Source organism: Conexibacter sp. CPCC 206217 (genome assembly GCF_030646165.1).
In the GTDB taxonomy this organism is placed as follows: Bacteria; Actinomycetota; Thermoleophilia; order Solirubrobacterales; family Solirubrobacteraceae; genus Conexibacter.
On record NZ_JAUTDO010000009.1, the window covers coordinates 1 to 55,484 of the forward strand.

At 71.8% G+C, this 55,484-nt stretch carries 55 protein-coding genes (1 of these 55 running past the window's edge); 40 read left to right on the forward strand and 15 right to left on the reverse strand.

The annotated features are described in order from the left end of the window. A partial coding sequence (locus Q7L65_RS21910; protein ID WP_304724528.1) for a class I adenylate-forming enzyme family protein occupies nt 1-1,273 on the forward strand: 1,273 nt, incomplete at its 5' end. 18 nt (nt 1,274-1,291) lie between these two features. Here the strand turns inward: Q7L65_RS21910 and Q7L65_RS21915 are convergent. After that, nucleotides 1,292-1,639: an STAS domain-containing protein gene (locus Q7L65_RS21915; RefSeq protein ID WP_304724529.1), complete on the reverse strand. Its 348-nt coding sequence runs from the start codon at nt 1,637-1,639 to the stop codon at nt 1,292-1,294. A gap of 131 nt (nt 1,640-1,770) precedes the next feature. Here Q7L65_RS21915 and Q7L65_RS21920 point away from each other — a divergent pair, with 131 nt between their 5' ends. Together Q7L65_RS21920 and Q7L65_RS27725 are read left to right on the forward strand one after the other, a co-directional pair. Further along, nucleotides 1,771-2,826 (forward strand): NAD(P)-dependent alcohol dehydrogenase, encoded by a 1,056-nt coding sequence (locus Q7L65_RS21920; RefSeq protein ID WP_370552619.1) that lies wholly within the window; start codon nt 1,771-1,773, stop codon nt 2,824-2,826. Between the two features lie 63 nt (nt 2,827-2,889). After that, entirely contained in the window at nt 2,890-3,042 is a 153-nt protein-coding gene (locus Q7L65_RS27725; protein ID WP_370552620.1) for a carboxymuconolactone decarboxylase family protein, read from the forward strand. Nucleotides 3,043-3,138: 96 nt separating this feature from the next. Here the strand turns inward: Q7L65_RS27725 and Q7L65_RS21925 are convergent, their stop codons facing one another. The 8 genes from Q7L65_RS21925 to Q7L65_RS21960 form a co-directional block, all read right to left on the reverse strand. Beyond that, nucleotides 3,139-4,167: an ABC transporter permease gene (locus Q7L65_RS21925; protein ID WP_304724533.1), complete on the reverse strand. Its 1,029-nt coding sequence runs from the start codon at nt 4,165-4,167 to the stop codon at nt 3,139-3,141. Beyond that, nucleotides 4,164-4,937, reverse strand: a complete 774-nt coding sequence (locus Q7L65_RS21930) for an ATP-binding cassette domain-containing protein (RefSeq protein WP_304724535.1) — start codon at nt 4,935-4,937, stop codon at nt 4,164-4,166. The genes Q7L65_RS21925 and Q7L65_RS21930 overlap by 4 nt, the downstream gene beginning before the upstream one ends. Continuing rightward, on the reverse strand, nt 4,934-5,956 hold the full coding sequence (locus Q7L65_RS21935) for a substrate-binding domain-containing protein (protein ID WP_304724536.1): 1,023 nt from the start codon (nt 5,954-5,956) through the stop codon (nt 4,934-4,936). The genes Q7L65_RS21930 and Q7L65_RS21935 overlap by 4 nt, the downstream gene beginning before the upstream one ends. Before the next feature lie 71 nt (nt 5,957-6,027). Then, nucleotides 6,028-7,020 (reverse strand): cyclase family protein, encoded by a 993-nt coding sequence (locus Q7L65_RS21940; RefSeq protein ID WP_304724537.1) that lies wholly within the window; start codon nt 7,018-7,020, stop codon nt 6,028-6,030. Then, the gene (locus Q7L65_RS21945) at nt 7,017-9,296 is read right to left on the reverse strand and encodes a N,N-dimethylformamidase beta subunit family domain-containing protein (protein WP_304724539.1); all 2,280 of its coding nucleotides are present in this window, start codon (nt 9,294-9,296) and stop codon (nt 7,017-7,019) included. The genes Q7L65_RS21940 and Q7L65_RS21945 overlap by 4 nt, the downstream gene beginning before the upstream one ends. A gap of 84 nt (nt 9,297-9,380) precedes the next feature. Continuing rightward, entirely contained in the window at nt 9,381-10,343 is a 963-nt protein-coding gene (locus tag Q7L65_RS21950) for a carbohydrate kinase family protein (protein WP_304724541.1), read from the reverse strand. After that, nucleotides 10,340-11,026 (reverse strand): class II aldolase/adducin family protein, encoded by a 687-nt coding sequence (locus tag Q7L65_RS21955; RefSeq protein WP_304724543.1) that lies wholly within the window; start codon nt 11,024-11,026, stop codon nt 10,340-10,342. The genes Q7L65_RS21950 and Q7L65_RS21955 overlap by 4 nt, the downstream gene beginning before the upstream one ends. Further along, on the reverse strand, nt 11,023-12,267 hold the full coding sequence (locus Q7L65_RS21960) for an aminotransferase class III-fold pyridoxal phosphate-dependent enzyme (protein ID WP_370552613.1): 1,245 nt from the start codon (nt 12,265-12,267) through the stop codon (nt 11,023-11,025). Before Q7L65_RS21960 ends, Q7L65_RS21955 begins: the two co-directional genes overlap by 4 nt. A 138-nt stretch (nt 12,268-12,405) precedes the next feature. On the opposite strand from Q7L65_RS21960, the gene Q7L65_RS21965 reads away from it, so the two are divergent. Then, complete coding sequence (locus Q7L65_RS21965) at nt 12,406-13,338, forward strand: LysR substrate-binding domain-containing protein (protein WP_304724546.1); 933 nt, start codon at nt 12,406-12,408, stop codon at nt 13,336-13,338. A gap of 120 nt (nt 13,339-13,458) precedes the next feature. On the opposite strand, the gene Q7L65_RS21970 is transcribed toward Q7L65_RS21965, so the two are convergent. Further along, on the reverse strand, nt 13,459-14,301 hold the full coding sequence (locus Q7L65_RS21970; protein ID WP_304724548.1) for a helix-turn-helix transcriptional regulator: 843 nt from the start codon (nt 14,299-14,301) through the stop codon (nt 13,459-13,461). 100 nt (nt 14,302-14,401) lie between these two features. Here Q7L65_RS21970 and Q7L65_RS21975 point away from each other — a divergent pair, with 100 nt between their 5' ends. The 8 genes from Q7L65_RS21975 (at nt 14,402) to Q7L65_RS22010 (ending at nt 21,529) form a co-directional block, all read left to right on the forward strand. Then, complete coding sequence (locus Q7L65_RS21975; protein ID WP_304724549.1) at nt 14,402-15,097, forward strand: SDR family NAD(P)-dependent oxidoreductase; 696 nt, start codon at nt 14,402-14,404, stop codon at nt 15,095-15,097. 112 nt (nt 15,098-15,209) lie between these two features. Beyond that, nucleotides 15,210-15,644, forward strand: a complete 435-nt coding sequence (locus tag Q7L65_RS21980; RefSeq protein ID WP_304724551.1) for a Fur family transcriptional regulator — start codon at nt 15,210-15,212, stop codon at nt 15,642-15,644. Beyond that, on the forward strand, nt 15,641-16,741 hold the full coding sequence (locus Q7L65_RS21985) for a choice-of-anchor M domain-containing protein (RefSeq protein WP_304724552.1): 1,101 nt from the start codon (nt 15,641-15,643) through the stop codon (nt 16,739-16,741). The genes Q7L65_RS21980 and Q7L65_RS21985 overlap by 4 nt, the downstream gene beginning before the upstream one ends. Next, nucleotides 16,738-18,330 (forward strand): anchored repeat ABC transporter, substrate-binding protein, encoded by a 1,593-nt coding sequence (locus tag Q7L65_RS21990; protein ID WP_304724554.1) that lies wholly within the window; start codon nt 16,738-16,740, stop codon nt 18,328-18,330. The genes Q7L65_RS21985 and Q7L65_RS21990 overlap by 4 nt, the downstream gene beginning before the upstream one ends. Next, on the forward strand, nt 18,327-19,259 hold the full coding sequence (locus Q7L65_RS21995) for a choice-of-anchor M domain-containing protein (RefSeq protein WP_304724556.1): 933 nt from the start codon (nt 18,327-18,329) through the stop codon (nt 19,257-19,259). The genes Q7L65_RS21990 and Q7L65_RS21995 overlap by 4 nt, the downstream gene beginning before the upstream one ends. Then, nucleotides 19,256-20,008: an anchored repeat-type ABC transporter ATP-binding subunit gene (locus Q7L65_RS22000; RefSeq protein ID WP_304724558.1), complete on the forward strand. Its 753-nt coding sequence runs from the start codon at nt 19,256-19,258 to the stop codon at nt 20,006-20,008. The genes Q7L65_RS21995 and Q7L65_RS22000 overlap by 4 nt, the downstream gene beginning before the upstream one ends. A 1-nt stretch (nt 20,009) precedes the next feature. Further along, on the forward strand, nt 20,010-20,861 hold the full coding sequence (locus Q7L65_RS22005; RefSeq protein WP_304724560.1) for an anchored repeat-type ABC transporter permease subunit: 852 nt from the start codon (nt 20,010-20,012) through the stop codon (nt 20,859-20,861). 29 nt (nt 20,862-20,890) lie between these two features. Continuing rightward, the gene (locus tag Q7L65_RS22010; RefSeq protein ID WP_304724562.1) at nt 20,891-21,529 is read left to right on the forward strand and encodes a choice-of-anchor M domain-containing protein; all 639 of its coding nucleotides are present in this window, start codon (nt 20,891-20,893) and stop codon (nt 21,527-21,529) included. A 44-nt stretch (nt 21,530-21,573) separates the two neighbouring features. Here Q7L65_RS22010 and Q7L65_RS22015 read toward each other — a convergent pair whose 3' ends face one another. After that, nucleotides 21,574-21,921, reverse strand: coding sequence for a hypothetical protein (locus Q7L65_RS22015; protein ID WP_304724564.1), 348 nt, complete (start codon nt 21,919-21,921; stop codon nt 21,574-21,576). Nucleotides 21,922-22,086: 165 nt separating this feature from the next. Between Q7L65_RS22015 and Q7L65_RS22020 the strand changes: the two genes are divergently transcribed. The 8 genes from Q7L65_RS22020 (at nt 22,087) to Q7L65_RS22055 (ending at nt 32,331) form a co-directional block, all read left to right on the forward strand. Then, nucleotides 22,087-22,722 carry a choice-of-anchor M domain-containing protein gene (locus Q7L65_RS22020; protein ID WP_304724566.1) on the forward strand — a complete coding sequence of 212 codons (636 nt, stop codon included), beginning with the start codon at nt 22,087-22,089 and terminating at the stop codon, nt 22,720-22,722. Further along, a complete protein-coding gene (locus Q7L65_RS22025; RefSeq protein WP_304724568.1) occupies nt 22,719-25,262 on the forward strand; it encodes a choice-of-anchor M domain-containing protein in 2,544 nt (847 codons plus the stop codon). Before Q7L65_RS22020 ends, Q7L65_RS22025 begins: the two co-directional genes overlap by 4 nt. A gap of 288 nt (nt 25,263-25,550) precedes the next feature. Then, nucleotides 25,551-27,008, forward strand: a complete 1,458-nt coding sequence (locus Q7L65_RS22030; protein ID WP_304724570.1) for an ABC transporter substrate-binding protein — start codon at nt 25,551-25,553, stop codon at nt 27,006-27,008. Between the two features lie 82 nt (nt 27,009-27,090). Then, nucleotides 27,091-29,061: an ABC transporter permease gene (locus Q7L65_RS22035; protein ID WP_304724572.1), complete on the forward strand. Its 1,971-nt coding sequence runs from the start codon at nt 27,091-27,093 to the stop codon at nt 29,059-29,061. Continuing rightward, a complete protein-coding gene (locus Q7L65_RS22040; RefSeq protein WP_304724574.1) occupies nt 29,058-29,822 on the forward strand; it encodes an ABC transporter ATP-binding protein in 765 nt (254 codons plus the stop codon). The genes Q7L65_RS22035 and Q7L65_RS22040 overlap by 4 nt, the downstream gene beginning before the upstream one ends. Continuing rightward, nucleotides 29,812-30,543, forward strand: a complete 732-nt coding sequence (locus Q7L65_RS22045; RefSeq protein WP_304724578.1) for an ABC transporter ATP-binding protein — start codon at nt 29,812-29,814, stop codon at nt 30,541-30,543. The genes Q7L65_RS22040 and Q7L65_RS22045 overlap by 11 nt, the downstream gene beginning before the upstream one ends. Beyond that, the gene (locus Q7L65_RS22050; protein WP_304724580.1) at nt 30,543-31,442 is read left to right on the forward strand and encodes a sugar phosphate isomerase/epimerase; all 900 of its coding nucleotides are present in this window, start codon (nt 30,543-30,545) and stop codon (nt 31,440-31,442) included. The genes Q7L65_RS22045 and Q7L65_RS22050 overlap by 1 nt, the downstream gene beginning before the upstream one ends. Beyond that, the gene (locus tag Q7L65_RS22055) at nt 31,435-32,331 is read left to right on the forward strand and encodes an aldo/keto reductase (protein WP_304724582.1); all 897 of its coding nucleotides are present in this window, start codon (nt 31,435-31,437) and stop codon (nt 32,329-32,331) included. Before Q7L65_RS22050 ends, Q7L65_RS22055 begins: the two co-directional genes overlap by 8 nt. Here the strand turns inward: Q7L65_RS22055 and Q7L65_RS22060 are convergent. Together Q7L65_RS22060 and Q7L65_RS22065 are read right to left on the reverse strand one after the other, a co-directional pair. Then, on the reverse strand, nt 32,328-32,948 hold the full coding sequence (locus Q7L65_RS22060; protein WP_304724584.1) for a DAK2 domain-containing protein: 621 nt from the start codon (nt 32,946-32,948) through the stop codon (nt 32,328-32,330). The two genes, Q7L65_RS22055 and Q7L65_RS22060, sit on opposite strands and share 4 nt — an antisense overlap. Before the next feature lie 5 nt (nt 32,949-32,953). After that, nucleotides 32,954-33,955 carry a dihydroxyacetone kinase subunit DhaK gene (locus tag Q7L65_RS22065; RefSeq protein WP_304724586.1) on the reverse strand — a complete coding sequence of 334 codons (1,002 nt, stop codon included), beginning with the start codon at nt 33,953-33,955 and terminating at the stop codon, nt 32,954-32,956. Nucleotides 33,956-34,301: 346 nt separating this feature from the next. On the opposite strand from Q7L65_RS22065, the gene Q7L65_RS22070 reads away from it, so the two are divergent. From Q7L65_RS22070 to Q7L65_RS22105, 8 genes are all read left to right on the forward strand, one after another. Further along, a complete protein-coding gene (locus Q7L65_RS22070) occupies nt 34,302-35,255 on the forward strand; it encodes an aldo/keto reductase (protein WP_304724588.1) in 954 nt (317 codons plus the stop codon). Nucleotides 35,256-35,422: 167 nt separating this feature from the next. Beyond that, nucleotides 35,423-36,778, forward strand: coding sequence for a substrate-binding domain-containing protein (locus tag Q7L65_RS22075; RefSeq protein WP_304724590.1), 1,356 nt, complete (start codon nt 35,423-35,425; stop codon nt 36,776-36,778). Between the two features lie 85 nt (nt 36,779-36,863). Continuing rightward, complete coding sequence (locus Q7L65_RS22080) at nt 36,864-38,450, forward strand: sugar ABC transporter ATP-binding protein (RefSeq protein WP_304724592.1); 1,587 nt, start codon at nt 36,864-36,866, stop codon at nt 38,448-38,450. 5 nt (nt 38,451-38,455) lie between these two features. Further along, complete coding sequence (locus tag Q7L65_RS22085; RefSeq protein WP_304724594.1) at nt 38,456-39,427, forward strand: ABC transporter permease; 972 nt, start codon at nt 38,456-38,458, stop codon at nt 39,425-39,427. After that, the gene (locus tag Q7L65_RS22090; RefSeq protein ID WP_304724596.1) at nt 39,424-40,521 is read left to right on the forward strand and encodes an ABC transporter permease; all 1,098 of its coding nucleotides are present in this window, start codon (nt 39,424-39,426) and stop codon (nt 40,519-40,521) included. Before Q7L65_RS22085 ends, Q7L65_RS22090 begins: the two co-directional genes overlap by 4 nt. Nucleotides 40,522-40,563: 42 nt before the next feature. Further along, complete coding sequence (locus Q7L65_RS22095) at nt 40,564-41,646, forward strand: aldo/keto reductase (protein WP_370552615.1); 1,083 nt, start codon at nt 40,564-40,566, stop codon at nt 41,644-41,646. Continuing rightward, nucleotides 41,643-42,488, forward strand: coding sequence for a ThuA domain-containing protein (locus Q7L65_RS22100; protein ID WP_304724600.1), 846 nt, complete (start codon nt 41,643-41,645; stop codon nt 42,486-42,488). The genes Q7L65_RS22095 and Q7L65_RS22100 overlap by 4 nt, the downstream gene beginning before the upstream one ends. Nucleotides 42,489-42,506: 18 nt before the next feature. Then, nucleotides 42,507-42,971: a VOC family protein gene (locus Q7L65_RS22105; RefSeq protein WP_304724602.1), complete on the forward strand. Its 465-nt coding sequence runs from the start codon at nt 42,507-42,509 to the stop codon at nt 42,969-42,971. A 14-nt stretch (nt 42,972-42,985) separates the two neighbouring features. Here the strand turns inward: Q7L65_RS22105 and Q7L65_RS22110 are convergent, their stop codons facing one another. Together Q7L65_RS22110 and Q7L65_RS22115 are read right to left on the reverse strand one after the other, a co-directional pair. After that, entirely contained in the window at nt 42,986-44,032 is a 1,047-nt protein-coding gene (locus Q7L65_RS22110; RefSeq protein ID WP_304724604.1) for a helix-turn-helix domain-containing protein, read from the reverse strand. Between the two features lie 98 nt (nt 44,033-44,130). Next, complete coding sequence (locus Q7L65_RS22115; protein WP_304724606.1) at nt 44,131-44,889, reverse strand: SDR family NAD(P)-dependent oxidoreductase; 759 nt, start codon at nt 44,887-44,889, stop codon at nt 44,131-44,133. A gap of 125 nt (nt 44,890-45,014) precedes the next feature. On the opposite strand from Q7L65_RS22115, the gene Q7L65_RS22120 reads away from it, so the two are divergent. From Q7L65_RS22120 to Q7L65_RS22175, 12 genes are all read left to right on the forward strand, one after another. Continuing rightward, nucleotides 45,015-45,995: a phosphotriesterase gene (locus Q7L65_RS22120; RefSeq protein WP_304724608.1), complete on the forward strand. Its 981-nt coding sequence runs from the start codon at nt 45,015-45,017 to the stop codon at nt 45,993-45,995. 156 nt (nt 45,996-46,151) lie between these two features. After that, nucleotides 46,152-47,018: a sugar phosphate isomerase/epimerase gene (locus tag Q7L65_RS22125; RefSeq protein WP_304724610.1), complete on the forward strand. Its 867-nt coding sequence runs from the start codon at nt 46,152-46,154 to the stop codon at nt 47,016-47,018. Beyond that, the gene (locus tag Q7L65_RS22130; protein ID WP_304724612.1) at nt 47,015-48,079 is read left to right on the forward strand and encodes a thiamine pyrophosphate-dependent dehydrogenase E1 component subunit alpha; all 1,065 of its coding nucleotides are present in this window, start codon (nt 47,015-47,017) and stop codon (nt 48,077-48,079) included. The genes Q7L65_RS22125 and Q7L65_RS22130 overlap by 4 nt, the downstream gene beginning before the upstream one ends. 43 nt (nt 48,080-48,122) lie before the next feature. Further along, a complete protein-coding gene (locus Q7L65_RS22135) occupies nt 48,123-49,121 on the forward strand; it encodes an alpha-ketoacid dehydrogenase subunit beta (protein WP_304724614.1) in 999 nt (332 codons plus the stop codon). Continuing rightward, a complete protein-coding gene (locus tag Q7L65_RS22140) occupies nt 49,118-50,122 on the forward strand; it encodes a thiamine pyrophosphate-dependent dehydrogenase E1 component subunit alpha (RefSeq protein WP_304724616.1) in 1,005 nt (334 codons plus the stop codon). Before Q7L65_RS22135 ends, Q7L65_RS22140 begins: the two co-directional genes overlap by 4 nt. Then, complete coding sequence (locus Q7L65_RS22145) at nt 50,119-51,096, forward strand: alpha-ketoacid dehydrogenase subunit beta (protein WP_304724618.1); 978 nt, start codon at nt 50,119-50,121, stop codon at nt 51,094-51,096. Before Q7L65_RS22140 ends, Q7L65_RS22145 begins: the two co-directional genes overlap by 4 nt. 38 nt (nt 51,097-51,134) lie before the next feature. Next, complete coding sequence (locus tag Q7L65_RS22150; protein ID WP_304724621.1) at nt 51,135-52,172, forward strand: zinc-binding dehydrogenase; 1,038 nt, start codon at nt 51,135-51,137, stop codon at nt 52,170-52,172. Continuing rightward, a complete protein-coding gene (locus Q7L65_RS22155) occupies nt 52,169-52,885 on the forward strand; it encodes a PIG-L deacetylase family protein (protein WP_304724624.1) in 717 nt (238 codons plus the stop codon). The genes Q7L65_RS22150 and Q7L65_RS22155 overlap by 4 nt, the downstream gene beginning before the upstream one ends. Next, nucleotides 52,882-53,520 (forward strand): 4-carboxy-4-hydroxy-2-oxoadipate aldolase/oxaloacetate decarboxylase, encoded by a 639-nt coding sequence (locus tag Q7L65_RS22160; RefSeq protein ID WP_304724626.1) that lies wholly within the window; start codon nt 52,882-52,884, stop codon nt 53,518-53,520. The genes Q7L65_RS22155 and Q7L65_RS22160 overlap by 4 nt, the downstream gene beginning before the upstream one ends. Before the next feature lie 80 nt (nt 53,521-53,600). Further along, nucleotides 53,601-54,614 carry a hypothetical protein gene (locus Q7L65_RS22165; protein WP_304724628.1) on the forward strand — a complete coding sequence of 338 codons (1,014 nt, stop codon included), beginning with the start codon at nt 53,601-53,603 and terminating at the stop codon, nt 54,612-54,614. Next, on the forward strand, nt 54,615-55,337 hold the full coding sequence (locus tag Q7L65_RS22170; protein WP_304724630.1) for an alpha/beta fold hydrolase: 723 nt from the start codon (nt 54,615-54,617) through the stop codon (nt 55,335-55,337). Beyond that, nucleotides 55,337-55,484, forward strand: the 5' portion of a protein-coding gene (locus Q7L65_RS22175; RefSeq protein WP_304724631.1) for a muconolactone Delta-isomerase. The gene runs 128 nt beyond the window's last position; the window shows 148 of its 276 coding nt (coding positions 1-148); the start codon lies at nt 55,337-55,339; its stop codon lies off the right edge, out of view. The genes Q7L65_RS22170 and Q7L65_RS22175 overlap by 1 nt, the downstream gene beginning before the upstream one ends.

The window sequence follows — 55,484 nt, forward strand, 5'->3', positions numbered from 1 at the left end:
CCCGCCCGCCGCCGCCACCGCGCCCCCGCCCGCCGCCGCGCCGCCCGGCCCCGCGCCGCCGCTCCCGCCCCTCGGCGACCCCCTCGCCATCGCTCTCGCCGCAGCCGCCGCCACCCCCGAACCCGTCCCGCCCCCGCTCGCCGAGACCGACGACGCCGACTGGATCTTCACGAGCGGCACGACCGGGACGCCGAAGGCGGTCGCGCTGACGCATGGCGGCTCGGTCGCGTGCGGGCACCAGGCGATCCCGCTGTGGGGGCTCGACGACCAGAGCGTCTACCAGTCGTTCGCGCCGTTCTTCACCAGCACCGGCTGCCACACGAACCTGCTCGCCTGCCTCGCCGCCGGCTGCACGTACGTCGTCGAGCCGGAGTTCGACGTGCGCGGCACGCTGGAGCGGATGCAGCGCCACGGCGCGACGTCGGTCTTCCTGATCTCCAGCGTCCTGCAGCTGATCTTCGACCGCCTCGGCCCGCAGGCGCTGACGCAGTACGACCTGCCGCGGCTCAGACGCGTCTGTTACGGCGGCCAGCCCGCCAGTCCCGCCTTCTACCGCGAGGTCCATGCCCAGCTCGGCGAGCGCCGGGGTCTGGAGCTGACGAACGTCTACGGCCTCACCGAGGGTGGCACCGCCGGCACGATGCTGACGCCGGAGGACCACCCGCAGGCGCTGCAGCGGATGGGCTCGCTCGGCCTCTCGATCGGGCGCACGAGCTTCCACCCATGGAGCGAGCTGGCCGTCCTCGACGCCGACGGCAACCCCGTCGCACAGGGCGCGACGGGCGAGCTGTGCCTGCGCGGACCGAGCACGATGTCGCGCTACGTGCGCGACCCCGCGGCGACGGCCGCCGCCTTCCACGGCGACTGGGTCCGCACGGGCGACATGGTCAGCGCCGACGACGCCGGCTTCCTCACGTTCGTCGACCGCGACAAGCAACTGATCCGCCGCGGCGGCCTCAACATCTCCTCCGCCGAGGTCGAGGGCGTGCTGGCCGAGCACCCGGGCGTGCTGGAGGCGGCCGCGGTGCCGCTGCCCAACCGGATCCTCGGCGAGGACGTGCGCGGCGTCGTCGTGGCGCACGCGCAGGACGGCGGGGCGCCGCGCCCGACCGAGCGGGAGCTGATCGCCTTCTGCGCCGAACGCCTCGCCGACTACAAGGTGCCGGTCAGGATCGACTTCGTCGACGCGCTCCCGCGCAACGGCATGGGGCGCGTGATGAAGGGCGTGCTGACCGGCACCCAGGACTCGCTCACGGCCGCGTCATCGCCCTGATGCGGGTGCGCGCGGCTCTCAGAGGCTGCGCGCCGACGGTGCGCGCTGGAAGCGGCGGCGCCGGCGCGCGGGCCCGGCGCTTGCGCCACCACCGGCGCGGATGTTGAGCGTGTAGCCGTCGGTGTACTTGTTCGCCTCGAGCCGGTCGAGCAGTTCCGATCCGCTGGAGCCGACGAAGAGCGCGCCGCGCAGGTCCAGCACTATGTCGGTGAAGCCGCGCGCGACGAGCCCTTCCAGCTCCTGCTCCAGCGCATGCGCAGCTCGCGCATCGAGGTCCCCGATCGGCGCGACGACGACAGACTCGTTTCCGAGTTCGATGCTGATCTCGAACCCGGCCGGGATCTCGAGGTGGGGGGAAGCAGACATGACGGGCACTCCTGGCAGCGGCACTGAGACTGGAACTCCGTGGTAGGGCCTACCCAGCGAGCGAGATTTGGAAAAGTGGCGTGTAAGGGGACTCCGGCCCTGTTTTCTGGAACGTGCTTTTGTGGATGGACATGCTCACCGTGAATGCTTATGCCGCCACTGCGGCGACCGACCCGCTCGCTCCGGCCACGATTGATCGTCGCGACGTCGGACCGCACGACGTGCTGATCGAGATCAAGTACGCCGGGATCTGCCATTCGGACATCCACACCGTGCGCGGTGAGTGGGGTCCGGCGTCGTATCCGCTCGTCCCCGGTCATGAGATCGCCGGCATCGTCGCCGAGGTCGGTTCCGCCGTCACCAAGCACGCCGTCGGCGAGCGCGTCGGCGTCGGCTGCATGGTCGACTCCTGCCGCGAGTGCGACAACTGCCGCAAGGGTGAGGAGCAGTACTGCATCCCCGGCAACATCCTCACGTACGCCGGCATCGGCAGAGACGGCCAGGTCACGCAGGGCGGCTACTCGACCCACATCGTCGTGACCGAGGACTTCGTCGTGAAGATCCCGGAGGGGATCCCGCTCGACGCCGCCGCGCCGCTGCTGTGCGCCGGCATCACGACGTACTCGCCGCTGCGCCATTGGGGCGCCGGCCCCGGCAGGCACGTCGCGGTCGTCGGGCTCGGCGGGCTCGGTCACATGGCGGTGAAGATCGCGCACGCGATGGGCGCCGAGGTGACGGTCCTCTCGCAGTCGCTGAAGAAGCAGGACGACGGTCTGCGCCTCGGTGCCGACCACTACTACGCCACGAGCGATCCGGAGACGTTCAGAGCGCTCGCCGGCACGTTCGACCTGATCGTCAACACGGTCAGCGCGGCGGTCGACCTCAACGCCTTCGTCTCGCTGCTGGCGCTCGACGGCGCGCTCGTCAACGTCGGCGCCCCGCCGGAGCCGATGGCGATCAACGCGTTCTCGCTGATCCTGCGCCGCCGCTCGTTCGCCGGATCGAACATCGGCGGCATCCGCGAGACACAGGAGATGCTCGACTTCTGCGCCGAGCATGGGATCGGCTCCGAGATCGAGCTGATCGGCGCCGACCAGATCAACGAGGCGTGGGAGCGCGTGCTGGCCTCCGACGTGCGCTACCGCTTCGTGATCGACACCGCGACGCTCACGCCCGCGCAGGCCTGACGCGGCTCAGACGATCGGGCCGTCGCGGCCACGACCCCGTTCACCGCGCCGCTTCAGGGCAACATCACACGCGCGGCGCTCGCGGACGGCCTTCCGCGCGAGGAGATCTGCGAGGCCTTCCTGCAGACCGGCGTCTACGCCGGCGTCCCGACCGCCAACCGTGCGTTCGCGATCGCCCAACGCGTGCTTGACGAGGTCGAGGCGGACGCCGCCTGAGGGTCGGCTTCGGTCCGAAGGACAGCTCCAGCGCGAGCTGCGCCGAACGGCTGGAGCGCGATCGACCTCCAGCCGTTCGACGTCGTCAGGAGCGCGTCAGGCCCGCTGCGCCCCGATGCGGACCTGCAGCCGGTCGCGCAGCTGGTCGATGTAGACCGCGCCGATGATCACCAGGCCGGTGACGACCGTCTGCCAGAACGGCTGTACGCCGATCAGCACCAGGCCGGTCACGAGGATCGACATGATCGAGACGCCGATCAGGGTGCCGAAGATGCTGCCCTTGCCGCCGAACAGGCTGGCACCGCCGATCACGACCGCGGCGATCGCGTTCAGCTCGACGCCCTGTCCGGCGTTCGTCTGCGCGACGCCGAAGCGGCTCAGCACCAGCACGCCGCCGACGCCGGCCAGCAGCCCGGAGATCGCGTAGATCATCACCGTCTGGCGTCTGACGTCGATGCCCGCGCGGCGCGCGGCCTCGGGGCTGGAGCCGAGCGCGAAGGTGCGCAGGCCGAAGCGCGTCTTGGCCAGCACGATCGCGGCGATCGCCGTCACCGCCAGCGAGATCAGCACCAGCGTCGAGAGCCAGCCGCCGATCAGGTCGCTGCCGAAGGTCGACAGATCGGCCGGGATCTCGGAGATCTGCTGCCCGTCGTTGACGAGGTTCGCCGCGCCCTGGGTGATCCCCATCATCCCGAGCGTGACGATGAACGGCGCCAGTCTCAGCCGCGAGATCGCGAGGCCGTTCGCGATCCCGACGACGAGGCCGACCGCCAGCGCCGCCGCGACGCCGAGCACGATCGCGACGGTCGCCGAGGAGCCGCCGTCGGTCAGGTCGCGCATCGTCAGCGCGCCGACCATCCCGGCGGCCGACACGGTCCCGCCGACCGACAGGTCGATGCCGCCGGAGACGATCACGAACGTCTGCCCGACGGCGAGCGTCAGGATCCCGGTCGCGTAGACGCTCGTGGCGATCCAGTTGTCCTGCGTGAAGAAGTCCGACGAGCCGACGCCGAAGAGGATCAGCACGATCAGGAACGCGACCAGCGTCCAGTGGGTCGCCAGCAGCACGAGCAGTCGGTTGGGCGCCGGCACCGCCTGCTGCGAAGGGGTCTCGGTGGCGCTCATGAGCCGCGTGCCTCCTGTACGAGGGCCGCGCCCGTGATCCACTGCACGAGCCGCTCGATGTCGTACTCGCCCGCTCTGAGGTTCGCGACCGATCTCCCGCGCCACAGCACGACGACGCGGTCGCACAGCTCCATCACCTGCTGCATGTTGTGCGTGATCAGCATCACGGCGACGCCGCGCCCGGCGACGTCGCGGATCAGGTTGGCGACCTGATCCTGCTGCTCGACGCCGAGCGCGGCGGTCGGCTCGTCGAGCAGCAGCGCCTTCGAGCTCCAGATCACGGCGCGCGCGATCGCGACGCCCTGGCGCTGGCCGCCCGACAGCTCCGAGCAGCGTGCCTTGACCGACCGCACGCGCACCGACAGCGACTCCAGCTCCTGCGCCGAGCGGCGCTCCATCTCGCGGCGGTCCAGCCACGCGAGCCAGCGGCCGCGGGAGGCGAGCCGCTCGCGGCCGAGGAACATGTTCTCCGCGATCGTCAGGTCCGGCGCCAGCGCGAGATCCTGGAAGACCATCTCGATGCCGAGGTCGCGGGCCTGCAGCGGCGTCTGCAGCCGCTGCGCGACCCCCTCGACGTGCAGCTCGCCGGCGGTCGGCTGGGCCGCGCCGCAGAGGATGCTCGCGAGCGTCGACTTGCCGGCGCCGTTGTCCCCGAGCAGGCCGACGATCTCCCCGGGCCGCAGCTCGATGTCGACGCCGTCGAGCGCCCGGATCGCCCCGTACTGCTTGACGATCCCGGTCGCTCTGACGGTTGGGGCGGTCTCCGTCACTTCGAGTCCTTCGTCGCGTAGTAGAACTCCTGCTTGCTGTCGACGTCGTCGGCGGTTATCGCGACCGGGTCCATCGCCACCGTTCTGGGGATGCCGGAGGTCTCGCCTCTGGCGGCCATCACGGCGTATCTGACGGCGAGCCGGCCCTGCTCGGCCGGGTTCTGCGCCACGACCGCGCGCAGGACGCCGCTTCTCAGCAGGTCGATCTCCTTCGGGCCGGCCTCATAGCCGATCTGCGCGACGCTGTCCTGCTTGTGCAGACCCTGCAGGCCCTGCGCGGCGTACTCGGTGCAGAAGCTGCACGTGGTGAAGTAGCCGGCGAGGTCGGAGTACTTCGTCATCAGCGTCTGCGCCGTCGTCTGCGCGCGCGGGAAGTCGGCGCCGACCAGCTCTCTGGCGACGATCTCGACGTCGGGGTATCTCGCCGCCATCTCCTCGTTGAAGCCTCTGGCGCGGTCGTACTGGACGATGTTGGAGGTGTCGGTGCTGATCGTCGCGACCTGGCCTCTGCCGTCGATCTCTCTCGCCAGCAGGTCGGCCGCGAGTCTGCCGCCGAGCTTGTTGTTGGACGAGATCTGCGTGACGATGTCGAACGGCGGGTCGGTGACGCTGCTGTCGAAGGTGACGATCGGGATGTCGGCGTCGGCGAACCGTCTGATCGTCGACGTCATCGCTCTCGGGTCGGCCGGCGCGATCGCCAGCGCGTCCGGTCTCTTGGTCAGCAGCGAGTCGACGACCGGGATCATGTCCTGCGCGGTGAATTCGTTGGAGGCCTGGTAATCCAACGTGACGCCGAGTCTGTCGGCCTCCTCCTGCGCCCCTTCTCTGACCTTCTGGTAGAAGGCGTCGCTGGCGCTGCCGGTCGCCATCGCGATCGTCAGGTCACTGCCGCCGCCGCCGCTGCTGGCGCTGGTGGTCGAGTCGTCGTCACTGCTGCTGCCGCAGGCTGCGAGCGCGGCGCTGGCGGCCAGCACGGCGACCAGCGGAGCGGTGCGGCGGACGATCAGGTTGAGCTTCATCAGAGACCTCCCGGAAACGGATTCGAGACGTTGGCCGGCAGCTGCCGGCGGGGTGTGAATGCGACGTGCACCTACGTGATCGCGATCGGGTTCAACGGCGACCCGCTCGCGTTGGTCAGGTTCAACGGGGGGGCTGAGAGGAAGAAGTCGTAACGGCCGCTGGCGGCGCACGCGTCGGCGATGCCGTCCAGCCACCACAGTTCGCCGAGCGACAGGCCGAGGTCGCGGATCAGCCGCACGTGCAAGGGGTAGATCGTGCGATTGGGCTCCTCGAACGGCTCGACCTCGACCGCGACGTTGTCGACCGCGAGCGCGGCGATCTCGCGCTCGTGGATCCACTCCACGGCGGCGCTGCCGATGCCCGGGGCGCCGACGCTCCAGAACTCGGCCTTGTGCTCGAGCTCGTAGAACCACGGCAGATGGCCCGTGCGCACCAGCAGCAGGTCGCCGCTGCCGATCTCGACCCCCTGCGCGGCGGCGCAGGCGTCGAGCTCGTCGGGCCCGATCGCGTGGCCGGGCTGCAGCCGCTGCACGCCGTGCAAGCGCGGCATGTCGAGCAGCACCCCGCGGCCGACGAGCGTCTGGTTCATGCGCTGGATCGAGCAGCGCTGCGCGCCGCCCGAGGCGTCGGCGGTGCCGATCCAGAAGCCGTTGTAGAAGGTCGCGTCGAAGGCGGCGTGCGCCAGCGCGTCCCACTGCGTGCTGCCCTGCAGCGGCATGTAGATGTAGTCGTCGCTGCCCTGGTGGCCGGGGTATCTGCGCGCCAGCGGTCCGTTGACGACGAAGTCGGCGCCGGTGTAGGCGTAGTGGTGCACCGGCGGCGTGCGCAGCGGGTGGAACGGCCCGCCGCGGTCGAGCGGGATCGCGAGGCTGTGGACGCTCCCGTCCTTGATCAGGGTCGCCGCTCTGGCGACATGCGCGGGGGTGATGAAGTTGACGGTGCCGCGCTCGTCGAGGTCGCCCCAACGGCCCCAGTTGTTCGGCGTGCTCTCGCACTCGGCGCCGATCACGCGGCCGTCGGCGTCGACGCGGTAGGTCGGCGGATCCCAGCTCAGGTCGGTCATGCGCGCACCTCCGGCAGCGGTTCGGGGTCGAGGAAGCGCCGTAGCACGTTGGTCGTCAGCCGCGCGACGGGGTTGTCGAACTCGCGCAGCGCCATCGCGCCGGCCCAGGCGATCGCGCCGACGGCGAAGACGCCGCCGCCGCCGGCCCACGGGACGTAGGTCAGGTCGGAGCGGACGTCCGGGTTCTCGTCGCCGCCGAGGCCGTCACGGCTCATCGGCAGGTCCTCGTGGACGAGCTTGTAGTACCTGCTGTGACCGGTCGAGCTGGCGACGACGGCACCGTGGCGCGGTGAGCCGATGCGGACGTCGAAGCGGTCGATCTCGTCGCCGGCGGCGCCGTCCATCACGAGGCCCTCGGCGCCGAACTCCAGCTCGTCCTCGCCGAAGCCGTCGAAGATCCACGCCAGCTCGGGCGCGAAGCTCGCCGGCGCGCGACGGTAGCCGGGCGCCTTCAGGTCCCAGCCCTGGCTCGCCATGCCGACGCCGACGAGGCGGTTGGGCGCGCGGCCGCGGTGACGCCACAGCCCGCCCGGCTCGCCGGTCGTGGAGTGATGCACCTCGCCGGGCCGGCTGTCCCAGGTGCGCGTGCCGGCGTTGCCGCGTCGCACCTCGATCACGTGCGGCCGCTCCCGGTCGACGCTGGTGACCCAGTAGAAGCCGTTGCCGCCGAGGTACATCAGCCGCCCGCCGCGCGCGACGAACTGCTCGAGCGCCGCCACCTGCGGCTCGCTGACGTACTCCGGGTGGGTGCCGGTGATCACCACGTCGTAGGGCGCCAGCGACTCGACGCCGCCGGCGTGCACGGAGCCGTCGGTGATCACGTCATACGGCTCGCCGAGCCGCTCCAGCCAGTTGGTCAGGTACAGCTCGGCGGAGAGGTGGCGCGGCGCGTGCTGCATCGCGCTCTGCCACTCCGGGCGGAAGCTGAGGATCGGCCGCAGCGCGCTGGAGTAGCAGCGGCCGCTGCCGTCGCGGTGGACGTCGTAGAGCGAGCCGGTCAGCTCCGGCGCGCCCTCCAGCTGCACGTCGCGCTCGCTCGGTCTGCGGTCGCGATCGGTCAGGCCGAAGACCTCGTAGTCGATCCGGTCCGACAGCTGCGAGTTGGCGTAGGCGAGGTACGTGAAGGTCGGCACCATCAGCGCCACGCGCGGGCGCGGCGTGCCCGGCGCGGGCAGCACGAAGAAGGGGATGCGGTCCTCGGCACCGCGCTCGCCGCGTACGCGCAGCGCGTAGACCCCGCTGGCGAGGTCGGCCGGCAGCTCGATCGCGGCGTCGGCCGGCCAGGCGACGTCGTCGAGGTCGTCGTCGTGGAAGTGGACCGTCGCGTACTGCTGCGGCACATGGCGGTGGTCGACCTCGGTGCCGTCCCAGGTCGAGCCCGTCACCGCCCGCGTCGGACCGTTGACGAGCATGCCGTGGTGGCCGCGGCCGCCGACGTCGACCAGCCGCTGCGCGCGCGGCTCGCGGCCGAGGTCCCAGCGCGCGACGGCCGCACCGTCGGCGTCGATCCGCACGTCCTCCAGGCGGCCGTTGAAGTGCTCGCGCGGGTGGGGCGCGCCGGCCGTCGCCGCGAGCAGCAGCGTGCCGTCGGCCGCCGCGGCGCGCACGCCGTCCGGCAGCGCGCCCGCGACGGAGCCCGCGGCGACGTCGCCGGGGACCGGGAGCAGCGGGCGGTAGGAGAGCGTCGCGCGGCCGGCGTCGAGGTCCAGCTCGCAGCGCAGCTCGTGCCACTCCCACTCGGTCAGCGGGCGGGGGCCGCGGCAGATCGCGTGGGCGGCGGCGACGCCGTCCGCGTCCGCGCCGCCCGCACCCGCGCTCGCAGTGCCCGCGTCCGTGTCGCCAGCGGACCCGCCCACGCTCAGCAGCGGCCGTCCGTCCGCGTCGAGCGCGAGCGCGAAGCCGGCGCTGCCGTCGGCGGTGAGCGTCGACAGCAGCGTCTGCGCACGCTGCTCGCCGTCCGGCAGCCGCGGCAGCGTCGGCATCGCCCGCAGCGCGACCGTCACGCGGCGCGCGCCGGCAAGCTCCGCGATCCCGTCGACGCGCGCGTAGGAGCCGCGCACGACCGCGCGCGCGACGCCCTGAACCGTCTGCGACGCGATCGCGGCGACCGGCGATTCGGGTCCTTGCGGCGACGGGACGCGCTCGTCGGCGCTGTGCAGGCGGACGACGTCGAGGCGCAGCTCCGGCACGGTCGCATGCAGGTGCACGCTCACCGTCTCGCCGGGGAGATACTCGAAGCGGTCGCAGTACCCGTAGGTGGTCGCGGCGTCAGCCATGCTGTCGGTCCTCCGGCTGTCGGTCGGAAAAGTCGTCGTTATCGCCGCCGCGCAGCGGCGTGAAACGCGTGGCGCGCGAGCGGTTCATCGCGCCTCCACGGCCGACCGCCGCTGCGATTCCAGGAACGCGAGCGTCCCTTCGAGGTCTCTCACGCCGGCGTCGGAGCCGAGGCCGCCGGCGGTCAGGGCGCCGGCCGCGATCCCGAGCCATGCGGCCTCCTCCAGCGAGCGGCCGAGCGCCAGCCCGCGGATCGTGCCGGCGCAGAAGGCGTCCCCGCAGCCGGTCGTGTCGACGACGTCGACCGCGAACGTCGGGTGCGTGAACTCGCCGTCGGGGCCGATCCCGAAGCAGCCCTCGTCGTCGAGCTTGACGATCACGGCTGCGGCGCCCTCGTCGCGCAGCGCGCGGGCCGCCTCGCGCGGGTCGCTGCGCCCGGTCAACGTCAGCGCCTCGGCGCGGTTGGGCATGAACAGGTCGATCTGCGGCAGCGTCGGGCGCAGCGTCTGCATCGCGTCGTCGCGCTTGATCCCGAGGCAGTCGGCGCTCGTGCGCACGCCCGCCGCGCGGGCCGCCGCCAGCAGCTCGGTCGCGACCGCGCCGTCGAGACCCGGCAGCGCCGAGACGCCGCCGTAGTGCAGCGCGTCGAGCGTGCCGAGCGCGTCCCACGGCAGGTCGTCGCGGCCGAGCAGCGCGTTGGTGCCGCGCACGGTCCAGGCGGGCCGCACCCCCGCGCTGCTGATCGGCAGCACCGACGCAGCGGTCTGCGCGCCCTGCTTGACGCTCAGCGCGGCGGTGTCGATCCCCTCCTCCTCCAGCAGCAGCCGCAGGAAACGGCCGGCGTGGTCGTCGCCGACGGCACCGACCGACAGCACCTCGGCGCCGAGCCGCGCGAGCACGACGGCCGTGCCGCCGGCCGTGCCGGCGGGGGCGATCCGGATCTGCTCGACGATCACCGCCTGCTGCGTTCTCGGCAGCAGGTCGATCGGCCGCGCGAGCGTGTCGAGGATGTGGACGCCGACGCAGGCGATCCGCGGGCGCGCGCTCACGCGTCGGCCCGTCCGTATCTGAGTGCGCGGCTGCGTGCGCCGACCGCATCCAGCTCGTCGCCCTCGATCAGCCGCGGGGAGCCGAGCAGCAGCGCTCGCCACGTGACCTCGCACATCCACTCCAGCAGCACCATCTTCTCGACCGCCTCCGCCAGCGTCGGGGCGACGACGACGGCGCCGTGGTTGGCCATCAGCGCGCCGCTGCGGTCCTGCAGCGCAGCGCGGACGGACTCGGCCAGCGCACCCGTGCCGAAGCGCTCGTACGGCGCGATCCGGACCGGGCCGCCGAAGGCGTGCATCGAGTAGTGCACGACGGGCAGCTCGCCGCTCAGCGTCGCCGCCAGCGTCGTCGCGAACGGCGCGTGGCTGTGGACGACGGCGGCCGCGCCGGTCGCCGCGCCGGCCGCCAGATGCAGCTGCGTCTCGGAGGAGGGGCGCCCGGCGCCGGCGACCTGCTCGCCGTCGAGGTCGACGACGACGCAGCGCTCCGGCGTCATCGCGGACAGCTGCACGCCGCCGCCGGTGATCGCGACGAGATCGCCCTCGCGGACGCTGAGGTTGCCCGCGGTCGAGGGGGCGACGCCCGTCGCGGCCAGCTCGCGCGCGGCGGCGGCGAGCGCGGCGCGCGCCGGTGTCAGCGGCTCGGGTGCGGTCTGCTCGCGGGCTCTGGCGATGTCGCTCATGCGAGCTCCTCGACGTGGTGCGCGACCGCGGAGAAGGCGGCGTCGGTCGCCTCCAGCGCACGGTCGATCTCCTCGTCGGTGTGGGCCGTCGAGAGGAACCAGTTGTGCGTCGGGTGCAGGAACAGCCCGTTGCGAAGCGCCTCCTGCCCGAACAGCGACAGCCGCGCCTTGTGGGGGTCGTCGACGAAGGTCATGTAGGGCATCTGCACCGGGCCCGTCTGGAGGATCTGCAGGCCGTGCGCGGCCGCCTGGCGGTCGAGCCCGTCGCGCAGGCGCTGGCCAGCGCGTTGCATCGCCGCCACGCCGTCCTGCTCGCGCAGCGTCGTCAGCGTCGTGAGCGCGGCGCTCATCGCGACCGCGGAGAACCAGTAGGAGCCGGTCGCGAAGATGCGGCTGGCCGCTTCGCGCAGGGCGTCGGTGCCGGTCACCGCGGAGATCGCGAAGCCGTTGCCGAGCGCCTTGCCCCACGCGCTGAGGTCCGGCAGCACGCCGAGCGGATCCCAGCTGCCGCCGTGATGCAGGCGAAAGCCGGCGCGCACGTCGTCGAGGATCAGCGCCGCGCCGATGCGGTCGCAGAGCGCGCGCAGGCCGCGGGCGAAGGCTGGATCGGCCAGTTCCTGGTCGTAGCCCGCGTCGTGTCTGAAGGGGGAGACGATCACGGCGGCGACGTCGCCGCCGCAGCGGTCGACGGCAGCCTCGGCGCTGGCGAGGTCGTTGAAGTCGTAAGGGACGAAGGTCGAACGGTCCTCCTCGACCGTGCCGTCGAGCCGCGGCGTGCACCACGGCGCGCTGCCGTGGTAAGCGCCGCCGGCGACGAGCACGTTGCGTCTGCCGGTGGCGGCGCGCGCGACCATCACGCAGACGGTCGTCGCGTCGGTGCCGTTCTTGGTGAACATCGCCCAGTCGGCGTGGCGGGCGGTCGCGGTCAGCAGTTCGGCCAGCTCGACGATCTGGACGGTCGGGCCGTCGAGCGTGTCGCCCATCCGCGCCTGGGCGGCCGCTGCCGCCTCGACGGCCGGATGGCGGTGGCCGAGGACGACCGGCCCCCAGCTGCACATCAGGTCGACGTACTCGTTGCCGTCGACGTCGCGTACGCGCGCGCCCTCGCCCGAAGCGTAGAACTGCGGGTAGCCCGCGGGCAGTCTGGCGGTGCTCATATGCCCGTAGATCCCGTCGCGCCATGGCAGCACGGCAGCCGCCCGCGCCACGAGCCCGTCGTTCACGGTTCGCTTCAACGACATCAATTATCTCCCTGGTGAACGGTCTCGAGGTGAGATCGTGCGGTTCGCCCCTGGGGCGAGCCGATGCGTGTTCACCGTAAGCGAGCCGGCGCGCCAGGAGAAGCAACATTCCGGGGTTGGATCTACAATGGTTCTGTTGTGGATCTGCACACGCGCCGACTGCGCTACTTCTTCGCCGTCGCAGAAGAGCTGCACTTCGGGCGCGCAGCCGCGCGGTTCTTCGTCGCGCAGCAGGCGATGAGCCGGCAGATTCGCGAGCTGGAGCAGGAGCTGGGCGTCCAGCTGTTCGAGCGCACGACGCGCGCGGTCAGACTCACGGCGGCCGGTGAGGAGCTGCTGGTCGCCGCCCGCGGCGCGCTGCGGACGCTCGACGAGGGCGTCGCGGCCGCCCAGCGCGCCGGCCGCTCCTCGGTCGGTTCGCTGACCGTCGGCTTCCGCTTCGGCCTCGCCTTGGAGCTGACCGACTCGATCCTCGCCGCCGTCGCACGCGAGCACCCCGGGCTGAGAGTCGAGCTGCGCGAGCTCGACTACGTGGAGCCGTGGCGCGCCTACGCCGACGGTCGCATCGACCTGGCGATCCTGCGCGGCCCGTTCTCGGAGCGCTCGGTCCGCTTCGTCCCGTTGTTCTCAGAGCCGCTCGTCGCGGCCGTCGGCCAGCGCCACCCGCTCGCGCGCAAGCACGCGGTCACCGTCGCCGAGCTGGCCGAGGTGCAGCTCGTCGCCGCCGACGCGCGCGATCCGGTCTGGCACCGCTATTGGACGTTGGAGGAGCAGCTGCAGCAGCCGCCGGAGCGGTTGATCCACACCAGCTCGCTGACGGAGGAGTTGGAGCTGGTGGCAGCCGGGGTCGCCTGCAGCGTCACGGTCGCCGCTGCGGCTCGCTACCTCTCGCATCCCGGCGTCAGCTACATCCCGATCACGGCCGTCGAGCCCTGCACCACCGGGTTGGCGTGGAAGCCCGAGCGCGAGACGGCGCTCGTGCGGGCCTTCGTCGCGACCGCCGTCGAGGTGCGCGACCGCGAGCACGAGATCGTCCGCTCGATCGAGCATCCCTTCGACGACGTCGCCTGACGCGGCCGGGGCTCAGCCCCGGTTGTGGTTGACGACCTCGACGTCGTGCCCGTCGGGTCGAGCACGAACGCGCCGCAGCAGGTCGGGCTGTATCGCCACCGGCCGGGGCCGGCGCTCTGGTCAGCTGAACTGCTGCAGCCCGATCGCGGCCAGCAGGTCGAGCTGGCTTGCGGCGTCGCTGCCGGGGGCGGCGGTGAGGACGATCACCCGCAGGTCGCTGTCGCGCACGGTGAAGAAGTCGCAGTCGAGCGTGATCGGCCCGATCTCAGGGTGCACGAACGTCATGCTGCCGGAGTTGGGCTGCCGGTCCTGGCGCTGCTCCCAGAGGTCGGCGAACTCTGCGCTGACGGTCAAGAGGTCGTCGACCAGTTCGGCGAGCAGTCCGTCGTTGGGGTAGCGGCTGCGGGCTTCGCGCAGGTCGGCGACCAGCTCGAGGCGCAGCAGGCGCTCTTCCGCTTCGGTGCGCAGCCAGCGCGTCGGGCCTTGGGTGAAGACGGTCCAGGCGACGTTGCGCTCGCGCAGCGGCAGCGCGGACGTGTCGCCTGCGAGGGCGTAGGCCAGCGGGTTGGACGTGGTGCACTGCCAGGAGGCGTCGATGACCATCACGGGCGTGTCGGTGAGGCGGTCCAGGACGCGCTGCACGCTGGGGGTGATGTGGCGCTTGATGGAGCCTTGGGCGGGCTCGGCGTGCCCGGCGACGCGGAAGAGGTGGGCGCGCTCGTCGTCGGACAGCCGCAGTGCGCGGGCCAGCGGCGCGAGCACCGACGGCGACGGGTTGGTCGCGCGGCCCTGTTCCAGGCGCGCGAGGTAGTCGACCGACAGGCCGGCGAGCTGCGCGACCTCCTGTCGGCGCAGGCCGGGTGCGCGGCGCCGGCCGCCGTCCGGCAGGCCCGCTTCGGCGGGCGTCACGCGGTCGCGCCAGGTGCGCAGGGAGCCGGCGAGCTCGTCGTGGTCGATGGCCATGCCTTCGGTATAGCGCAGCGCGAGCGCATATCGTCGCCCTGCCAGTACCAGCCTGGAGGGTCCCCTTTTCCTTCGTGGCCGAGCGAGACACGCTCCAGTCATGACCACCACCTTGATCACCGGAGCAAACAAGGGCCTCGGCCGCGAGACCGCCCGCCGTCTCGTCGAGGCCGGCCACGACGTCTGGATCGGCGCGCGCGACGCCGCCGCGGGCCGAGCCGCCGCCGACGCGCTGGGCGCACGCTTCGTCCAGCTCGACGTGACCGACGACGCCAGCGTCGCCGCCGCGGTGCAGGCCGTCCGCGCCGCGGGCGGCGGCCTCGACGTCCTCGTCAACAACGCCGGCATCGCGGGCGCCACCAAGAGCGTGCCCGAGACGACGGTCGACGACCTCGCCGCGGTCTACGAGACCAACGTCTTCGGCATCGTGCGCGTCACCCAGGCATTCCTGCCGTTGCTGGAGGCGTCGCAGAACCCGGTCATCGTCAACGTCTCCAGCGGACTGGGCTCGATGACGTTGACCAACGACCCCGAGCGGGTCGAGGGCTCGTTCACGACCGTGGCGTATCCGTCGTCGAAGGCGGCCGTGACGATGCTGACCAGCCAGTACGCACGGGCGCTGCCGCGCTTTCGCGTCAACGCCGCCGACCCCGGCTACACCGCCACCGACCTGAACGGCCACAGCGGCCCCCAGACGGTCACCGAGGGCACCGACGCGATCGTCGCACTGGCCCAGGTCGGCGCCGACGGCCCGACCAACACCGTCGTCGACCGCGACGGGAACGTGCCGTGGTGACGCCGGCTCCTCGGTCCGGCGCGTGAATGCGCGCGTCGTCGAAGAGGTGAGGATGCCGCGGTCTAGCTGACCAGACTAAGACTCATTCCTATTTTGATGTAGCCTGCGGCGCATGGATCCGGAACTCCGCGACCGCTGGCTCGAACGTGCAGAGCGGCGGCTCTCCAGTGGTGGGATGCGGGCAGGTGCGGTGCGCACGGCAGTCGTCGAGCTGCTGGCACGCGACGGGCAGTGCCTCGTCAGCGCGCAGGAGATCACCGAGTGGCTGAAGGCCGCCGGCGTCGGCTCGCCGGCGTCTGTCTATCGCGTGCTCGACCAGCTGTTCGCGCTGGGCCTGCTGCACCGCGTCGAGGGCCGCGACGGCATCGCGCGCTACGAGATCGCGGATCCGCACCACCACCATCACCACATCGTCGACAGCCGCACGGGGACGGTCGACGCCTTCACCGACGAGGCGCTGGAAGCGGCGATCGCCGACGTCGCGCGGCGGCTCGGCTTCCGGCTCGACGGTCACGACGTGATTCTGCGAGGCATCAAGGAACGATGAGACTGGGAACTGGACTGGCTCTGGCGCTGGCGGCGGCGGGCGCGGCGGCGGGCGCGTCGCCCGCTGGCGCGGCGGTCGTGTTGCAGGACGGGCACGTCGACTACGGCGCGCGCTTGCTCGACGGCAGGCTGCGCGCGCAGGTCAAGGACGGCACCGCCGGCGCGAGCGCGGTCGTCTGGCGCGAGCCGGCGGACGTCGTGTTCCACGTTCGTCGCGCTGCTGCGACGGTCGTTCCCAGCCGTGCGGGCTTCGCGTTCCTCGGTGCGCCCGGAGCGCCGCTGTGGCTGTTGCCGCAGGTGCAGCAGCAGGGGCTTCTGTGGCCAGGCTGGAACACCGAGGAGATCGGCGCCGAGCACGTCTCCGGCACGCTCGGCTGGTCGCTGGACGCGGTCGACGGACCGGGGCGGTTCGCGCTCTTCACCGCCGGCTCGTTCGGCGAGGTGACGAAGCTGTTCGACAGCGGCGACGGACTGCCCGACACCGCGCAGATTCCCGTCGGTACGCATGCGCACGGCAACTGGGCCTTCAGCGCCGAGGGCCGCTATCGCCTGACCTTCACCACGCGCGCGACGCTCGCGCCCTCCGGCGGGGCGAGCGACACGCAGACGCTGACGGTCACCGTCGGCGACGTCGATCCGGCGACCGGCGAGCCGCTGCCGAGAGCCGTGCCGCCTCCCGCTGGGCCTCCGCCCGGCACCGTTCCGGGACCGGCCGGCGGCGGCAGGGAACCGGGTGGCACGACCGGCGGGGGCGGGACGAGCGCCGACAGGGGCGGGGCCGGTGCCGGCAGCGGTTCGGCCGTCGCGAGGCCGCGCCTGACGCTGGCGGCGTCGAAGCCGCGGCTGAGCGGCCGGACGCTGACGCTGCGGCTGCGCGTCGGCGTGCGCAGCCGGGTGCGCGCGACGGTGGTGCGCGGCAAGCATGTCGTCGCACGCAGCACGGCGCCGATCGTGTCCCCGCGCGCGCGAGCGGTCCGCCTGCGGCTGAACCGCGGCTTGCCGTCGGGGAGCTACCGCGTGCGCGTGGTGGCGTCGGCCGGGGGACGCTCGACCGTGCGCCTGCTGACGCTGCGCACACCCGGTCGCGCGCAGAGATGAGACCGACGCCGAACACGCGCGAGCTGCTGCGCGCCGCCTTCTCGGCGCGCATGTGCGCGCTGGCGCTGCTGGCGTCGCTGGGCCTGCTGTCCGGCTGCGGCGCGGCGGCGGGCCTGTCGACCTCCGACGGGCGGCTGCAGGTGATCACGACGACCGGGCTGCTGCGCGACCTCGTGAAGAACGTCGGCGGGGATCGCGTCAACGTCGTCAGCCTGGTTCCCGATCGCGGCGATCCGCACTCGTTCGAGCCGACGCTGCGCGATGTGCGGGACGTCGTCTATGCCGATGTGGCGTTCAGCAATTACATGCTGTTGGAGCAGCACAGCATCGTCACGACGCTGGACGCCAACCTCGGTGACGGCGTGCCGAACGTCTCGCTTGCGGAGGACGCCGTCAAGTACGCGGCGGAGATCATCCCGCTGGTTGAGGACGTCAACCTCGACACCGTCTGGCTGGGGCTGCGCGCGCGCGGCGACGGCGCGCAGTATGGCGCCGATCGCTCCAGCGACGTGCTGCTGGCGGCGACCGCGGCGTCGGGCCCCGGCGACGTCTTCGGCTACCTGACCGGAACGTTCGGCGAGGCCGAGGTGTACTTCAATTCGCGCGACGGCTTCGACGCCGCCAGCGGCTTCAAGGACGACACCGCGACGCTGCCGGCGGACGCGCACACCCACATGTCGTGGGTGTTCACCGAGCCGGGCCTCTACCGCGTGACGTTCGCCGCCAGCCTGCAGGTCGACGACACGTCGCGCCCGATCTCGCTGGGGGATGCGACGTTCACGTTCGCCGTCGGCGTCAAGCCGCCGAGCACAGCGGACGCGACGGTCCTCGACCAGGGCCACGCCGACCTGACCGTCGACCTCGACCGCGACGAGCTGTACGTCCTCTACGACCCGCAGGGCGGCGGCGAGCAGACGCAGATCGAGTACGGCGCCGAGGCGGCGGTGATCGAGGTGCCGTCGAAGGCGATCAGCGAGATCCCGGCGGGCGCGCAGTTCAGGTTCATGGGGAAGGCGGGCGAGCAGATCTACCAGCTGCCGCAGGCGGTGCTCGGCAAGCACGTGCACGGCGAGATCGACCCGCACCTGTGGCAGGACGTGCGCAACGCGATGTCCTACACCGAGCTGATCCGCGACACGCTGATCGACGCCGACCCCGCGGGCGCCAAGGAGTACCGGGCGAACGCCGCGGCGTACCTCGCCGAGCTGGACCGACTCGACCGCTATGTCCGCCGGACGATCGCCGCGATTCCGAGCGATCGCCGCTACCTCGTCACGACGCATGACGCGTTCGCCTACCTCGCGCACGCCTACGGCGTCAAGATCGCCGGCTTCGTGACGCCGAACCCGGCGGTCGAGCCGTCGCTGTCGCAGCGGCGCAAGCTGACCGAGACGATCCGCAACCTGCAGGTGCCGGCGGTCTTCCTGGAGCCGAACCTCGCCGCGCGCTCCTCGACGCTGACCGAGGTCGCCAAGCAGCAGGGCATCCGCGTCTGCCCGATCTACGGCGACACCTTCGACGGCCACGTCACCAGCTACGTCCAGATGATGCGGTTCAACGCCGATTCGCTGAAAGGTTGCCTGTCATGAACCGCCGAGCGACGGGATCGCTGGTCCTGTGCCTGCTGTGCGTCGCGGCGCCCGCCGCGGCCGCCGCGGCCGACGAGCTCGACCAGCGGATCGGGGCGGGCCAAGCGGTCGCGAGCGGCCGGGCGGTGCTCTCGACGGGCCATGTCGACGTCGGCCCGCGCTTCGTCGGCGGCAGCTGGACGTTGATGATCCACGACGACACCGCGAAGGCCGACGGCGCGAGAAGCGTCTGGCGCCACACCGGCCAGACCGTGCTGCGGGTCGGCGACGAGGCGCGGATGAAGGCGCCCGACGACCCGGCCTACGGCTTTCTCGCAGCCGCGCCGGGCAGCGAGGTGTTCGTCGTGCCGCAGACGCAGAACCCCGATGTGGTGTGGGTCGGCTGGAACACCCAGGACCCGGAGGTGATGGAGACGATCGACCGCGGCGTGACGATGACGCTGACCGGCGTGCAAGGGCCCGGGTCGCTCGTCGTCTACCTGCAGTCCGGCGACTTCGCCGCGCCGAGAGTGCTGTGGGACTCGACCAGCAGAGCGAGACCGGTGTGGGTGGACGTCAACACGCACACGCACGCCACCTGGGTCTTCTCCGAAGCGGGCGTCTACCTCGCGCGCGTGACCGTGGCCGCCGACCTCGTCGACGGCTCGAGCGTGACCGACAGCCGCGACCTGCGTTTCGCCGTCGGTACCCGTACCAGCGCCGACGCGGCCTTCGCCGCCACCAGCTCCGTCGCGCCGGGCGAGGCCGCGCCCGCGGCGAGACAGGCGACGCCGGACGGCGGCGACAGCGACGACAGCGGACCGGGCGGCACGTGGGTCGCGCTGATCGCGGTCGCGGCGGCCGCGCTGGCGGCGGCGCTCGCGGCGGTCCTCGTGCGTGGCAACCGCGCCAAGCAGCGCGCCCGCTCGGCCGGGGACGCGGGCGCATGAGCGCGCTCCTGTCCGTTCAGAACGTGTCGGTCCGGCTCGGCGGTCGCCTCGCCCTGCGCGATGCCGTCCTCGACGTCGCGCGCGGGGAGCTGGTCGGGCTGATCGGCCCCAACGGCGCCGGCAAGACGACGCTGCTGCGGACCGCCCTGGGCCTGCTGGCGCCGTCGAGCGGACGTGTCGAGGTCGACGGCCGCAAGGCCGCGCCGGGACGCGTCCCGATCGGCTATGTCCCGCAGCGCCACGAGTTCGCGTGGGACTTCCCGATCTCGGTCGAGAACGTTGCGATGACGGGCCGCACCGGCAGGCTCGGGCCCCTGCGCCGCCCCGGCGTCGCCGACTGGAAGGCGGTCGACGACGCGCTCGAACGGGTCCGGATGTCCGATCTGCGGACGCGTCCCGTCGGCGAGCTCTCGGGCGGGCAGCGCCAACGCGTCCTCGTCGCCCGCGCGCTCGCGCTGCAGTCCCCTGTGCTGCTGCTCGACGAGCCGTTCACCGGCCTGGACATGCCGACGCAGGAGCTGCTGTCGGACTTGTTCCTGTCGCTCGCGCGCGAGGACCGCGCCGTGCTGATGACGACCCACGACCTGGCGGCGGCGATCTACAGCTGCGACCGGCTCGCGCTGCTCAACCAGACGATCGTCGCCGCGGGCGCCCCGCGACAGCTCGCGGGCGACGCGTCGCTGTGGACACGGACCTTCGGCATCAGCGAGCGCAGCCCGCTGCTGCGGATCCTCGCGACGGCGGCCTGAGATGTCCCCGGCCGACTTCCTCACCGATCTGCTCAACCCCGATCTCGCCTTCCTGCCGAAGGCGCTGCTGATCGCCGTGATGTCGTCGATCGTCTGCGGCGTCGTCGGCTGCTACGTCGTGCTGCGCGGGATGGCCTTCATCGGCGACGCCGTCGCCCACGCCGTCTTCCCGGGCCTTGCGGTCGCGTTCGTGCTCAGCGGCAGCCTCGTGATCGGCGGCACGATCGCCGGCATCGTGACGGCGGTCCTGGTCGCGGTCTTCTCGCAGAACCGCCGCATCAAGGAGGACTCGGTCATCGGCGTCTTCTTCGTCGCGGCGTTCGCGCTCGGCATCGTGATCATCTCCAAGGCGCCGGGCTACGCGGGCTCGCTGCAGCAGTTCCTGTTCGGCTCGATCACCGGCATCCCCGACGACGACATCTACGTCGTCGCCGGCACCGGCGTGTTCGTGCTCGGAATCGTGCTGCTGCTGCACAAGGAGCTGGTCACGATCTCGCTGGACCGCGAGACGGCCCGCTCGATGGGCCTGAAGGTCTTCTGGCTGGACCTCGCGCTCTATGTGCTCGTGACGCTGGCGGTCGTCATCAGCGTCCAGACGATCGGGAACATCCTCGTGCTGGCGCTGCTGATCACCCCGTCGGCGACCGCCCGGCTGCTGACCGACCGCCTCGGCGTGATGATGCTGCTCGCGCCCGCGATCGGCGCCTTCTCGGCGCTCGTCGGGCTCTACGTCTCGTGGTCGTGGGACTACCCGACCGGCGGCACGATCGTGCTCGTCCTGACGGCCCTCTTCCTGCTCGCGTGGTTCTGCGCCCCGCGCCAGGGCCTGATCGCCAAGCAGCGGCTGCGCTGACGGTTTCGACAACCTCCGAAAGGATCCAGATGAACAGAACGACCCGAGGACGTGCGGCGATCGCGTTCGCGATCTGCGCGGCCGGCATGGCCGCGACAGCGCCGGTCGCGCTCGCGCGCACCGTCCTCTCGACCGGCCACGCCGACGTGGTGGCGGCGAAGATGCGCAGCGGCAGGTTGGTGAGTCTGGTGAAGGACTCGACGCGCGGCGGCACGACTGTCTGGCGCGATCCCGCCGGCGTCACGATCCGCGTCGTGCCGAAGGCGCGCACGACGCTGCCGGCCGGGCTCGGCTTCGTCGGGCCGTCCGGTTCCCCGGCCTGGCTGATCCCGCAGGTCCAACGGGCCGGCGTCATCTGGGCCGGCTGGAACACCGAGGAGATCACGACCGCGATGGTGCGCGGTTCGATCGCGTGGACGGTGAGCAAGGTCAGCGGCCCCGGCAAGCTCGTCGTCTTCCAGACCGGCGCGTTCGGCCACGCGGACGTCCTCTTCGACAGCGGCCGGCGGATGCCGCAGACCCAGCAGATCCCGCTCGGCACCCACGCCCACGGCAACTGGGCGTTCACCAAGCGCGGCACGTACAAATTCACCTACGCGCTTGCGGGCCGCTCCACGTCTGGAGCATCGCTGCGAGCTGCCTCGACGCTGACCTTCGTCGTCGGCTGACGGACCGGTGGGCGGCGGCCGCAGCGGGGCCGCCGCCCGCGATCTCAGCCCGCGACGACCTCGAGCGTTCCGTGGAGATCGCAGTGATCCCCATGGGGGTGGTGCAGCGTGCCGTCGACGAGGTAGTCGACATGATCGCCATGGGGGATCGGGTCATGGCCGCAGTCGGGACCGTGGGCGTGGGCGCCGTCGTGGCCGGCGGCAGGTTGCGTGTGGCCGTCGGGATGGTCGGCGTCGACGGCGATCGCGTGCTCGTCGACGTGATCCTCGTGCGGGTGGTGCAGATGACCGTCGTGGACGTAGTCGACGTGACCGTCGTGGCGGACCGCCGTGTGACCGCAGCCGGGGCCATGCTCGTGGTCGTGGTGGGGATGCGTCGCGTGGGGGCTCATGCGATCGAAGGTACGACGAGCACGCGGCATCGTGAAATACATGGTGGTGAGACTCACTCGCGTGCGTTCGCAATCCAGGTGTGCGCGTTCTCATCTCCTTGACGCGTGTCGACGCGCCTGCTTTTAATGAGACTGAGTCTCATATATCTACCCAGAGGGGAACGCATGACGACGTTCAAGCAGGTATTCGCAGGTGTGCTCGGGGCGGCGACGCTGGCGGTCGCGGCCGCCGGTCCGGCGAGCGCGGCGACGATCGACACCGGCCACGTGGACGTGCTGCACGTCGGCGTCTCCGGCAGCGCGCTGACGCTCGACATCCACGACGAGAGCGGCCCGGTCGAGTTCCCGGCGCCGGCGACCACGACGCTCGGCGTCAAGAGAGCGGCGTGGAGAACGATCACGCTCGACGGCAGAAGCGTCAGCGCGGCCGTGCTGCCCGAGACGCAGGACCCGAACCTGCTGTTCCCGGGCCTGTCGGCCGACGACCTCGTGCCGGCGCCGTTCGCCGTCGACGACGAGATCACGTACACGCTGACGAGAGCGAGCGTGCCCAGCGGCGCACGCGTCGTGGTCGCCAGCTCCAGCGACACGTTCTTCGACACCGGCACGAGCGACTTCGAGAAGGTGGCCGCGCTCGAGCAGCCCGACGAGCCGGGCGAGGAGTCGTTTCACAGTCACGGCGCATGGACGTTCACGAGAGCGGGCTCCTACGACCTGACGTTCGTCGCGACGGCGCCGCTGTTCTCCGGCTACGACGACTCGAACGCGCTGACGCTCCACTTCGAGGTCGCCGCCCCGTGAGGCGCGTCGGCACGGGGCCCGCGCGCGCCGCAGCGCTCGGGCTCGTCCTCGCCGGCCTCGTGCCGGCCGCCGCGTCGACCGGCTCCGCCCTCGCGGCGGAGCCGGTCGTGCGCAGCACGGGCAGCGTCGCGATCACGCCGAAGCTGACGGCCGACGGCATCCAGCTCGGCCTGCTCGACAAGACCGACGCCGCCGCGCAGACGTGGCACGCGCCCGGCTCGGCGATCCTCCAACTGCCCAGGCGCGACGAGGCCTGGCCCGGCGGCAGCGACCCCGCCGACAGCGCGTACGCGAAGTGGGCGAGAGTGGCCGATCCCGGCACGCTGCTGTGGCGCACGCCCGGCAACGCCAGCGGCGTCGACACCGCCCAGCAGCTGCTGATCGGCGCCGACGCGGGCGTCAACGGCGCCGTCAATGCCGCCGACGCGTTCGGCGTCGAGAGATCGCTGCCGGCGAAGCTCCACACCAGACTCGCATCGGTGCAGACGACGTCCGGCGGGTACCTCGCGGCGTACCTCGCGACCGCCGCCGGCGCGCTCAGCGGCAACGTCAATCCGTTCTGGGACAGCCGCGCCGACGCAACCGCTCCGGTCGACTTCCCCGCCGCGCTGACGGCGGCCACCATCACGATGGGCTGGGCCTTCACCGCCGCCGGCACCTACTGCGTGACGATCGACGGCTCCACGACGCTCGCCTCCGGGGCGCTCGCCTCCGACAGCGCGACCTACACCGTCGTCGTCGGCGAGCTGCCGGCCCCGCCCGCGGTCGTGGCGCCCTGCGCGCAGGTCGACGGCGACGAGACGCAGCCGGATCCCGACCCGGACCCGGGCGACCCGGAGCCGGTCGACCCCCATCCCGACGTGAGAGTGATGCGCAGCGGCCACACCGATGTCGCCGCACGGATCGTCGGCGACAGGCTGGAGATGGGGATCGGCTCCACGATCGCCGACTTCGACGATCGCGTCTTCCACGTCGGCGACGGCACGCAGCACACCGTCACCGCGCTCGACACGCACGGCTGGGCGATCGGATCGCCCGGCAGCGACTATTGGGAGCTGCCGTTCAGCGGCCAGACGGGAGTGCTCTGGCCCGGGTACAGCACCGAGGCGATCGCGCACGGCCAGATCCACGGCAACGTCGCCTGGCAGCTGGACGGCGTGCGCGGACCCGGCGACGTCGTCCTGACGATGCCGTTCACCTTCCCGGACGGCGAGCTGCGCCCCGACGGCGTGCTCTTCTCCACGCGCCAGGGTCTGCCTGCGACCGTGGAGCTGGGGCGCAACGTGCACGGCCACCCGGCCTGGGCGTTCACCGCCGAGGGCGTCTACTGCCTCGCGATGTCGATGAGCGCGCGACTGCCGTCCGGCGCGGTCGCGCGCGACAGCGGGCAGCTGACCGTCGTCGTCGGCGACGACGTCGACCCCGAGACGGTGCTGCCGTGCGGGCGCGGCGACGAGCCGGCGCCGCACGGCCAGCAGCGTGCGCCGCTCGCCGACCCGGCAGCGGGCGAGCCGTACCTCGTCGGCGGCGACATGTGGGCGCAGCTGGCACCGCGGATCGACGACGGCGCGCTCGCGGTCGGACTGCAGACGCGGGCGGCGGCGACGCTGGACCCGACGCTGCGCTCGATCGACGACGCGATCGTCGTCACGCGCCGGAAGATCGACCTGGACGACGATGCGCCCACGTGGCGGGGAGAGCCCGGCGCGACCGTCTGGGGGATGGGCGACACCTACCGCAACGGCGTCGAACCGCTGCTGGGTTGGACGATGGAGCGGGTCGCGCCGCAGCAGCTCGACGGCGACCTGACGCTCGCGCTCGGGGACGTGACCGGACCCGGCGAGGTCGTGATCGGCGACGCCTGGATCGACGAGGACCTCGGGCCGCTGCTGAGCACGCGGGCAGCCGGCGGCGGGCCGGTCGCCACGACCGCGCTGCGTGCCGGGACGAACCTGCGCCACGGCGACTGGACCTTCTCCCAGACCGGCGTCTACTGCCTCCCGCTGAGCTGGAGCGGACGACTGCCCGGCGGCGCGACCGTCGCGGCCGAGCACGTCCTGACCGTGGTGGCCGGCGATGCGATCGACCCTGCGACAGTCGTCCCGTGCGCACGGCAGACGCGCCCGGACGACGACGGCGGTGACGGCACGGGACCGCCGCCCGAGTTCGGCCCGGCGCCGCCGCAGGCCGGGCCGGCGCCCGCGCCCGCACCGTCCCAGGATCCGCCGCGCGCCCCACGCCCCAGCGCAAGATCCGCGCCCGCGCCGAGGCTGAAGATCACGCGTGCGCAGATCCGCGGACGAGCGCTCACGTTGCGCCTGCGCACTGGCGCGCCGGGGCGCGTGAGCGTCGAGGTGCGCCGCGTCGGCAAGCCGCGCCGGCTCGCGCGCACCCGCTCCGTCCGGGTGAAAGCGGGAGCGCGGACCGTGAGGCTGCGGCTCGACCGCGGGCTTGGTCGCGGGCGCTATCGACTGCGCGTCGCGTTGCGCGTCGGCAGACGGATCGTCGTCAAGGGGGTGGTCGTGCGCGTCTCGCGCTGATCCGTCCGCAGTCCGCCCTCCCGGCACCTGGAGAGTTCGCCCACCGCCCTTGACGCGGCGCCGTGCGCTGATCGGCATGGAATCCGGCGCGCCGGGACAAGCACCGCGCCCCACCACGCTGTTGACTGGCAATCAGAGCAGCGAGGAGGAGGCTTGGCGGTGAGACTCGGCCAGATTGTCGTTCCCACCGTCAGTCCACGCTTGCGCTAGACAATTCGTGGCGCCCACGGGTGCGGTCGTGCTTACTGTGACTCGACCGCGGGTCGTCGGTGAGGAGGAGAGAAAAGGATGAACGTCCCACTTGCCGCTGTGGCGATTCGCGCCCGCAGAGCGAGCGTGGTCGGCACTGCGCTGATCGCTGCGGCCGCGCTCGCCGCGGGTTGCGGCTCCGACGGAGGCACCGGCACCAGCGCCAGCACCAGCACCTCGGGCTCCGCCGCAGCCGGCGGACCCCCGGTCACCAAGCCCGCCGACTGGGGACCAGCGCCCCCCGGCGGCTGGATCACCGACTTCGTCAGATACGTTCACGGCGGATCCAGAGACGCGGTGAGGGGGAAGGCCAATCCCGATCTGGCGCCCGTCGTCATCGGGTACTCCAGCAACGACTCCGGCGGCAGCGTCACGCCGGTCGGCGCCGAGGCGACCGCCGGGGTGGAGGCCGCGGTGAAGTGGATCAACGCCTACGCCGGCGGCATCAACGGCCACCCGCTCGAGCTCAAGAAGTGCGAGATCCTCAACGCCGAGGAAGAGGGCCTGCAGTGCGGGCAGAAGTTCCTCAACGATCCGGCGGTCAAGATGATCACGTACGGAGCGCTGGCGGTCGGGGCCCAGACGATCAACAACATCGTCAAGGGCGAGAAGGTGACGATCATGGGGTTCTCCGCCGACGCGGCGAACGCCACCGCCAAGAACGTCTTCTCACTGTTCACCGCCGGCGGGTTCGCGCACTACCCGATCGGCAACTGGGCCAAGGAGCAGCTGGGCGCCAAGGCCTGCGCGGTCTCGACGCCGGACGCTCCCGGCTCGACGCTGGACGCCAACGGCATCAAGATCGGCTGCGAAGCGGCGGGCCTCGCGACGAAGGCCGTCGCCTACAACCCGACCTCCCAGGACCTGACCGCGGCGCTCACGGCTGCCGGCTCGGCCTCGGGGGACACGGTGACGATCGCGTGGCCGACGACCGCGGCGCAGTGCATCGCCACGGCCAAGGGGCTCTCCGCTCTCAACGTCGACCCCAGAAAGGTGATCTGGTCGCCGTCGTGCATCAACCCCGAGGCCAAGTCGCAGTACCCGGGCGGGACGTACCCCGACTACTACGTGATGAACGCCCAGTCCGGCGACGCGCTGATCAACTCGCCGACCGGTCAGGCTTACTTCAAGGCCCTGAAGCAGGTCGGCCAGGAGAAGATGTACAACGACCCGTGGTGGTCGGGCATGTGGGGGCAGATGCTGACGATCGGTCAGTTCCTCAACGAGATCGGCGCCGACAAGATCAGCAACGAGACGATCCTCGACCACCTGAAGACGTGGCGCGGACCGCTCGTCCTGGGCGCCTTCCAGACCGAGTGCGGCAAGTACCCGTTCTACCCCGGCAGCTGCGCGGACGGCAACTGGTACTTCCAGCCGCTCGGCGACGGGCTGTACAGACGCATCTCCGGATTCGTGCAACCGGCTCCCGCCCTGGTCGACGCACTCAAGGACCTGCCGCTCGGGTCCTCCCAGCCGACCAGTTGGCCGTTCAAGTGACGACCGCCGACGAGCGTGGGCTTCCCGTGGTCACCGTCGGTGACCACGGGCGCGCGCTCCACGACTCACAGGTAGACGGCAAATGAACCAGATCTTTCTCTTCGCTGTACTGGGCCTCGGCAGCGGTGCGCTGATCGCCGGCACCGCGGTCGGGCTGGTCGTCTTCCACCGCGGAGCGGGGGTCGTCAATCTCGCGGCCGGCGCGATCGCGATGATCGCCGGCTTTGCGTTCTGGCGCTTCCGGACGCCCGGGCTGTCGCTGGGCACGGGCCCGGCGCTGGTGCTGTGCCTCTTGGTGTGCGTGCTGGTCGGGCTGTTCTTCGAGTTCGTGATCTTCCGCCCGTTGCGCACGGCGCCGCCTCTGGCCAAGCTGATCGCGACGCTCGGCGCGTTGCTGCTGGCCCAGGCCGGCATGCAGCTGACGTTCGGCCAGTCGCCGCGCACGGAGCCGTCGATCCTGCCGACCGGGCGGATCGAGATGTTCGGCGTCGGCGTTCCCACCGACGGTCTGGTCCTGGCGGGCATCGTGCTGGTCACGGCGTTGCTCCTGGCAGCGCTCTACCGTTGGACGCTGTTCGGCCTGGCCACGCGGGCCGGCTCCGAGAGCGAGGTCTACGCGACGCTGTTCGGGCTGTCGCCCAACGTCCTCTCGGGGATCAACTCGGTGTTGGCCTGCGTCATCGCGGGCATGGTCGGGGTGCTCGCCGCGCCGCTGATCACGCTCGACACCCAGACGCTTCCGCTGGTCGTCGTGCCCGCGCTGGCAGCCGCGCTGCTGGCTGGCTTCACGTCGCCCGTCGGTGCCTGTGCGGCAGGCCTGGGGCTCGGCATCGTGCAGAGCCTCCTGTACTACGCGTCGATCCAGTCGTGGTTTCCCAAATCGGCCGGCCAGCCGATGCCGGGCGTGTTCGACCTCGTCGTGTTCCTGGTGATCATCGGCGCGATGTACTGGCGCGGCAACCGGATCCCGGGGCGCGGCGAGCTGATCGAGCAACGGCTGCCGCTGGCGCCGCGGCCGGAGCGCCTGCTTCAGCCGGCGCTGATCGCGGCCGCGCTCGGCGTGCTCGCGCTGATCGTGTTCCCCGGCGACTTCCGCCAGGCGCTGATGAACTCGATGATCGGGACGATCGTCGTCCTGTCGCTGGTGCTCCTCACGGGGTTCGTGGGGCAGGTGTCGGTGATGCAGCTGGCGCTGTCGGGCGTGGCCGGCCTGGCCCTGTCGCACCTGGCGGTCGACCTCGGCATCGGGTTCCCGTTCGGCCCGATCATCGCGGCGGTGGTCGCGACGGGAGTCGGCGTGGCCCTGGCGATGGGTGGGCTGCGCGCTCGTGGTGTCGACTTGGCCGTGGTCACCGTGGCGGGAGCGGTGATGATCCAGAACCTGCTGTTCGCCAACCCGAGCTTCGGCGCGGGCCTGACCGGAGCGCCGATCCAGGAGCCGAAGCTGCTGGGCCTCAACCTCGGCAACCAGGCGAGCTTCCGTGGCCTCGACGGTCAGCTGCCGAGCCCGGTGCTGGGCTTCGTGGTCCTCGCGGCCGCGATCTTGCTGTGCGTCATGGTCTCCAACGTTCGCCGATCCGGGCTCGGCCGGCGGATGCTCGCCGTCCGCGCCAACGAGCGCGCAGCGGCCGCGGCGTCCGTGAACGTCCGCATGGTGAAGCTGACCGCGTTCGCGCTGGCGGCGTTCATCGCCGGGGTCGCCGGCGTCCTGTACGGCTACAACTTCGGCGGCGTGTCGGCGGGCCGCTTCAGCGCGCTGACCGCGCTGAGCCTGATCGCCTTCGCCTACATCAGCGGCATCAGCATGGTGTCCGGCGCGGTGCTGGCCGGGTTCCTGGCGGTCCAGGGCCTGGCGCAGTACGCGATGCTCAAGTGGTTTGGCATCAACGGCAACTGGGCGAACCTGTTCGCCGGTGTCGCGCTGATCGCCAACGTGATCTTCGTGCCCGCCGGAACCGCCGGGATGCAGTACGCGAAGAGACGACGCAAGGAGACGATGCGAGCAGCCGGGCTGTCCAAGCCCAGCGTTCTCGGCCGGGTGTGGGGCTCATGAGCGACGTGCTCTCGACAAGAGGGATCTCCGTCCGCTTCGGCGGCGTCCATGCTGTGCGCGAGGTCGACCTGGCCGTGCCGGAGGGGAAGCTGGTGGGCTTGATCGGGCCCAACGGCGCGGGCAAGACGACCTTCATCGACGCGATCACGGGGTTCGTGCCCGCGGGGGGAACCGTGAAGCTGGGAGACGACGACCTGACCAGGCTCGGCTCCCACAAGCGAGCGAGCCTGGGCCTGGCCCGCACGTGGCAGACGATCGAGCTCTTCGACGACCTGACGGTGACCGAGAACCTCGAGGTGGCGGCCGAGCGTCCGCGGCTGCAGACGACGCTGCGCGAGGTGCTGTGGAAGGCGCAGCCGCCGACCGAATCCGTGCTCGAGGCACTCGATCTGCTCGGCCTGCGGCACATGCGGGAGGCGCTGCCCGCCGACCTCTCCCAGGGCCAGCGCAAGCTGATCGGCGTGGCCCGGGCGTTGGCGGCGCAGCCGCGGGTCCTGTGCCTCGACGAGCCGGCGGCCGGGCTCGACACGACGGAGAGCCAGGAGTTCGGTGTCGTGCTGCGGCGGCTCGTCGACGGCGGGCTGCCGATGCTGCTGATCGACCACGACATGGCGCTCGTCCTGAGCATCTGCGACTACCTGTACGTGATCGACTTCGGCACGGTGATCGCCCAGGGCACGCCGCAGCAGGTCCGCACCGACCCACGCGTGATCGCCGCCTATCTCGGCGGCTCGTCTGACGGAGGAGACCATGCCAGCTGAAGACGCCGGCGCGTTGCTCGAGCTCGAGCAGTTGACCGTCGGCTACGGCGACGCCGTCGTGATCCGAGACATCAGCCTGACCGTCGGCCGCGGGGAGATGGTCGCGTTCCTGGGTCCCAACGGCGCCGGCAAGACGACGACGCTGCGGGCGATCTCCGGGCTGCTCAAGCCGGAGCGGGGGCGCATCCTGCTCGACGGGGACGATCTCGCCGGCGTCGCGCCCGCGATGCGCACACGACTCGGGATGACCCATGTGCCCGACGGTCGCGGCCTCTTCTTCGGCCTCACCGTCGCGGAGCACTTCCGCCTGCGCCACCGCGGCGAGGAGGTCGACGCGGACGTCGCGTTCGAATACTTCCCCGCGCTCGCGAGCCTGCGTTCCCGGCGCGCCGGCCTGCTGTCCGGCGGCGAGCAGCAGATGCTGGCCGTCGGTCGTGCACTCGCCCGGCGCCCGCGGCTGCTCCTGCTCGACGAGCTGAGCCTCGGTCTGGCCCCGGTGATCGTCGAACGGCTGATGCCCGTGGTTCGCCAGTACGCGCTCGACAGCGGCTGTGGCGTCCTGCTCGTCGAGCAGCACGTCCACCTCGCCCTCGAGTTCGCCGACCGCGCCTATGTGCTGGCGCACGGCGACGTCGTGCTGAGCGAGACCACCGACGTGCTCCGTGCCGACGGCGACCGGATCCTGGCCAGCTACATGGGCTCGACCCCGGGGGTGATGTGATGCGGCTTGGAGGAGCGTCGCTGCATCGGCCGGAGAACCTGGCCGAGTTGAACGCGGCGGTCGAGCAGCTCGACGTCTACGGCCTGTCGACGATCGTCGCCCCATACCGGCTCGGCGAGATGCCGGACGACGAGGCACTCGAGTACGGGCAACGGGCAGCGGAGCTGGACATCCTGCTCGGCGAGGCGCACTACCTCATGAACCTGATGGTCGCCGACGACGAGGTGCGCGCGCAGCGCATCGAGGACCTGCGCACCGTCCTGCGCAAGGCAGATCTGATGGGCTGCTACGGGGTCATCTCCTTCGCCGGCACGACCCACGCGTCCGACTCGATCTCGGCGCCGCATCCCGACAACTTCACCGCTGCGTACCGGGCGCGGTTCCGGGACGTCGTCCTGCGCGTGCTCGACGGGCTCGATCTGCAGGTGACGAAGCTCGCGCTCGAAGCGAACAGCAACACCTTCTTCTACCTGCCCGAGGACGTCGCCGCGTTCATGGAGGCCGTCGACCATCCGCACCTCGGCCTGCACCTGGACCAGATGAACATGGTCGACCAGTTCTCCTACTACGACACGACCACGTTGATCGACACGACGTTCGAGCTGCTCGGCGACCGCGTCGTCGGGGCTCACTTCAAGGACATCCGGCTCGACTGGAGCCACAACTTCCTGCGCCTGGACGAGGTCCTCGTCGGCGACGGCGTGCTGGACTTCACCACGCTGCTGAACCACCTCGGGCGCATGGATCGCGATCTGCCCTGCCTGTGCGAGCACCTCGACAGCGAGGGGGACTACGCGATCAACTTCGCCCGGCTGCACCGTCTGGCCGACGAGCTCGGGTACGACTTCGTCCGTCGCGGCGCGGGCGCGCCGACAACCAAGGAGCCTGCCGATGTCTGACGCAGATGTGCGTGCGCCCCTCGCCGAGCTGCGCAGCGGGCCGTCGATGCCCCGGCTGGGCCTCGGCACCTGGAACATGAGCGACGCGGAGGCGCAGGCGGCGGTCGCGCAGGCCCTCGAGGTCGGCTACCGCTTGATCGACACCGCCCAGATGTACGGCAACGAGGGCGGCGTCGGCCGCGGGCTGCGGAACGGCGGCGTCGCGCGCGAGGACGTCTTCGTGGTCACCAAGCTCGGAGCCGATGGGCATGGCGAGCAGGAGGCGCAGGAGGCGTTCGCGCGCAGCGCCGAGCGTTTGGGCCTCGACTACGTGGACCTGTACCTGGTGCACTGGCCGCTCCCGTCCCACGATCGCTACGTCGACGCCTGGCGCGGACTGATCGCGCTGCGCGAGCAGGGCCTGGTACGGGCGATCGGCGTCTCCAACTTCAAGGCCGACCACATCGACCGACTGGTCGACGAGACCGGGGTCGTGCCGGACGTCAACCAGATCCAGCTCAACCCCCACGTGACGCGCGACGCCGCGCGCCGCCACCACGCCGAGCGCGGCATCGTGACCCAGGCGTGGAGCCCGCTCGGCGGCGGCGTTCACGAGCTGCTGGCGGGGCAGCAGGACGGGGGACAGGCCAGAGCCGGCGTCCTCGACGAGCCGGTGATCGTCGAGATCGCCCGCGAGCACGGGCGCACCCCGGCCCAGGTCGTCCTGCGCTGGCACCTCGATCTCGGCCTGAGCGTGGTGATGAAGTCGACGAACGCGCAGCGGATGGCGTCCAACCTCGAGAGCGTCGAGCTGGCGCTGACGCCGCAGCAGCGGGACGCGATCACCGCGCTCGACCACGGCGAGAGCGCCGCCGCGGACTCCGACGACCCCAAGGTCGGCTGGGGCTAGCCTTCCGCGCCCCCGTCCGGGCCGGGCGCCGCCTCGAAGAAGATCGCCACCGTCACCGCTCCGGGGTCCAGCACGCCGCGGGCGACCTCGCCGACGTAGCTGGAGCGGCCGCGGCGGGCCAGCATCGCGGCGGTGGCGTCGGCTCCGCGCCGGGCCGCCGTGGCCGCCGCGGCGAGCGCGCGAGCGACGTCCTCGCCGGCCTCGGAGGCCGCGAGCAGCGCGTCGGCCGCCGGCCGCATCGCGTCGACCATCGTCTTGTCGCCGACCGCGGCCCCGCCGAGCCGGCAGACCGCGTCGGTCCCCGCGGCGACGGCCGTGCCCAGCGCCCGCGCGTCGAGCGGGCCGGCGTCGGCCGCCTGCGCCAGCGCGCGGAACCACATGCCGTAGAGCGGTCCGCTGGTGCCGCCGGTGTTGAGGAACGCCGTCGAGAGGGCCGCGAACGGCGCCTGTCCTCCGGCGCCGGACAGCTCCTCGCGCGCGCGTCGCAGCGAGGTCTCGAGGTTCGTGCCGAAGTCCCCGTCACCGGCCTGGCGGTCGAGGTCGCCGAGCTGCGCGCGGTGCGCCTCGGCGGCGACGAGGAAGCGCTCCACCCATGCCGTCGCGTCGATCGTGCCCATTGCGCTCACCACGTCAGTCCGGGCGTGCGCACCGGCGCATCCCAGAGGTCGAGGATCTCGTCGTCGGCACGCACCAGCGTGACCGACGCGCCCGCCATGTCCAGCGCGGTGACGTAGGACCCCACGAGCGCCCGCGCGACCGCGATGCGATGCTCGCCGAGGTGCGCGGACAGCTCGCGGAACAGCACCGACAGCTCGAGCGGGTGCGTGGCGCCGAGACCGTTGACGATCACGATCACGCGGTCGCCCTCGGCGAGGCCCAGCGCGTCGATCAGCGGCTCGGTCAGCTGGCGCTCCAGCTCGTGCGCGGTGCCGAACGGCACGCGGCCACGTCCCCGCTCGCCGTGGATGCCGACGCCGAGCTCGACCTCGTCGGGTCCCAGCTCGAAGGACGGCTGCGACTCGCCGGGGTGGGCAAGCGAGGCCAGCGCCAGCGCCATCGTGCGAGCGCCGTCAGCGACCCGCCGCCCGAGCGCCGCGACGTCCGCGAGCGACGCTCCGCGCTCGGCCGCCGCACCGCAGATCTTCTCGACCGCGACGACCGCGGCGGTGCCGCGGCGTCCGGGGCCGTCGCCGTCGGTGCGCTCGGTCGCCAGGTCGTCGTCGACGAGGACCCGCTCCACGGCGATCCCGTCGGTCGCGACCAGCTCCGCGGCGATGTTGAAGTTCATCACGTCGCCGGTGTAGTTCTTGACGATGTGCAGCACGCCGCCGCCGTGATCGGCGGCTCGCGTGGCGGCCTCCACCTGGATGGCGGTGGGGCTGGAGAAGATCGCGCCCGGGACTGCGGCGTCCAACATGCCCACGCCGACGAAGCCGGTGTGGAGCGGCTCGTGGCCGGAGCCGCCGCCGGAGACGAGACCGACCTTCTGGCCCGTCGCGGGGACGGCGCGCTCGACGAAGCCCGGCTCGGGCACGTAGCGCAGGAGCTGTGGGTTGGCGAGCGCGAGACCTTCGAGCGCCTCGCGCACGTGGTGCTGCTGGTCGTTGATGAATTGGCGTCGCATGTCTCTCCGTGTAGTTGTGCGTCAGTGCCCGTGCACGCTCACCAGCCGGCGCTGGAGCCGGCCACGGACATCGCCGCAAGGCTAGGCCACGGCGGGCCGCGCGGCCTGCTCTTCCGCGCGTGATTCCTTGCCCCTGCGTGTAGAAAGCTGCGCGCGCGAGCGAACACCTCGCTGAGCCCCGTGCGCGCAGAGGCAAGAAACCCCGCGTGGTCCGCACAGCCGCCCGCGGGGGCAGCAGTTAGCGTCGCCATCGAGAGAGAGGGACCGGTCCGCCCGGCGTGGGCGGGCAGTCGATGAATGGAAGGAACGCCATGGAATTGACCAAGCTCGACGCGGTGGCCTGACCGTGGACCGGGTCACGCTCACCGCCGACGGTCCCGAGGTCTCGGTCCTCGGCATCGGCTGCAACAACTTCGGCCACAACCCGTTCGGGACGTTCCTGGACTACTCCGAGAGCCGCGCCGTGGTCGACGCCGCGCTGGCGGCAGGCGTCACCGCCTTCGACACGGCCGACGTGTATGCCGAGGGCGAGAGCGAGGAGCACCTCGGGCGCGCGCTGCAAGGGCACCGGGACGGCGTCGTCATCGCGACGAAGTGGGGTTACCCGATGCCCGCTGCCCCGGCGGTGCCGCACGGCCGGGAGGAGTACGTCCGTTGGGCGCTGGAGGGCTCGCTGCGTCGCCTGCGCACCGACCGCGTCGATCTGTTCGTCCTGCACCGCGCCGACCCGGAGACGCCGATCGACGAGACGCTCGGCGTGGTGGCCGAGCTGGTCGCCGAGGGCAAGGTCGGCCGCTTCGGCACGTCGATGTCGAGCGTCACCGAGCTCGAGGCGGCGGCCGCCGCGCGGACGGCGCGGCCGGAGCTGCCGGCGGTGGCCACCTGCATGTTCCACTACAACCTGTTGCACCGGGACCCGGACGCCGACGTCGTCCCCGCGTGCGCACGACTCGGCGTCACGGTGCTGCCGTTCTTCCCGCTCGAGAACGGGCTGCTGACGGGCAAGTACGCGCGCGCCTCCGTCGAGGAGGGGCGGCTGCGTGAGCAGCTGGCCGACGTCGGCGACGCCACGTGGACGCGGCTCGACGCGCTGCGGGCATTCGCCGACGAACGGGGCGCGACGCTCTTGCAGGTCGCGCTCGGCGGCCTCGCGCGGCTGCCGGGAGTGGGACCGATCTTCGCGGGCGCGACGCGCCCGGAGCAGGTCACGGCCAACGCCGCGGCGATCGCATGGCGGCCCTCCGAGGAGGACCTGGCGGAGCTGGGTCGGCTCACGCTGCTGCGAGGCACCGGCGAGTAGGCGGACGCGGGGGACGGCGCGGTGCGGGCTCGGAAGGGGCCAGCGCCAGGAGGCAAGGTCTCCTGCGCGCTTTGCACAGCGGCGGCGCCCAGCACCTAGTTAGCTCCGAATCGGAGCGTTGGGAGAGACGTGTTGTCGAATACGTGGAGGAGACGATGGACTCACGAATGAAGCTTCCGGTCGTGGTGGCGGCGCTTGCAGTCCTTGCGCTGGTCGGCGCGGGTTGCGGCAGCGACGGCGGCGCGACCACGGCCGGCGCGGGAGCCGACTCGTCGAGCGCGCAGGCGGCGGACACGCAGGCGGCGCAGGCGTCGGCCGGACCCAGAGGACAGTGCGGTGACGTGCCGATCGGCCCGCTCAAGGATCCCGGCAACCTCGTCGCCCAGCTGCCCGAGAAGCTGCAGAAGTACTACGAGGGCCTGCCCTACCAGATCGACAGAAGCGCCTACGCGGACTTCAGACCCAGACACGGCCCGCCGTGGACGATCGGCTTCCTCAACGGCCCGCTCGAGCAGCCCTACAACCAGGGCGTCAAGCGTGACGTCGAGTTCCTCGTCGGCAAGCTGAAGGAGGACGGCCTGGTCAAGGACCTCGTGCTCCGCGCCGCGCCGAGCTACGACGTCGCGCCGCAGATCCAGCAGTTCAACTCGCTGATCCAGCAGAAGGTCGACGTCATCATCGTCGAGCCCAACAGCACGACGGCGCTGATCCCGACGATCACGGCGGCCTACAAGGCAGGCATCCCGACGATCACCACCTCCGGCGTCGTGACGTCGCCCTACGCCGTCAACTGGACCACGAACCCGTGGCTCAACGGCGCGGTGCCGACCGCGTACGTCGCCAAGAACTACATGAGAGGCACGGGCAACTACCTGCTCGTGCAGGGTCAGGCGACCCAGCCGACCGCCATCGCCGGTCTCGCCGGCATGAAGGCCGCGCTGTCGAACTGCCCCGACATCAAGGTCGTCAACGACACGCCGCTGCAGAGCACCTACTCCAACTCGGTCGCCAAGAGCGTCGTGCTTCAGTTCCTGGCCTCGCACCCGGAGGAGATCGACGGCGTCGGCGACGGCGGCGTGACCTGCCCGGGCATCGTGAGCGCGTTCGAGCAGCTCGGCAGAAGAGTGCCCTACGTCACCAACATGGGCGCGATCGTCGGCTGCCTGGCCTATCAGAAGGAGCACAAGGACGAGTGGGGCAGCGCGGCCACCGCGTCCGGCGGCTACGAGTTCGACCGGATCCCGATCGACATCGCGCTGCGGGTGCTGCAGGGCAAGGGGCCGAAGCTCAACAGCATCATCGGTCAGGGCTACCTGGTCACCAACGACAACATCGACGAGATCGCGGACTTCCAGAAGCAGGACGGCTTCAACTCCGCCAACGTGAACGTCGGCGAGGCGTTCCCGTACTCGCTGCTGTCGAGCGAGGACCTCGACGGGTACTTCTCGAGACCGGGGGTCAGAGCGCCTCCCGGCATCGACGAGGGCGAGGCCGAGGGCATCGAGGAGCTGCTCGGCCAGTAGCGCGGACCACGGGCGGCCCGGCCGAGCGGCCGGGCCGCCCGTGCGCGCTGATTCGTCGAGCAGAACGGACGGAGGAGCATCAGAGATGAGTCACGTCGAGAATGTGACGGGAACGGGCGCGCGCGACGAGCACGCCCTCACGTCGGTGACCGCCGAGCCCGGGATCGTCGTTCGGCTGACCGGCGTGACGAAGGCCTATGGGTCGACGCAGGCCCTGCGGCATTGCTCGATCACGCTGAACGCCGGCGAGGTCCACGCGGTCGTCGGCGAGAACGGGTCGGGCAAGAGCACCACCGTCAAGCTGCTGACCGGGATCGCGGCGCCCGACCGCGGGACCGTCGACGTCGGCGGCACCGTGCGCGCCGCGTTGAGCGGGCCGCGGGAGGCGATGTCGGAGGGCATCGTCGGCGTCTTCCAGAACATGATGGTGGTCGACGCCCAGTCGGTGCTCGACAACGTCTGGCTCGGCGCCGACGGGGTCTTGCGCCGCAACGGCGACCTCGCCGAGCGCCGTCCGCGGGCGGCCGCGGTGCTCGAGCAGCTGCTGGGCAAGGCGCCGGACCTCGACGCCGAGGCGGGAACGCTGCCGCTCAGCGAGCGTCAGACGCTCGGCATCGCCCGCGCGTTGCTGCGCGAGCCGGCGGTCCTGATCCTCGACGAGGCGACGTCGGCACTGGACATCGCCACGCGCAACCGGCTCTTCGCGGTCCTCAAGCGCCTCGCGGCGGGCGGCACGGCGATCGTCTTCATCTCGCACCGCATGGACGAGATCGAGGAGATCGGCGACGTCATCACGGTCATGCGCGCGGGGGAGACCGTCGCGACGGTCCGGCGCGGTGAGATCACCACGTCCGAGATCGTCCGCCTGATGGCCGGCGCCGAGGAGGAGCAGCGCGAGGAGGCCCACGAGTGGCTGGTGGCCCATCGCGAGCGAGACGCGAGCGCCGCACGACCGGTGCTGCGCACCGACGGGCTCAAGCTGCACGACGGCGCGACGCCGATCGACGAGACCGTCGTCGAGGGCGAGCTGGTCGGCGTGGCCGGGCTCGAAGGCCACGGGCAGGAGCAGTTCCTGCAGGTCCTGGCGGGCGCTCAGCCGGCGGCGGGGACGGTCACGGTCATCGGCGATCGGGAGACCGTGGTGCGGTCGCGCAAGCACGCGTACCGGCTCGGCGTCGCGTACGTGCCGCGCGATCGTCAGACCGACGGCATCTTCGAGACGCTCTCGATCAACGACAACTTCGCGTTGGCGACGATGAGCGCGGACCGCCGTGGCGGCCTGCTGGCGCGCAGCCGCACGCGCCGCCGGCTGGCCGGCTACATCGAGAGCCTGAAGATCAAGCTCGCCGACCCGGCGAACCCGATCTCGACCCTTTCGGGCGGCAACCAGCAGAAGGTCGTGCTCGCGCGCTGGCTGGCGGTCAACCCGCGGGTGCTGCTGCTGGACGACCCGACGCGCGGGATCGACCCGGGCGCCAAGCGGGACCTCTACGAGCTGCTCGCACGCCTGACGGCCGACGGCCTCACCGTGGTGATGGTGTCGACGGACGTCGACGAGCTGGTGCAGATGGCCGACCGCGTGATCGTCTTTCGCGAAGGCGCCGTGCACACGCAGATCCCGCACGACCAGCTGACCCGCCACTCGCTCGTATCCAGCTTCTTCGGACGGTGACGCAGATGGAACGCATGATGACCGTGCTCCGCACGAACACCTTCGCCTTCGCGCTCGTACTGGCGATCGCGCTGCTGATCGCCAACATCCTGGTGCTGCCGGCGTTCGGCGATCCGAGCACCTATGAGACGACGCTCGCCGGGCTCGCGCCGTTCGCCCTCGTGGCGATGGCGAGCACGCCGCAGATCATGAGCGGCGGCGGCGGCATCGACGTCTCGATCGGCCCGCTCGTCGGGCTGATCGGCGTCGTCTACGCCGTCTACCTGCAGCCGCACGGGCTGGGCGGACCCGAGCTGGCGATCCCGATCGGCGTGCTCCTGGGGGCCGGCGTCGGGGTGCTCAACGGCTTCAACATCGCCGTGCTGCGCTACCAGCCGGTGATCGCCACCCTCTGCATGTACTTCATCCTCGGCGGCGTCAGCCAGTGGATCCTGCCGGCGGCCCAGTCGACCCAGGGCGGGTGGACGGACCACCTGGCCGGTTCGCTGGGACCGATTCCCTACGGATTGATCCTGATCCTGATCCCGCTCGGCGTCTGGGCGGTGCTGCGACGGCGCACCTCGTACGTCAGAACGCTGCAGGCGGTCGGCGGCAGCGACCGGGCCGCGCTGACCGCGGGCATCAACGTGGTCCGCGTCCGGCTCATCGCCTATGGCCTCGGCGGCGCCATCGCGGCAGTGGCGGCGTTCGCGCTCATCGGCCTGACGCGTGGCGCGGACCCGACGATCGGCCAGCAGTACACGCTCGTCGGCATCGCCGCGGTGAGCCTCGGCGGCACCGTCATGAACGGCAGCCGAGGCGGGATGCTGGGCGGCGTCTTCGGCGCGGCGTGCATCTTCCTGATCCAGAACCTGTTGAGCAACCTGGGCGTCGCGCCGACCTGGTTCCAGGTCGCCTACGGAGGCGTGCTGGTGGGCGCAGTCGTGCTCAGCTCGCGCTTCGCGTCCACGGGCCGCCGCAAGGAGGCACTCGCATGAGCACCGGCGCCGACACCGGCATGAACGATCCGCTGACCCCGGAGACCGGCCGCTCCGCGGGCGCCGCGCTGCCCGAACCGAGGCCCCCGGTCCCGCGCGGACGCCTGGGCCTGACCCAGAACCCGCTGTTCGCGCGCCTGGCCTCGATCCAGCGGCGCCTGCCGCTGATGCAGGCGGCCGCGCTCGCGCTGCTGTTCGCCTACGGCGCCGCGTCGCTCGACGGGTTCTCGCGCTACTCGAGCATCAAGACGATGCTCATCATCGCGGCGTTCCTGGGCATCGCGGCCGTCGGCCAGCAGATCGTCATCCTGATCGGCGGCGTCGACCTCTCGGTCCCGGCCTTCATCACTGTCGGCAACTTCATGGTCCCGCAGCTGGCCGGGATCCATGGCTGGCCGTTCGGGCTCGCCGTGGTGGCGCAGATCGTCGTCGCGATCGCGATCGGCGCTGGGACCGGATGGATCTGCAACCGCTTCAAGGTCGAGCCGCTCGTCGTCACGCTGGGCGTCGGAACGGTGGTGATCGGAGCCGTCGCGGTGTGGACGAACGGCCTCGTGGACGCCGGCGTCCCGGCGTGGGTCAGCCGGCTCACCTCGCCGGCCACCGACAGCTTCGGCCTGGACATCCCGCCGATCGTCGTGATCTGGGCGGTGATCGCGATCCTGATGGCGGTCCTCCTGCACAAGACCGTCATCGGCCGGCGCATCTACGCCTCGGGCGCCAACCCGCGCGCAGCGGAGGTCGGGCTGGTCCCGGTGCGCCGGGTCTGGATGTTCGCCTTCGCGCTCAGCGCGGTCGCGGCCTCGTTCGCGGGGCTGATGCTGGCGGGCTTCAGCGGCACCGGCAACATCCGCATCGGCGACACCTACCTGTTCTCCAGCCTGGCGTCGGTGATCGTCGGCGGGACCGCGCTGGTGGGTGCGCGCGGCGACTACTGGCGCACCGTGCTCGGCGCGATCCTGCTCACCATGCTGACGACGATCCTGATCGGCCACGGCCTCGGTCAGGGCGGTCAGCAGGTCTTCTACGGCCTCGTGATCCTGCTCGTGGTGCCGGCCTATGGCCGGGACCGCCGGACCGCGGACCGGATCTGACGACGGCATGCGCCGACCCCCGTCTCGCTGAGAGAGGAAGTCTTGGAATATCGACGACTGGGAGCATCCGGGCTGCGCGTGTCCGCGCTCGCGCTGGGCACGATGACGTTCGGCGGCGGGCACGGCTACGGCGACGTCGGCCGCCTCGACGTGGACGGCGCGCGCCGGCTGCTCGACACCGCGATCGACCAGGGGGTGAATCTGGTCGACACCGCTGACCACTACTCCGCGGGCGGCTCGGAGGAGATCCTCGGAGAAGCGCTCGGCACCCGTCGAGACCGCGTTCTGCTCGCGACCAAAGCGCGCTTCGCGATGGGCCCGGGACCGAATGACGCCGGCCTTTCGCGGCATCATCTGATCGCCGCGTGCGAGGCGAGCCTGCGGCGGCTGCGCACCGATCACATCGACCTCTTCCAGGTCCACGACTGGGATGGGCAGACACCGCTGGAGGAGACGCTCGGGGCGCTGGACGACCTCGTCCGGTCGGGCAAGGTCCGCTACGTGGGGTGCTCGAACTTCGCCGGCTGGCAGATCATGAAGGCCTTGGGCATCGCGGACGCCCGGCGCCTGCCGCGCTTCGTCAGCCAGCAGATCTACCTGTCGCTGCAGGAGCGCTCCGCCGAGTACGAGCTGGTGCCGTCGGCCATCGATCAGGGCGTCGGGCTGCTGATCTACAGCCCGCTGGCCGGCGGCTACCTGACGGGCAAGTACCGTCGCGACGCACCGGTGCCGACCGGCGCTCGCCACGCTGGAGACTGGATCGAGCCGCCGCTCTACGACCCCGAGAAGCTCTACGACACCGTCGACGTGCTGCGGGAGCTGGCCGCGGCGCACGCGGTCTCACCGGCGCGCGTGGCAATCGCCTGGCTGTTGGCGCGGCCCGGGATCAGCAGCGTGATCCTCGGCGCCCGCAGCGCCGAGCAGCTGGCCGACAACCTCGCGGCCGGCGAGCTGAGCCTCGGCGCCGAGGACCATGCGCGTCTGGAGGCCGTGAGCCGGCCCGCGCTGCTGTACCCGTTCTGGCATCACCGCAACGCGGCCAGCGAACGACTCAGCGAGGCCGACCTGTCGCTGATCGCGCCACACCTTCACCCATCGAGCACCGAGCAAGGAAGACCGGCATGAGAGTCACCGTGTGGGGCGAGGGCTTCCTCGACCTCGACACCCTCGGCGAGCGTCCGGAGCCGCTGAACTACCGCGGTTACGTGGATCGCGCGCGCGAGCTGTACCCCGACGACGTCCACGAGGCGGTCGCTCGCCTCCTGCGCGAGCGCCTCGGCGACGGCGCCGAGGTGCGCACCTCCGTCTTGGCCGACCCGGCGGCCGGGCTCGGCCCGGAGCTGCTGGAGGCGACCGACGTCCTCGTCTGGTGGTCGCACGTCAAGCACCACCTCGTGCCCGACGAGACGGTCGAGCGCGTGTGGCAGCGCGTGCGCGAAGGGATGGGCCTGATCATGCTCCACGCCGGGATCGAGTCGAAGATCTTCCGCCGCCTCATGGGCACGACGTGCAATTCCGAGGGCTGGCGCCAGTCCGACGACTGGGAGGCGATCTGGACGGTGAGCCCGGGCCACCCGATCAGCGAGGGCGTCCCGGCGCGCTTCGTCATCCCGGTCGAGGAGGTCTACTGCGAGTTCTTCGACATCCCGGCGCCCGACGAGCTCGTCTTCCTCAGCACCTTCCGCGGCGGTGAGGTCTTCCGCAGCGGCTGCTGCTGGCAGCGCGGCAACGGGCGGATCTTCTACTTCCGCCCCGGCCACGAGTCCTACCCGACCTACCACCAGCCCGAGGTCCAGCAGGTGCTGGCCAACAGCGTGCGATGGGCGAACCGGGAGGCGGCGACGACCGTCGACCTGTCGCCCTTCGACGGCCAGCACCCGGACGCGGCGAAGGCGCACGAGCTGCACGACGGATGGTTTCGCAGGCTGGGCGCAGCAGGCGGGGGTCGCGCGGAAGTCGAGAGATGATCAACGATGGAGGAACGGATGACCTGGCAGCTCTCTGACGGCACGGCACAGCTCACGAACCTGAGCCACGTCGGCATCGCGGTCAAGGACGCGGAGGCGACGGCGAAGCTGCTGTCCTCGATCTGGAACATCGGAGACCCCGAGGTCTTCGACTACGCACCCGAGCCGGCGGACATGATCGCCGGCTCGGCGTTTGCCGTCCGCCTCGTGTTCCTGAAATTCGGTCCGCTGACGATCGAGCTGCTCCAGCCGCTCGACGACAAGTCGATCTGGTCGACGTTCATCGCCGAGAAGGGCGAGGGCATCCACCACATCGCGTTCGGCGTCTCCAACTACGACGAGATGGTCGACATCTTCACCGCCCAGGGGCACCCGCTGCTCGTCGCCGCCGTCTTCAACGGCGAGCGCTGGTGCTATTTCGACACCGCGCCGGGCGGCACGGTGATCGAGTTCCGCGAGGAGTACAAGCGAGCCGGCGCCTGAACCCCCGGGAAGGTCTACAGGCCCGTCAGCGTGCGCGTCGCGGGCGCGCCCACGTGCGCTGGGCTGCGCTCGCGCGCGGCGCGGCTCAGCTCGGAGGGGGAGATCCCGTACTCCGCCTTGAACGTGCGCGAGAAGTGCGCAGCGTTGGTGAAGCCCCAGCGGAACGCGACGTCGGTGACGGTGCCGCCGGTCGGGCGCTCGAGATCCGCACGGCAGCGCGCGAGGCGCTCGCGGCGGACGAGCCGTGCGACGGACTCGTCGCTCTGCTCGAAGGCGGCATGCAGCGCGCGCACCGAGACCGCATGGGCGTGCGCGATCATCTCGGGCGACAGCGTCGGGTCCTGCAGATGGGAGCGGATGTACGCGCGCACCTCGCCGCGCAGCGCCTCGGTGCGGGCGGTGCGGCTGCTCGGCACGCCGGGCTCCAGCGCCGCGCGCAGCAACTCCAGCGCAGCGTCCGCGGCGGCCGACGCCGCCGGGCGATCGAGCTGCGGCAGCTCGATCGCGACCGCGTTGACATACCGCACGAGCAGCCGCGTGGCGCTCTCGGCCAGCGGCGGCACGCTGTTGGCATACGACAGCCGCGGGCAGACTGCCGCGACGCGCTCGAGCGGGAAGATCAGCGTGCGCTTGACGAACGGTTCGAGCACCTCGATGTCGACCGGCTCCCAGCCGCTCCACACCTTCACGTCGCCGGCGCGCGCGAGGCTGCGCTCGCCACGCTCGTGCACGCGCTCGACGCCCCGGCGCACGAACTGCAGCCCGAGCACGGCGCCCGCGTCGTCGTACGCGTTGCCGGCGACGTCGTTGATCCCCTCGAACGGCAGGCACTCGCAGTCGACCAGCATCAGGTCGTCGAGCCAGCGCCGCGTGACGACGCCCTGGAAGACGGTCGGCGTCCTCTGCGTCATGCGGGCGTTGAACGCGACGTGCGTCTTCGCGAGCACGTCGGCCCAGGCGTGGAGGCCGCCGTTGGCGTCCGCGGCGCCGCTGACCCGCCAGCGCTCCGAACGAGCGGTCTCGGGCGCCGCGGCGACGACGACCTGCATCTCAGAATCCATGCTCTCCTCCGTCCTGCCGTACGACGTGCCCCGTACGACGTGCAGATTATGCTAACACCGCCGCACACAAGCAAAATGGCGTCGGCGCGTTGGAGCGTTCACCAGCCGGCGATCGAGCCGGCGTCGACCGGCAGCGCGACGCCGGTCACGAACGAGGAGTCGTCCGAGCACAGCCACAGCGCCGCCGCCGCGACCTCGGTCGGCAGGCCCAACCGCTTGATCGCATGCGGCGCCATCAGCTCCTGCTTGCGCTCCTGCGAGACGTCCTCCGTCAGACCGGCCTCGATCACACCGGGGCAGACGGCGTTCACGCGGATGCCCGCGTCGCCGTATTCCAGCGCGCCGTTCTTGGTCAGCCCGACGATGCCGTGCTTGCTCGCGACGTAGGCGCCGATCTCGCGCACACCGCGCAGGCCGGCGTTGGACGCCGTGTTGACGATCGCGCCGCCGCCGTGGCCGAGCATCGCGCGGATCTGGCTGCGCATGCCGAGAAACGTGCCGCGCAGGTTGACCGCGATGATGCGGTCGAAGAGCGCGACGTCGGTGTCGGCCAGCAGCCCGTGGCCGCCGATGCCCGCGTTGTTGCAGGCGAAGTCGAGCGCCCCGTGGTGCGCGAGGACGGCGGCGCAGAGCGCGTCGTGGTCCTCGGGCCGGGTCACGTCGCAGACCTGCAGCGCGCCGCTGCCGCCGGCCTCCTCGACGAGCCGCAGCGTCTCGCGCGCGCCGTCCTGCGCGGACGCGAGATCGGCGATCACCACGTGTGCGCCCTCCGCCGCCAGCGCCACCGCGCACGCGCGGCCGATGCCGCTCGCGGCGCCGGTCACCAGGCCGGCCTTGCCCTTCATCTTCGACGACATCGTGGCGAAGCTTAGGCGCCCTCGTCCGCGCGCGCGTGCCGTTGAGCGCGAGATTCCTTGCCCCTCCGTGTACGAATGGGACGCGTGTCTCGACGCCCGTGCACGGCGCGCCTAACGTCCCGCGGATGGCACCAGCTCCGCAGATCAACACCGTCTCGGGCCCGCTCGACGCGACCGCGCTGGGGAAGACGCTCGGCCACGAGCACCTGCGCTTTCGCGACGACGCCGTCGCGGCGAACTGGCCGTCGCGCTACGACCCGGCCGCCGAGCTGCGTGCCGCCGTCGACGCCGTCGGCGTCGCGATGGCCCATGGCGTGAGAACGATCGTCGACCCGACCGCGATGAACGCCGGGCGCGACGTCAGGTTCCTCGCGCGCGTCGCCGAGCTGACAGGGGTGCAGATCGTCGCGTGCACCGGGATCTACACGTTCGACCGGCTGCCGTTCTACTTCGAGAACCGCTCGGTCGACGTGATGGCCGACCACTTCGCCGAGGACGTCGAGCAGGGGATCCAGGGCACGGACGTGCGCGCCGCGTTCATCAAGGTCGCGGCCGACGAGCCGGGGATCACGCCCGGGGTCGAGAAGGTCCATCGCGCGGCGGCGCGGGCGGCGCTGCGGACGGGCGTGCCGATCATGGCGCACTCCGCGCCGGCCGTCGACAACGGGCCGCGGCAGGTCCAGCTCCTGCTCGAAGAGGGCGTCGACCCCGCGCACGTGCAGATCTGCCACTACGGCGACACGACCGACGTCGACCAGATCGAGCGCCTGCTGGAGCTCGGCGTGTACGTTGGCCTCGACCGCTTCGGCTCGCCGCGGCCGCCGTTCACCGCCGCGCGCATCGACGTCGCCGCCGAGCTGCTGCGACGCGGCCGGGGCGATCGGCTCGTCGTGTCGCACGACTTCTGCGCGACGATCGACTGGTTCCCGCCGGAGACGATGGAGGCGATCGTGCGCGAGGGCGAGTCCAACCCGTATGGGATGGGCCTCGTGTTCGAGCGCGTCGTGCCGGCGCTGCTGGAGGCGGGGGCGCTCGACGACGCGGCGCTGCAGCGCCTGTTCGCCGACAACCCGCGCAACTGGCTGACGGGCGCGCAGCGGACGTGACGAGCGCGCTGTCCGGCGGCCTGCACGTATCGGCAAGGAACCCGTCACGCGTCGCACAGCCGCGCCGGGCCTTCGCGGTTAGCGTGTTCGGAGGATTGAGAGAGAGCACCGGCGCACCTCGTGCGATCCGGAACGGTGAAGCGAAGGGAGCGCGTCGTGGATGACGTGGAGTTGATGGCGTTGTACTGGACCGTGTCCGGTCCGGTGGACGTGCACTACGGACGCGAGTGGAGCACCTTCGAGTGGTCCGCGCGGTGCGAGCAGGCGGCGAAGGTCGGCTTCGCCGGCATCGGGCTGTGGCACGCCGACATCGAGCACCAGCTCGAGACCCGCACGCTGCAGGAGATCAAGCGCACGTTCGACGACGCCGGCCTGAAGCACCTGCAGCTCGAGTTCATCGACGACTTCTTCGTGGAGCAGGGCAGCGCGGCGCGCCGCGCCTCCGACCGCCGTCGCAAGCAACTGCTCGACGCGGCCGCGGTGCTCGCGCCGCTGCACGTCAAGGTCGGCAACATCCCCGGGACCGCGGCCGAGCTGGGGCGCGTGATCGAGAGCTTCAACGAGCTGTGCGCGGAGGCTGCGCAGCACGGCGTCGACATCGTCTACGAGCCGATGCCGTTCGACGTCAACGTCAACACGCTCGACGCGATGGTCGCGTTCGCCGAGGGCATCGACGCCGACAACGGCGGCGTCGCGATCGACGTCTGGCACATGAGCAAGATGGCGATCGCGCCCGCCGCGCTGCGCGCCCTGCCGGCCGATCGGCTGACGTGGGTCGAGCTGTCGGACGGCCTCTTCGCCGACCGCGACGACCGCATCGACGAGACGATCAACCACCGCCGCCTGCCCGGCGAGGGCGAGTTCGACAACCCCGGCTACGTGGCCGCGTGCGCTGAGATCGGCTACGCCGGCCCATGGGGGGTGGAAGTGCTCTCGGCGGAGCTGCGCGCGCTTCCGATCGAGCAGGAGTTCCAACGAGCCTACGAGTCGACCCGCGCGCAGTTCGGCGCAGCGGTCGCGTGAACGAGGGAGAGACGGACGTGACCGACGAGGCCAACCAGCGCGAGCGCGTCAGCGCAGAGCGCCTGATCTGGATGCTGACCCAGATGACGCGCGTGCGCGAGTTCGAGGAGCGCGTCAAGCGCACCTTCACCGAGCACCCCGGCGTGATCCGCGGGCACACGCACCTCGCCGACGGCGCGGAGGGGTCGATCATCGGATCGGTCGCCGCGATGGCCGAGGGCGACCAGGCGTTCGCGACCTATCGCTGCCACGGCTACCCGCTCGTGCTCGGGACCGACCCGAAGGCGATGATGGCCGAGATCTACGGCCGCACGACCGGCGTCTGCTCGGGCTACGGCGGCTCGATGCACCTGCTCGACACCGAGCGCGGCTTCATGGGCACCTCCGGCATCGTCGCGCAGGGCATCCCGCAGGCGACCGGCGCGGCGTACGCCGCGCAGGTGCGCAGAGACGGCCGCGTCGTGCTCTGCTTCTTCGGCGACGGCGCCTCCAAGCAGGGCGCGTTCGCCGAGTCGCTGAACATCGCCTCGCTGTGGAAGCTCCCGATCGTCTACGTGATGGAGAACAACGACTACAACGTCGTCACGCGCAGCGATCAGGAGGACGCCAACGCCGCCAACGGCGAGCCGCTGGCCGTGAAGGCGAAGGCGTTCTCGATGCTCGGCGTGACGATCGACGGCGGCGACCCCGAGCTGGTGCTCGCGACCGTCGGCGAGGCCGTCGAGCGGGCGCGCTCCGGCGGCGGCCCCACGCTCGTGGAGTCGAAGGTCTACCGGCTCAGCGCGCACGGGAACATCATCGCTCCGCCCGGCGTGCCGCTGCACTACCCGGAGCACGAGGCGATCTCGGTCTTCGGCGCGACGGAGGAGTACGAAGCCGCGCTGCGCGGCGATCCGGTCCCGCGCATGCGCGGACGGCTCGTCTCCGACGGGATCCTCACAGCCGAGCAGGCCGACGCGATCACGGCGGCCGCGCGCACGGAGATGCAGGAGGCCGTCGACTTCGCCCTCGAGAGCCCGTTGCCGGCCGCCGAGGACGCGCTCCTCCACGTCTACGCCTGAGCCGCAGTGGATTCAACCATGCCGTTTCCGAATGAGGTAACCCGTGCCACGTGAACTTGCATACATCGCCGCGATCGACGAGGCGATCGACCTCGAGATGCGCCGTGACGAGCGCGTGCTCTATTACGGGCAGAACCTCGCCACCACCGAGAACGACGAGTTCATGAAGAACTTCGGCAAGGACCGCGTGCGCGTCACGCCGATCTCGGAGACCGCCGAGATCGGCATGGCCGTCGGCGCGGCGCTGACCGGCCTGCGGCCGGTGGTGGAGCTGTACATGGCGGAGTTCATGCTCGTGGCGATGGACCAGGTCGTCAACGAGGCGCCGCGCTTCCGCTACATGTCGGGCGGGCGCGTCTCCGTGCCGCTGGTGCTGCGCGCCGGCTACGGCTTCACCGCCGGGTGGGCCGGCCAGCACACCGGCTCGATCTACGGGATGTTCATGGGCGTCCCGGGGCTCAAGGTCGCGCTGCCGACGACGCCCGCCGACGCCAAGGGCCTGATGGCGACCGCGATCCGCGACGACAACCCGGTCTGCTTCTTCCACCACTACCTGCTGACGCTGGAGCACGGCGACGTGCCGGAGGGCGAGCATCTCGTCCCGTTCGGCCAGGCCGCGATCCGCCGCAGCGGCGGCGACGTCACGATCGTCGCGACCGGCTGGATGGTCGGCCAGTCGCTGGAGGCGGCCGAGCGGCTCGCCGCAGAGGGGATCGAGGCCGAGGTGATCGACCCCCGCACGTTGACGCCGCTGGACACCGACACGATCCTCGCCTCGGTCGCCAAGACCGGCCGGCTCGTGCTCGTCGACCAGGCGACGCGCGCCGCGTCGGCGGCGGCGGTGATCGCCGGCGAGGTGGCCGAGCACGGTTTCGGCGACCTGAAGGCGCCGATCAAGATGGTCTGCGCGCTCGACGCGACCGTCGCCTACAGCCAGCCGATGGAGGAGTACGTGCTCCCCGACCCGTCGAAGATCGCCGACGCGGTGCGCGAGCTGCTCGGCGTCGCGCCGTCCGCGCTGCAGGAGAGCTCGAGCTCGTGACGTCCGGCGCCACCAAGTCGCAGGCCGCCGGCCTGCAGCCCGAGCAGGCGCTCGATCTGCTGCGCACGATGTGGCGCATCCGGGCGCTGGAGGAGCGCATCGGCGAGCTGAAGCGCGCCGACGAGGTCTACGGCCTCATGCACCTCAGCATCGGCGGCGAGGGCGTCGCCGCCGGCGTCTGCCGGCAGCTGCGCGACAGCGACGCCGTCTACAGCGGGCATCGCGCGCACGGTCACGCCGTCGCCCAGGGGGTCCCGCTCGACCGCCTGCTGGCGGAGCTGATGGGGCGCGACGGCGGGCTGTGCCGCGGCATGGGCGGGTCGATGCACCTCGTCGACGCCGAGCACGGCTTCCTCGGCGCGACCGGCGTCGTCGGCGGCAACCTGCCGCTCGCCGTCGGCACCGCGCTCGCGGCCAAGCTGCGCGGCGACGGCGCCGTGACGGTCGTCTTCTTCGGCGACGGCGCGGTGCAGGCGGGGCATTTCCACGAGTCGGTCAACCTCGCGACGCTGTGGGGTCTGCCGCTCGTGTTCGTGTGCGAGAACAACGGCTTCGCGGAGTTCACGCCGCGCTCGGCGCACACGAACGTCGAGCGCGTCAGCGACGTCGTCGCGCCCTACGAGATGGAGCGCGCGACGGTCGCCGGCAGCGACGCCGCGGAGGTCTGGGACGCGTTCGGCGCGTACCTGGCGGCGGCGCGCAGGGGCGGCGGCCCGTTCCTGCTCGAGTGCCTCACGCACCGGCTGCGCGGCCACTACGAGGGCGACCCGCAGGCGTACCGCGAGGCGCTCGCGGCCGACGACTGGGCGCAGCGGGATCCGCTCGCGCGGCTGACGCTGCGCGGTCGCGAAGAGGGCTGGTGGGGCGACAGAGAGGTCGCGGAGCTGGAGGCGCAGGCGCGCGAGGAGGTCGAGGCGGCGACCGCGTTCGCGCGCGCGAGCCCCTTCCCGCCGTCCGGCCTTCCGCGGCAGCTCGTCTACGCGGACGGGGTCGCCGCATGAGCCGCACCACGTACGTGCGGGCCGTCGGCGACGCCGTCGCGCGCGCGATGCGCGCGGACGAGCGCGTGATCGTGCTCGGCGAGGACGTCGCGGAGGGCGGGCCCTACACCGCCACCGCGGGTCTGTCGGAGGAGTTCGGGCGCGAGCGCGTGCGCAACACGCCGATCAGCGAGGCCGCGGTCTGCGGTGTGGCGGTCGGCGCAGCGCAGGCGGGCATGCGGCCGATCGTCGAGATCATGTTCATCGACTTCATCACGCTCGCGCTGGACCAGCTCGTCAACCAGGCCGCCAAGGCGCGCTTCATGTCCGGCGGTCAGCTGTCGGTCCCGCTGGTGCTGCGCACGCAGGGCGGGGCGGGGCAGCGCGGCGGCGCGCAGCATTCCCAGAGCCTGGAGAGCTGGCTGACGCACATCCCGGGGCTGAAGGTCGTGATGCCCAGCCGGGCCGTCGACGCCGCCGGTCTGATGACCAGCGCGATCGCCGATCCCGACCCCGTCGTCTTCATCGAGAGCAAGGCGCTGTACTTCGCGCGCGAGGACGTCGCCGACGAGCCGCCCGCGGTGCCGATCGGCAGAGCGATCACGCTGCGCGCGGGCTCCGACGTCACGATCGTCGCGACGTCGCGGATGGTGCGCTCGGCGCTGGAGGCGGCCGAGCGGCTGGCGGGCGAGGGGATCGAGGCCGAGGTGATCGACCCGCGCACGCTCGTGCCGCTCGACGTCGAGGCGATCACGGCCTCGGTCGCGCGCACGAGCCGCCTCGTCGTCGCCCACGAGGCGGTCGAGTTCGGTGGCTTCGGCGGCGAGATCGTGGCGACGGTCCAGGCCGCCTGCTTCGACGACCTCGACGCGCCGATCGAGCGCGTCGGCGCGCCGTTCACGCCGATCCCGCTGAGCCCGCGTCTGGAGGAGGAGTACCTGCCCGGCGCCGACGAGGTCGTCGCGGCAGTGCGCAGAACGCTCGCCGACGGGTGACGCCGGATGCGCGAAGGAGTCAACGAACGGGAGGTCGCATGCGGGCCGCGGTGACGGTCGGTCCCGGCGTCGTCGAGCTGCGCGAGGTGCCGGTGCCGCGCGCGCCCGGGCCGGGCGAGGCGCTGCTGGCGCCGGAGGCGGTCGGCGTCTGCGGATCGGACCTGCACTACTTCACCGGCGAGCTGGCCGACGCGGCCTTTCCGCGCGTGCTCGGCCACGAGCTGGCCGCCACGGTCACGGCGCTGGGACCCGAGGTCGACGCCGGCCTCGGCCTGGCGGTCGGGTCGCGCGTCGCGGTCTGGCCGCTGCAGGCCTGCGGCTACTGCGACGTCTGCCGCGCCGGGCGCGGCAACGCCTGCCCGAACTTCAGGCTGATCGGCATCCACACCGATGGCGGGCTGCAGGACGCGCTCGTCGTCCCCGCCGCGCAGTGCTTCCCGATCGCCGCCGGCGCCGCGCTCGCGACGCTCGCCGAGCCGCTGTCGGTCGCCGTCCACGCGGTCGCGCGCGGCGCCGTGGGCGCCGGCGAGGCCGTCGTCGTGCTCGGCGCCGGACCGATCGGACAGGCGGTCGGCGTCGTCGCGCTGGAAGCCGGCGCGCGCGTGCTCGCCGTCGACCGGCTGGCGCCGCGGCTGCAGCCGAGCGCGGCGCTCGGGATGGACACGCTCGCGCTGCACGACGGGGTCGATCTCGTCACGGCGGCGCGCGCGTGGGCCGGCGGCGACGGGCCGCCGGTCGTCTTCGAGGCGACCGGCGCGCCCGCGGTCGCGGCCGACGCGCTGGCGATCGTGCGTCCCGCCGGGCGCGTCGTGCTCGTCGGGCTGCCCGGCGACGACGCCGCGATCCCGCTCGGGATCATCACGCGCAAGGAGCTCGACGTGCTCGGGACGAGCTGCTGCACGCGCGCGGAGTTCGCCGCGGCGGTCGACCTCGTGGAGCGCCGCGGCGACGAGCTGGGGCGGCTGATCAGCGGCGAATGGCCGCTGGACGACGTCGCCGGCGCGCTCAGCTGGGCACTGGAGCGACCGGCGCAGACGATGAAGCTCGTGGTGCGAATCGGGGAGGAGACGGCATGAGAGAGCGGCGCATCCAGGTGATCGGCGCGCACTCGGCGGACTTCGTCTGGCGGGCCGGCGGCGCGATCGCCGCCGTCACCGCGGCGGGCGGCAGCGCGGAGGTGATCGCGTTGTCCTACGGCGAGCGCGGCGAGTCGGGCGAGCTCTGGAAGCAGCCCGGGCAGACGCTCGAGCGTGTCAAGCAGATCCGCCACGAGGAGGCGCGACGGGCGGCCGAGCACGTCGGCGCGACGTTCCGCTGCCTCGACCTCGGCGACTACCCGCTCGAGATCGGCGCGGCGCAGCTGCTCGAGATCGCCGACGCGATCCGGCAGTTCGCGCCGCACGTGCTGGTCACGCACACCGACAGGGATCCGTTCAACCCGGACCATCCGATCGCCCACGCGGCGGTCGATCGCGCGCGCAGCCTGGCGGCCGGCGCCGGCGTCAGCTCCGCGTTCGCGACGATCGTCCCACCGGCGTTCTTCCTCTTCGAACCCCACCAACCGGAGCTGTGCAACTTCATGCCGACGACGTTCGTGGACATCACGCCCGTCTTCGAGCGCAAGCTCGAGGCGATGGCCGAGATGCAGGCGCAGAGCTATCTGCGCGACTACTACACGGAGCGAGCGGGCCATCGCGGCAATCACGCCCGCCGGGCCGCGGGGCGGTCCGAGGTCCGCTACGCCGAGGCGTTCATGCGCGTCGTGCCGCAGGTGGTGACATCGCTGTGAGCGCGCACGACCGCGATGCCGTCCATGCGCAGCTCGCGCAGCTCGGGGCGGCGACCGTCTACGAGGCCGCCGGTCGCGTCGGGCTGCTGGACTGCGACCTGCTGCAGGTCGTGCCCGGCTCGCGGGTGGCGGGCCCCGCGCGCACCGTGCGCTGCGGGCAGGACGACAACCTGATGGTCCATGCGGCGATGACCAGGCTGCGGCCGGGCGAGGTGCTCGTGCTGACGATGCCCGAGCCCAGCGCCGTGGCGCTGGTCGGCGACCTGCTGCTGACGCAGGCACAGGTGGCCGGGGCCGCCGGCGTGCTCGTCGACGGCTCGATCCGCGACCTCGAGGAGCTGCGCGCGATGGGCCTGCCGGTGTGGGCGCGCTGGGTGCGCTCGCGCGGCGCGACGAAGGAGATCGTCGGCGCGCTCGACGTCGAGGTCGAGGTCGGCGGCGCGCGGATCGCGCCGGGCGACGTCGTCGTGCTCGACGCCGACGGCGGCGCGGTCGTCGCGGCGGACCGCGTCGAGGAGGTGCTCGCCGCGTCGCAGGCGCGCGAGCAGCGCGAGGCGGCCAAGCGAGAGCGGCTGCGCGCGGGCGAGCGCTCGTACGACCTCGACGGTCTGCGCGCGCTCGTCGAGGGTGTCTGAGGCGCGGCGTGCCGGACGCGCGGCCGCTGGGCCGCGCGTCGCGCGCGTGCGTCAACCGAACAACGAGAGGAACGAAGCGCATGGCTGACCTGGTGGCCGGCATCGGCATGTCCCACAGCTCGATGATCGTCGCCGACGACGCGCAGCTGTGGCTGCGGCACGAGGCGATCGACCGGCAGCATCCCTACCTGCGTGACCGACAGGGGCAGACCACGACCTTCGCGGAGCTGGAGCGCGTCAACGGCGCGCGCTACGCCGAGCAGGCGACGCTGGAGCACATCGGGCCGCAGGTCGAGCAGACGCGCGCCGCGATCGCCCGGCTGCGCGCGGACGTCGCGGCGCTGAGGCTGGACGTGCTGCTCGTCTTCGGCGACGACCAGATGGAGTTCCACGCACTCGACAACATGCCGGCGCTCGGCGTCTACTACGCCGACGAGCTGGTGATGGGCACGAAGATGCGCTTCGCGACCTATCAGGCCGAGTTCGGCGACGTCAGCATGCTGATGCGCGGCTACGCGATGGACCAGCGCCACGTCTTCCCGGGACACGCGCCGCTGGCGCGCCACCTGATCGCGACGCTGCTGGAGCAGGGCTACGACGTCGGCGCGATGGGCGGCGTGCCCGACGGCGGCGACGTCGGCATCGGCCACGCGTTCGGGATCGTCGAGACCCAGCTGATGGAGCCGGGGACGATCCCGCTCGTGCCGGTCTTCGTGAACACCTACTGGCCGCCGAACCAGGTGCCGGTCGCGCGCTGCTACGACCTCGGCCGCGCGGTGCGCGCCGCGGTCGAGTCGTTCCCGCAGGAGCTGCGGGTCGGCGTCGTCGCGTCGGGCGGCTTGAGCCACTTCTCGACCGACGAGGAGCTGGACCGGCGCGTGCTGGACGCCTGTCGCACCCATGACGAGGAGGCGCTGCGCGGGATGCCGCCGGAGCTGCTGGACGGCGGCAGCTCGGAGATCCGCAACTGGATCTCGGTCGCCGCCGCCTGCCGCGACCTGCGGATGGCGTGGGACGAGTACATCCCGGTCTACCGCACGGCGGTCGGCACGGGCGTCGGGCTGGGCTTCGCGCTCTGGTCGAAGGAGCGCTAGATGGCGACGTTCGTGCTGGTCCCCGGCGCATGGCACGGCGGCTGGTGCTGGCAGCGCCTGGCGCCGCTGCTGCGCGCCGAGGGGCACACGGCCGTCGCCGTGACGCTCACCGGCCTGGGCGAGCGCGCCCACCTGGTGTCCCCGGCCGTCACGCTCGACACGCACGTGCGCGACGTCGTCGGCGTGCTCGACTGCGAGCGGCTGTCCGACGTCGTGCTGGTCGGCCACAGCTACGCCGGGCAGGTCGTCGCGGGCGTCGCCTCGGCGCGCCCGCAGCTGGTCGGACGGGTCGTCTACCTCGACGCCTTCCTGCCGCACGACGGCGAGCGCGCGATCGACCTGCAGCCGCCGCAGATCGCGCACCACTATCGCGAGTCGGTCGCCGCGGCGGGCTTCGGCTGGTTGATCCCGCCGCGCTCGCTGGAGGTCCTCGGCGTGCCCGAGCAGGCCGATCGCGACTGGCTCGCGGACCGTCTCGTGCCACATCCGTTTCGCACCTACACCGATCCGGCGACGGTCAGCGCGCAGTCGCGCGCGATCCCGTCCGCGTTCGTCGAGTGCGTCGACTGGATGCGCGTCTTCCGCCCGTTCGGCGAGCGGGCGCGCGAGTTCGGCTGGCCGGTCCATGAGCTGGCCACCGGCCACGAGGCGATGGTGACGGCGCCGGCGCAGCTGGCGCAGGTGCTGGGCGCGATCGTCGATCGAACAGGAGCGGAGGTCTGATGGAGTTCCTCGTCTACACCGAGAACCGGCTGTCGCCGGACACCGACCCGGAGCGGGTCGCGGAGCTGCGCGCCGCCGAGCGGGTCCGCGCCGACGAACTGCGCGCCGCGGGCGTGCTGAAGCGGCTCTGGCGCACGCCGGGGCGGT

Excerpts from the sequence above, each read along its gene's own strand:
- Q7L65_RS21915 (WP_304724529.1), bottom strand. The coding sequence starts at position 1,639 with ATGTCTGCTTCCCCCCACCTCGAGATCCCGGCCGGGTTCGAGATCAGC.
- Q7L65_RS21920 (WP_370552619.1), top strand. The coding sequence starts at position 1,771 with ATGCTCACCGTGAATGCTTATGCCGCCACTGCGGCGACCGACCCGCTC.
- Q7L65_RS21925 (WP_304724533.1), bottom strand. The coding sequence starts at position 4,167 with ATGAGCGCCACCGAGACCCCTTCGCAGCAGGCGGTGCCGGCGCCCAAC.
- Q7L65_RS21935 (WP_304724536.1), bottom strand. The coding sequence starts at position 5,956 with ATGAAGCTCAACCTGATCGTCCGCCGCACCGCTCCGCTGGTCGCCGTG.
- Q7L65_RS21940 (WP_304724537.1), bottom strand. The coding sequence starts at position 7,020 with ATGACCGACCTGAGCTGGGATCCGCCGACCTACCGCGTCGACGCCGAC.
- Q7L65_RS21945 (WP_304724539.1), bottom strand. The coding sequence starts at position 9,296 with ATGGCTGACGCCGCGACCACCTACGGGTACTGCGACCGCTTCGAGTAT.
- Q7L65_RS21955 (WP_304724543.1), bottom strand. The coding sequence starts at position 11,026 with ATGAGCGACATCGCCAGAGCCCGCGAGCAGACCGCACCCGAGCCGCTG.
- Q7L65_RS21960 (WP_370552613.1), bottom strand. The coding sequence starts at position 12,267 with ATGTCGTTGAAGCGAACCGTGAACGACGGGCTCGTGGCGCGGGCGGCT.
- Q7L65_RS21970 (WP_304724548.1), bottom strand. The coding sequence starts at position 14,301 with ATGGCCATCGACCACGACGAGCTCGCCGGCTCCCTGCGCACCTGGCGC.
- Q7L65_RS21975 (WP_304724549.1), top strand. The coding sequence starts at position 14,402 with ATGACCACCACCTTGATCACCGGAGCAAACAAGGGCCTCGGCCGCGAG.
- Q7L65_RS21980 (WP_304724551.1), top strand. The coding sequence starts at position 15,210 with ATGGATCCGGAACTCCGCGACCGCTGGCTCGAACGTGCAGAGCGGCGG.
- Q7L65_RS21985 (WP_304724552.1), top strand. The coding sequence starts at position 15,641 with ATGAGACTGGGAACTGGACTGGCTCTGGCGCTGGCGGCGGCGGGCGCG.
- Q7L65_RS21990 (WP_304724554.1), top strand. The coding sequence starts at position 16,738 with ATGAGACCGACGCCGAACACGCGCGAGCTGCTGCGCGCCGCCTTCTCG.
- Q7L65_RS21995 (WP_304724556.1), top strand. The coding sequence starts at position 18,327 with ATGAACCGCCGAGCGACGGGATCGCTGGTCCTGTGCCTGCTGTGCGTC.
- Q7L65_RS22000 (WP_304724558.1), top strand. The coding sequence starts at position 19,256 with ATGAGCGCGCTCCTGTCCGTTCAGAACGTGTCGGTCCGGCTCGGCGGT.
- Q7L65_RS22005 (WP_304724560.1), top strand. The coding sequence starts at position 20,010 with ATGTCCCCGGCCGACTTCCTCACCGATCTGCTCAACCCCGATCTCGCC.
- Q7L65_RS22010 (WP_304724562.1), top strand. The coding sequence starts at position 20,891 with ATGAACAGAACGACCCGAGGACGTGCGGCGATCGCGTTCGCGATCTGC.
- Q7L65_RS22015 (WP_304724564.1), bottom strand. The coding sequence starts at position 21,921 with ATGAGCCCCCACGCGACGCATCCCCACCACGACCACGAGCATGGCCCC.
- Q7L65_RS22020 (WP_304724566.1), top strand. The coding sequence starts at position 22,087 with ATGACGACGTTCAAGCAGGTATTCGCAGGTGTGCTCGGGGCGGCGACG.
- Q7L65_RS22030 (WP_304724570.1), top strand. The coding sequence starts at position 25,551 with ATGAACGTCCCACTTGCCGCTGTGGCGATTCGCGCCCGCAGAGCGAGC.
- Q7L65_RS22035 (WP_304724572.1), top strand. The coding sequence starts at position 27,091 with ATGAACCAGATCTTTCTCTTCGCTGTACTGGGCCTCGGCAGCGGTGCG.
- Q7L65_RS22040 (WP_304724574.1), top strand. The coding sequence starts at position 29,058 with ATGAGCGACGTGCTCTCGACAAGAGGGATCTCCGTCCGCTTCGGCGGC.
- Q7L65_RS22045 (WP_304724578.1), top strand. The coding sequence starts at position 29,812 with ATGCCAGCTGAAGACGCCGGCGCGTTGCTCGAGCTCGAGCAGTTGACC.
- Q7L65_RS22050 (WP_304724580.1), top strand. The coding sequence starts at position 30,543 with ATGCGGCTTGGAGGAGCGTCGCTGCATCGGCCGGAGAACCTGGCCGAG.
- Q7L65_RS22055 (WP_304724582.1), top strand. The coding sequence starts at position 31,435 with ATGTCTGACGCAGATGTGCGTGCGCCCCTCGCCGAGCTGCGCAGCGGG.
- Q7L65_RS22060 (WP_304724584.1), bottom strand. The coding sequence starts at position 32,948 with ATGGGCACGATCGACGCGACGGCATGGGTGGAGCGCTTCCTCGTCGCC.
- Q7L65_RS22065 (WP_304724586.1), bottom strand. The coding sequence starts at position 33,955 with ATGCGACGCCAATTCATCAACGACCAGCAGCACCACGTGCGCGAGGCG.
- Q7L65_RS22075 (WP_304724590.1), top strand. The coding sequence starts at position 35,423 with ATGAAGCTTCCGGTCGTGGTGGCGGCGCTTGCAGTCCTTGCGCTGGTC.
- Q7L65_RS22080 (WP_304724592.1), top strand. The coding sequence starts at position 36,864 with ATGAGTCACGTCGAGAATGTGACGGGAACGGGCGCGCGCGACGAGCAC.
- Q7L65_RS22085 (WP_304724594.1), top strand. The coding sequence starts at position 38,456 with ATGGAACGCATGATGACCGTGCTCCGCACGAACACCTTCGCCTTCGCG.
- Q7L65_RS22090 (WP_304724596.1), top strand. The coding sequence starts at position 39,424 with ATGAGCACCGGCGCCGACACCGGCATGAACGATCCGCTGACCCCGGAG.
- Q7L65_RS22100 (WP_304724600.1), top strand. The coding sequence starts at position 41,643 with ATGAGAGTCACCGTGTGGGGCGAGGGCTTCCTCGACCTCGACACCCTC.
- Q7L65_RS22105 (WP_304724602.1), top strand. The coding sequence starts at position 42,507 with ATGACCTGGCAGCTCTCTGACGGCACGGCACAGCTCACGAACCTGAGC.
- Q7L65_RS22110 (WP_304724604.1), bottom strand. The coding sequence starts at position 44,032 with ATGGATTCTGAGATGCAGGTCGTCGTCGCCGCGGCGCCCGAGACCGCT.
- Q7L65_RS22115 (WP_304724606.1), bottom strand. The coding sequence starts at position 44,889 with ATGTCGTCGAAGATGAAGGGCAAGGCCGGCCTGGTGACCGGCGCCGCG.
- Q7L65_RS22120 (WP_304724608.1), top strand. The coding sequence starts at position 45,015 with ATGGCACCAGCTCCGCAGATCAACACCGTCTCGGGCCCGCTCGACGCG.
- Q7L65_RS22145 (WP_304724618.1), top strand. The coding sequence starts at position 50,119 with ATGAGCCGCACCACGTACGTGCGGGCCGTCGGCGACGCCGTCGCGCGC.
- Q7L65_RS22150 (WP_304724621.1), top strand. The coding sequence starts at position 51,135 with ATGCGGGCCGCGGTGACGGTCGGTCCCGGCGTCGTCGAGCTGCGCGAG.
- Q7L65_RS22155 (WP_304724624.1), top strand. The coding sequence starts at position 52,169 with ATGAGAGAGCGGCGCATCCAGGTGATCGGCGCGCACTCGGCGGACTTC.
- Q7L65_RS22165 (WP_304724628.1), top strand. The coding sequence starts at position 53,601 with ATGGCTGACCTGGTGGCCGGCATCGGCATGTCCCACAGCTCGATGATC.
- Q7L65_RS22170 (WP_304724630.1), top strand. The coding sequence starts at position 54,615 with ATGGCGACGTTCGTGCTGGTCCCCGGCGCATGGCACGGCGGCTGGTGC.